Origin of the sequence: Caldicellulosiruptor acetigenus (assembly GCF_026914305.1) — a bacterium.
Classification (GTDB): domain Bacteria; phylum Bacillota; class Thermoanaerobacteria; order Caldicellulosiruptorales; family Caldicellulosiruptoraceae; genus Caldicellulosiruptor; species Caldicellulosiruptor acetigenus.
In genome coordinates this window covers 394,542-451,914 of record NZ_CP113866.1, presented here as the reverse complement: position 1 = coordinate 451,914, position 57,373 = coordinate 394,542, and the positions used below count along the sequence as shown (strand labels likewise).

At 40.5% G+C, this 57,373-nt stretch carries 64 protein-coding genes and 3 pseudogenes (2 of these 67 only partly in view); 7 read left to right on the top strand and 60 right to left on the bottom strand.

The features are described from left to right. The 20 genes and pseudogenes from bet to OTK01_RS01960 all read right to left on the bottom strand — a co-directional run. Positions 1-564: the 5' portion of a phage recombination protein Bet gene (bet, locus tag OTK01_RS02055; RefSeq protein ID WP_269011799.1), read on the bottom strand. It extends 447 nt beyond the left edge of the window; only the first 564 of its 1,011 coding nucleotides appear in the window; the start codon lies at positions 562-564; its stop codon lies off the left edge, out of view. Positions 565-642: 78 nt separating this feature from the next. Beyond that, positions 643-1,260 (bottom strand): DUF1281 family ferredoxin-like fold protein, encoded by a 618-nt coding sequence (locus tag OTK01_RS02050; protein ID WP_269011743.1) that lies wholly within the window; start codon positions 1,258-1,260, stop codon positions 643-645. Positions 1,261-1,336: 76 nt separating this feature from the next. Beyond that, the gene (locus tag OTK01_RS02045) at positions 1,337-1,816 is read right to left on the bottom strand and encodes a hypothetical protein (RefSeq protein WP_269011742.1); all 480 of its coding nucleotides are present in this window, start codon (positions 1,814-1,816) and stop codon (positions 1,337-1,339) included. Positions 1,817-2,143: 327 nt separating this feature from the next. After that, complete coding sequence (locus OTK01_RS02040) at positions 2,144-2,389, bottom strand: hypothetical protein (protein WP_269011741.1); 246 nt, start codon at positions 2,387-2,389, stop codon at positions 2,144-2,146. A 65-nt stretch (positions 2,390-2,454) separates the two neighbouring features. Then, complete coding sequence (locus tag OTK01_RS02035) at positions 2,455-2,649, bottom strand: hypothetical protein (RefSeq protein ID WP_269011740.1); 195 nt, start codon at positions 2,647-2,649, stop codon at positions 2,455-2,457. 483 nt (positions 2,650-3,132) lie between these two features. Next, positions 3,133-3,753 carry a sigma-70 family RNA polymerase sigma factor gene (locus OTK01_RS02030; protein WP_269011739.1) on the bottom strand — a complete coding sequence of 207 codons (621 nt, stop codon included), beginning with the start codon at positions 3,751-3,753 and terminating at the stop codon, positions 3,133-3,135. Between the two features lie 1,081 nt (positions 3,754-4,834). Beyond that, positions 4,835-5,704, bottom strand: coding sequence for a tyrosine-type recombinase/integrase (locus tag OTK01_RS02025; RefSeq protein ID WP_269011738.1), 870 nt, complete (start codon positions 5,702-5,704; stop codon positions 4,835-4,837). Between the two features lie 27 nt (positions 5,705-5,731). After that, positions 5,732-5,995 (bottom strand): hypothetical protein, encoded by a 264-nt coding sequence (locus OTK01_RS02020; protein ID WP_269011737.1) that lies wholly within the window; start codon positions 5,993-5,995, stop codon positions 5,732-5,734. A 25-nt stretch (positions 5,996-6,020) separates the two neighbouring features. Continuing rightward, positions 6,021-6,194 (bottom strand): hypothetical protein, encoded by a 174-nt coding sequence (locus tag OTK01_RS02015; RefSeq protein WP_269011736.1) that lies wholly within the window; start codon positions 6,192-6,194, stop codon positions 6,021-6,023. Between the two features lie 12 nt (positions 6,195-6,206). Continuing rightward, a complete protein-coding gene (locus tag OTK01_RS02010) occupies positions 6,207-6,524 on the bottom strand; it encodes a hypothetical protein (protein WP_269011735.1) in 318 nt (105 codons plus the stop codon). Positions 6,525-6,541: 17 nt separating this feature from the next. Continuing rightward, a complete protein-coding gene (locus OTK01_RS02005) occupies positions 6,542-7,609 on the bottom strand; it encodes a ComEC/Rec2 family competence protein (RefSeq protein WP_269011734.1) in 1,068 nt (355 codons plus the stop codon). Between the two features lie 39 nt (positions 7,610-7,648). Beyond that, the gene (locus OTK01_RS02000; RefSeq protein ID WP_269011733.1) at positions 7,649-8,248 is read right to left on the bottom strand and encodes a ribonuclease HI family protein; all 600 of its coding nucleotides are present in this window, start codon (positions 8,246-8,248) and stop codon (positions 7,649-7,651) included. An 84-nt stretch (positions 8,249-8,332) separates the two neighbouring features. Then, complete coding sequence (locus OTK01_RS01995; protein WP_269011732.1) at positions 8,333-8,785, bottom strand: hypothetical protein; 453 nt, start codon at positions 8,783-8,785, stop codon at positions 8,333-8,335. Positions 8,786-8,893: 108 nt separating this feature from the next. Then, positions 8,894-10,018 (bottom strand): RNA-guided endonuclease TnpB family protein, encoded by a 1,125-nt coding sequence (locus tag OTK01_RS01990; RefSeq protein ID WP_029229028.1) that lies wholly within the window; start codon positions 10,016-10,018, stop codon positions 8,894-8,896. Further along, positions 10,012-10,113: pseudogene (locus tag OTK01_RS01985) on the bottom strand (transposase); the annotation flags it as partial. The pseudogene OTK01_RS01985 and the gene OTK01_RS01990, both read right to left, overlap by 7 nt. 26 nt (positions 10,114-10,139) lie before the next feature. Further along, positions 10,140-10,430 (bottom strand): hypothetical protein, encoded by a 291-nt coding sequence (locus OTK01_RS01980; RefSeq protein WP_269011731.1) that lies wholly within the window; start codon positions 10,428-10,430, stop codon positions 10,140-10,142. Positions 10,431-10,544: 114 nt separating this feature from the next. Beyond that, positions 10,545-11,747: a replicative DNA helicase gene (locus OTK01_RS01975; protein WP_269011730.1), complete on the bottom strand. Its 1,203-nt coding sequence runs from the start codon at positions 11,745-11,747 to the stop codon at positions 10,545-10,547. Positions 11,748-11,762: 15 nt separating this feature from the next. Next, positions 11,763-12,305: a small ribosomal subunit protein bS21 gene (locus OTK01_RS01970; RefSeq protein WP_269011729.1), complete on the bottom strand. Its 543-nt coding sequence runs from the start codon at positions 12,303-12,305 to the stop codon at positions 11,763-11,765. Beyond that, complete coding sequence (locus tag OTK01_RS01965) at positions 12,254-13,468, bottom strand: hypothetical protein (RefSeq protein ID WP_269011728.1); 1,215 nt, start codon at positions 13,466-13,468, stop codon at positions 12,254-12,256. Before OTK01_RS01965 ends, OTK01_RS01970 begins: the two co-directional genes overlap by 52 nt. Before the next feature lie 31 nt (positions 13,469-13,499). Continuing rightward, positions 13,500-13,703 carry a helix-turn-helix transcriptional regulator gene (locus OTK01_RS01960; RefSeq protein WP_269011726.1) on the bottom strand — a complete coding sequence of 68 codons (204 nt, stop codon included), beginning with the start codon at positions 13,701-13,703 and terminating at the stop codon, positions 13,500-13,502. Between the two features lie 157 nt (positions 13,704-13,860). On the opposite strand from OTK01_RS01960, the gene OTK01_RS01955 reads away from it, so the two are divergent. Next, positions 13,861-14,256 carry a helix-turn-helix domain-containing protein gene (locus tag OTK01_RS01955; protein WP_269011725.1) on the top strand — a complete coding sequence of 132 codons (396 nt, stop codon included), beginning with the start codon at positions 13,861-13,863 and terminating at the stop codon, positions 14,254-14,256. Positions 14,257-14,732: 476 nt separating this feature from the next. Here OTK01_RS01955 and OTK01_RS01950 read toward each other — a convergent pair whose 3' ends face one another. From OTK01_RS01950 to OTK01_RS01760, 39 genes and pseudogenes are all read right to left on the bottom strand, one after another. Continuing rightward, positions 14,733-16,184 (bottom strand): transglutaminase domain-containing protein, encoded by a 1,452-nt coding sequence (locus OTK01_RS01950; RefSeq protein WP_269011724.1) that lies wholly within the window; start codon positions 16,182-16,184, stop codon positions 14,733-14,735. A 56-nt stretch (positions 16,185-16,240) separates the two neighbouring features. Next, the gene (locus OTK01_RS01945; RefSeq protein WP_269011723.1) at positions 16,241-16,456 is read right to left on the bottom strand and encodes a LexA family protein; all 216 of its coding nucleotides are present in this window, start codon (positions 16,454-16,456) and stop codon (positions 16,241-16,243) included. Between the two features lie 111 nt (positions 16,457-16,567). Further along, positions 16,568-18,775, bottom strand: coding sequence for a peptidoglycan DD-metalloendopeptidase family protein (locus OTK01_RS01940; protein WP_269011722.1), 2,208 nt, complete (start codon positions 18,773-18,775; stop codon positions 16,568-16,570). A gap of 6 nt (positions 18,776-18,781) precedes the next feature. Then, positions 18,782-19,093 carry a hypothetical protein gene (locus OTK01_RS01935; protein ID WP_269011721.1) on the bottom strand — a complete coding sequence of 104 codons (312 nt, stop codon included), beginning with the start codon at positions 19,091-19,093 and terminating at the stop codon, positions 18,782-18,784. Next, positions 19,077-19,445, bottom strand: coding sequence for a DUF7768 domain-containing protein (locus OTK01_RS01930; protein WP_269011720.1), 369 nt, complete (start codon positions 19,443-19,445; stop codon positions 19,077-19,079). Before OTK01_RS01930 ends, OTK01_RS01935 begins: the two co-directional genes overlap by 17 nt. Beyond that, a complete protein-coding gene (locus OTK01_RS01925; protein WP_269011719.1) occupies positions 19,427-19,801 on the bottom strand; it encodes a RusA family crossover junction endodeoxyribonuclease in 375 nt (124 codons plus the stop codon). Before OTK01_RS01925 ends, OTK01_RS01930 begins: the two co-directional genes overlap by 19 nt. 120 nt (positions 19,802-19,921) lie before the next feature. Then, positions 19,922-20,410: a metal-dependent hydrolase gene (locus tag OTK01_RS01920; RefSeq protein WP_269011718.1), complete on the bottom strand. Its 489-nt coding sequence runs from the start codon at positions 20,408-20,410 to the stop codon at positions 19,922-19,924. 1 nt (position 20,411) lies between these two features. After that, positions 20,412-20,933, bottom strand: coding sequence for an HD-GYP domain-containing protein (locus tag OTK01_RS01915; RefSeq protein ID WP_269011717.1), 522 nt, complete (start codon positions 20,931-20,933; stop codon positions 20,412-20,414). A gap of 63 nt (positions 20,934-20,996) precedes the next feature. Beyond that, positions 20,997-21,467 carry a single-stranded DNA-binding protein gene (locus OTK01_RS01910; RefSeq protein WP_269011716.1) on the bottom strand — a complete coding sequence of 157 codons (471 nt, stop codon included), beginning with the start codon at positions 21,465-21,467 and terminating at the stop codon, positions 20,997-20,999. A 15-nt stretch (positions 21,468-21,482) separates the two neighbouring features. Beyond that, positions 21,483-22,076 carry a hypothetical protein gene (locus tag OTK01_RS01905; protein WP_269011715.1) on the bottom strand — a complete coding sequence of 198 codons (594 nt, stop codon included), beginning with the start codon at positions 22,074-22,076 and terminating at the stop codon, positions 21,483-21,485. Positions 22,077-22,091: 15 nt separating this feature from the next. Further along, positions 22,092-22,286: a hypothetical protein gene (locus OTK01_RS01900; RefSeq protein WP_269011714.1), complete on the bottom strand. Its 195-nt coding sequence runs from the start codon at positions 22,284-22,286 to the stop codon at positions 22,092-22,094. Positions 22,287-22,332: 46 nt separating this feature from the next. Next, on the bottom strand, positions 22,333-22,545 hold the full coding sequence (locus OTK01_RS01895; RefSeq protein ID WP_269011713.1) for a hypothetical protein: 213 nt from the start codon (positions 22,543-22,545) through the stop codon (positions 22,333-22,335). Between the two features lie 19 nt (positions 22,546-22,564). Next, entirely contained in the window at positions 22,565-23,008 is a 444-nt protein-coding gene (locus OTK01_RS01890; protein WP_269011712.1) for a prepilin peptidase, read from the bottom strand. A gap of 2 nt (positions 23,009-23,010) precedes the next feature. Then, positions 23,011-23,559, bottom strand: a complete 549-nt coding sequence (locus tag OTK01_RS01885) for a hypothetical protein (RefSeq protein ID WP_269011710.1) — start codon at positions 23,557-23,559, stop codon at positions 23,011-23,013. Then, entirely contained in the window at positions 23,492-23,869 is a 378-nt protein-coding gene (locus OTK01_RS01880; protein ID WP_269011709.1) for a hypothetical protein, read from the bottom strand. Before OTK01_RS01880 ends, OTK01_RS01885 begins: the two co-directional genes overlap by 68 nt. A 63-nt stretch (positions 23,870-23,932) precedes the next feature. Beyond that, positions 23,933-24,136 carry a hypothetical protein gene (locus OTK01_RS01875; RefSeq protein ID WP_269011708.1) on the bottom strand — a complete coding sequence of 68 codons (204 nt, stop codon included), beginning with the start codon at positions 24,134-24,136 and terminating at the stop codon, positions 23,933-23,935. A gap of 104 nt (positions 24,137-24,240) precedes the next feature. Continuing rightward, a complete protein-coding gene (locus OTK01_RS01870; RefSeq protein ID WP_269011707.1) occupies positions 24,241-24,969 on the bottom strand; it encodes a hypothetical protein in 729 nt (242 codons plus the stop codon). Further along, on the bottom strand, positions 24,966-25,712 hold the full coding sequence (locus tag OTK01_RS01865) for a type II secretion system F family protein (protein ID WP_269011706.1): 747 nt from the start codon (positions 25,710-25,712) through the stop codon (positions 24,966-24,968). Before OTK01_RS01865 ends, OTK01_RS01870 begins: the two co-directional genes overlap by 4 nt. Continuing rightward, on the bottom strand, positions 25,706-26,806 hold the full coding sequence (locus OTK01_RS01860) for an ATPase, T2SS/T4P/T4SS family (protein ID WP_269011705.1): 1,101 nt from the start codon (positions 26,804-26,806) through the stop codon (positions 25,706-25,708). Before OTK01_RS01860 ends, OTK01_RS01865 begins: the two co-directional genes overlap by 7 nt. A 670-nt stretch (positions 26,807-27,476) precedes the next feature. Continuing rightward, positions 27,477-27,609, bottom strand: a pseudogene (locus OTK01_RS13310) (DUF2760 domain-containing protein); the annotation flags it as partial. 502 nt (positions 27,610-28,111) lie between these two features. Further along, positions 28,112-28,483: a hypothetical protein gene (locus tag OTK01_RS01850; RefSeq protein WP_269011703.1), complete on the bottom strand. Its 372-nt coding sequence runs from the start codon at positions 28,481-28,483 to the stop codon at positions 28,112-28,114. Continuing rightward, on the bottom strand, positions 28,444-33,114 hold the full coding sequence (locus tag OTK01_RS01845; protein ID WP_269011702.1) for a hypothetical protein: 4,671 nt from the start codon (positions 33,112-33,114) through the stop codon (positions 28,444-28,446). Before OTK01_RS01845 ends, OTK01_RS01850 begins: the two co-directional genes overlap by 40 nt. 11 nt (positions 33,115-33,125) lie before the next feature. Beyond that, complete coding sequence (locus OTK01_RS01840; RefSeq protein ID WP_269011701.1) at positions 33,126-35,444, bottom strand: Athe_2463 domain-containing protein; 2,319 nt, start codon at positions 35,442-35,444, stop codon at positions 33,126-33,128. A 20-nt stretch (positions 35,445-35,464) separates the two neighbouring features. Further along, positions 35,465-37,267 (bottom strand): S-layer homology domain-containing protein, encoded by a 1,803-nt coding sequence (locus OTK01_RS01835; RefSeq protein ID WP_269011700.1) that lies wholly within the window; start codon positions 37,265-37,267, stop codon positions 35,465-35,467. Between the two features lie 160 nt (positions 37,268-37,427). Continuing rightward, the gene (locus tag OTK01_RS01830; protein WP_269011699.1) at positions 37,428-38,081 is read right to left on the bottom strand and encodes a type II toxin-antitoxin system VapC family toxin; all 654 of its coding nucleotides are present in this window, start codon (positions 38,079-38,081) and stop codon (positions 37,428-37,430) included. A 493-nt stretch (positions 38,082-38,574) separates the two neighbouring features. Then, the gene (locus OTK01_RS01825; protein WP_269011698.1) at positions 38,575-39,846 is read right to left on the bottom strand and encodes an RNA-guided endonuclease InsQ/TnpB family protein; all 1,272 of its coding nucleotides are present in this window, start codon (positions 39,844-39,846) and stop codon (positions 38,575-38,577) included. Positions 39,847-40,046: 200 nt separating this feature from the next. After that, positions 40,047-41,002: pseudogene (locus OTK01_RS01820) on the bottom strand (Rpn family recombination-promoting nuclease/putative transposase). 549 nt (positions 41,003-41,551) lie between these two features. After that, the gene (locus OTK01_RS01815; RefSeq protein ID WP_269011697.1) at positions 41,552-41,890 is read right to left on the bottom strand and encodes a type II toxin-antitoxin system PemK/MazF family toxin; all 339 of its coding nucleotides are present in this window, start codon (positions 41,888-41,890) and stop codon (positions 41,552-41,554) included. Continuing rightward, on the bottom strand, positions 41,887-42,135 hold the full coding sequence (locus OTK01_RS01810) for a CopG family transcriptional regulator (RefSeq protein ID WP_269011696.1): 249 nt from the start codon (positions 42,133-42,135) through the stop codon (positions 41,887-41,889). The genes OTK01_RS01815 and OTK01_RS01810 overlap by 4 nt, the downstream gene beginning before the upstream one ends. A gap of 535 nt (positions 42,136-42,670) precedes the next feature. After that, complete coding sequence (locus tag OTK01_RS01805; RefSeq protein ID WP_269011695.1) at positions 42,671-43,552, bottom strand: SDH family Clp fold serine proteinase; 882 nt, start codon at positions 43,550-43,552, stop codon at positions 42,671-42,673. 15 nt (positions 43,553-43,567) lie between these two features. Beyond that, positions 43,568-43,762 (bottom strand): hypothetical protein, encoded by a 195-nt coding sequence (locus tag OTK01_RS01800; RefSeq protein WP_269011693.1) that lies wholly within the window; start codon positions 43,760-43,762, stop codon positions 43,568-43,570. Between the two features lie 421 nt (positions 43,763-44,183). Beyond that, positions 44,184-44,624 (bottom strand): hypothetical protein, encoded by a 441-nt coding sequence (locus OTK01_RS01795; protein WP_269011692.1) that lies wholly within the window; start codon positions 44,622-44,624, stop codon positions 44,184-44,186. Between the two features lie 31 nt (positions 44,625-44,655). After that, on the bottom strand, positions 44,656-45,315 hold the full coding sequence (locus OTK01_RS01790; protein ID WP_269011691.1) for an HhH-GPD family protein: 660 nt from the start codon (positions 45,313-45,315) through the stop codon (positions 44,656-44,658). A gap of 55 nt (positions 45,316-45,370) precedes the next feature. Next, positions 45,371-45,826: a phospholipase D family protein gene (locus OTK01_RS01785; protein WP_269011690.1), complete on the bottom strand. Its 456-nt coding sequence runs from the start codon at positions 45,824-45,826 to the stop codon at positions 45,371-45,373. Beyond that, positions 45,823-47,646, bottom strand: a complete 1,824-nt coding sequence (gene drmB, locus OTK01_RS01780; protein ID WP_269011689.1) for a DUF1998 domain-containing protein — start codon at positions 47,644-47,646, stop codon at positions 45,823-45,825. The genes OTK01_RS01785 and drmB overlap by 4 nt, the downstream gene beginning before the upstream one ends. 13 nt (positions 47,647-47,659) lie before the next feature. After that, positions 47,660-50,965: a DISARM system helicase DrmA gene (drmA, locus tag OTK01_RS01775; protein ID WP_269011688.1), complete on the bottom strand. Its 3,306-nt coding sequence runs from the start codon at positions 50,963-50,965 to the stop codon at positions 47,660-47,662. A 5-nt stretch (positions 50,966-50,970) separates the two neighbouring features. After that, positions 50,971-51,621: a hypothetical protein gene (locus tag OTK01_RS01770; RefSeq protein ID WP_269011687.1), complete on the bottom strand. Its 651-nt coding sequence runs from the start codon at positions 51,619-51,621 to the stop codon at positions 50,971-50,973. A gap of 1 nt (position 51,622) precedes the next feature. Then, a complete protein-coding gene (locus tag OTK01_RS01765) occupies positions 51,623-52,939 on the bottom strand; it encodes a DNA cytosine methyltransferase (protein ID WP_269011686.1) in 1,317 nt (438 codons plus the stop codon). 302 nt (positions 52,940-53,241) lie between these two features. Beyond that, positions 53,242-53,601 carry a helix-turn-helix transcriptional regulator gene (locus OTK01_RS01760; protein ID WP_269011685.1) on the bottom strand — a complete coding sequence of 120 codons (360 nt, stop codon included), beginning with the start codon at positions 53,599-53,601 and terminating at the stop codon, positions 53,242-53,244. 160 nt (positions 53,602-53,761) lie between these two features. On the opposite strand from OTK01_RS01760, the gene OTK01_RS01755 reads away from it, so the two are divergent. Then, positions 53,762-53,980 (top strand): helix-turn-helix domain-containing protein, encoded by a 219-nt coding sequence (locus OTK01_RS01755; protein ID WP_269011684.1) that lies wholly within the window; start codon positions 53,762-53,764, stop codon positions 53,978-53,980. A 29-nt stretch (positions 53,981-54,009) separates the two neighbouring features. Here OTK01_RS01755 and OTK01_RS01750 read toward each other — a convergent pair whose 3' ends face one another. Next, positions 54,010-54,447, bottom strand: coding sequence for a helix-turn-helix domain-containing protein (locus OTK01_RS01750; protein WP_269011683.1), 438 nt, complete (start codon positions 54,445-54,447; stop codon positions 54,010-54,012). 148 nt (positions 54,448-54,595) lie between these two features. Here OTK01_RS01750 and OTK01_RS01745 point away from each other — a divergent pair, with 148 nt between their 5' ends. The 5 genes in view from OTK01_RS01745 to OTK01_RS01725 are tightly spaced (at most 27 nt apart) and all read left to right on the top strand, a layout consistent with a single transcriptional unit that may run on beyond the window. Beyond that, positions 54,596-54,796, top strand: coding sequence for a helix-turn-helix domain-containing protein (locus OTK01_RS01745; protein ID WP_269011682.1), 201 nt, complete (start codon positions 54,596-54,598; stop codon positions 54,794-54,796). Between the two features lie 6 nt (positions 54,797-54,802). Continuing rightward, positions 54,803-55,864, top strand: coding sequence for a hypothetical protein (locus OTK01_RS01740; protein WP_269011681.1), 1,062 nt, complete (start codon positions 54,803-54,805; stop codon positions 55,862-55,864). 4 nt (positions 55,865-55,868) lie between these two features. Further along, positions 55,869-56,627, top strand: a complete 759-nt coding sequence (locus OTK01_RS01735; RefSeq protein WP_269011680.1) for an ATP-binding protein — start codon at positions 55,869-55,871, stop codon at positions 56,625-56,627. Positions 56,628-56,654: 27 nt separating this feature from the next. Next, positions 56,655-57,038 (top strand): hypothetical protein, encoded by a 384-nt coding sequence (locus OTK01_RS01730; RefSeq protein WP_269011679.1) that lies wholly within the window; start codon positions 56,655-56,657, stop codon positions 57,036-57,038. Then, positions 57,035-57,373, top strand: the 5' portion of a protein-coding gene (locus OTK01_RS01725; protein WP_269011678.1) for a YopX family protein. 75 nt of this gene lie beyond the right edge of the window; the window shows 339 of its 414 coding nt (coding positions 1-339); it begins with the start codon at positions 57,035-57,037; the stop codon falls past the right edge of the window. The genes OTK01_RS01730 and OTK01_RS01725 overlap by 4 nt, the downstream gene beginning before the upstream one ends.

Here is a 57,373-nt window from a genome sequence, read left to right as displayed (position 1 = left end):
TGTTGCAAACGCTTCACGGAGAGCTTGCTCTAAAGCGACTTTTCTGATCATTGTTGCAGGCATTTCTCGCCAGCTTTTCATTGGTTGACCGTCTTTCTTTCTTCTGATGTACTCATTCAGCGAAACACTTACTTCGATAGGAACCTGCCAGTCTTTTCGGTATACTCTTGCCCAGCCGCCTACAAGTTCCTCACCTGTGAGAACAAGACTTCCCTTTCTGTATTCCAGTTCACCGTTCTCTTTTCGGACGATCACGCCTGCTTCCCATCCACTGCAGCAAGGATTTTTAGATGCTCTCTTCACGAATACGTCTTTTGATACTACAAGTGTTGCAGGTTCGTCGCCGTATTTAATCAGGTATGCTTCTCTCAAAAATGGATTCAGCCTTTGATGCTGGCATAGTTTAAGAAACATGAAGACTTCTGCATCAGTAACTTTTGCCGGGTCGCCACTAACTAAGTACTTTTTGATAATTTCGGGCGATAACCTAACTTTTCCACTTTCAGTGTCGTATTCTACTGTTCCCCCTTCAATCTTTCTTGCAAGTTCCTTTACATCACTCATCAAACTCAACCTCCCGCAAACTTATTTTTGGCAAACTGCCAAACACCGGGCAGGAGAAGATTTTCCTGCCCGACTTCTTTACAGGTAATCCTGAATACGAATGTACTTAAAATCATTAAGCAATTCAGGTTTTCGTTTTAAATCTTCAAATACATACTCAGCATAACCGCCATTTCTGTAGTATCCAAAGAATCCACCACAATCTTCAACAAATTCAAGTTCGAATTTTAAGTTCGGGTACTTCTTTTCAACATACACGACAAGCGGTGCTACTGGAGACCAGGCAGTATCGAAGGTGTATATTATTCTGGCATTCCCTGCATTGTCTTTTTCGACCTTTACATCAACATCTTCATCGTCCACGAGATCCCATTTAGTACCCCATTTAGCGCATTGCCATTCGTATCCGTTTGGAAATTCTTCGTCGGGCAACGACGCAACGTAAAATATGTCTGCTTTATCGTACTTGTTACAAAATTCCTTCCATTTTCTGTAGCCTTCCTCGCTCGGGTCCCAGTAACCTTTTCGGAGAACAACCAACGGTATAGGTCTTAGCGCTGAAAAAGTATACTGTTTCTTGTTTGTTTTTTTATCCCCCGAGTACACCTGTGGAATACCATGGAACTGTCGATCAAATTCCATCACATCTTCTTCTTTTCCGCACACCACAAGCACATTCCTGCACCAGTTTGGCATACAAACCACTCCCCCTGCTAACTTCTTATTTGGCAAACTGCCAAGTCAGGAAAGCAGGAATTTTCGCCCTGCTTTCCTAATTGACTCTGACCGGAAGAATGACTGCAACAACCGTGTCATTTTTAACAGCAGTTACTCTTGCCATTTCAAAGTTCCAGAGCAGTCTGCATCCAAGCTCTTTTCTAAGCAATGTGTAATAATCCAGAGCAATACTTACACAAGCACCTGGAGTAACATATAGCTCAACCCTGCCGTCATACGGAATGTTTATTTCTGCAAAAGGTTTAACGTAGTATTTGTTCCTGTTTTTCTGGTAGAATTCTCTCTCTTCTTCTAAAAGTTGTTTTGCTTTTGACATCACAAGTCCGTACGTTCTCAGTGGATGCAGACGCATGAACATGTCCTGTGGTAGCACATCTTTCCTGATTACAAGAGGAACAGGCGAAGAATACTCATACTCATGAACCACCACATCTTCATCGTAGAAGAAAACCCTGGGGCTTTTCTTTTTGCCGGAAAAAATACTGTCAAGAACAATGCAGATCGTATCGGACATGCCAACCACACTCCCTGCTAACTATGATTTGGCAAACTACCAAGACATGACATCCGAACAGCAAACCAGATTTGCAAACTGAAATGTCCCTGCAAACACAAAAAGCCCTACTGGACTTTTCACGTCCAATAGGGCTAACTATCGTTGGCAAACTAAACTGTTTTTATTACTGACTTGTTATAGTACTTCAACCTGTTTTTGTTATAAGCATATTTATAACACTTTCTTGCAATATCCAATTCCTTTCAGTTTATATTATACCACAATTTTAACTCTTTGCAACAACTTTTTCACAAACTTTTGTTTGCAAACTGCCTGGGTGGGAGTTTATTTCCCACCCAGTGAATACCAGACTTCTTCCGGGGTTGCCTGGTCTTCTCCAAGGAAGTAGAAAGCGTCTACTCTCAATTTAACTTTCTTTCCTGTTTTGATTTCTACTGCGTCGAAGTGGTACGAAGCAAGTACGCCTTTTGTATCCGCCATTGCAATTGTCTTTTTACCGCTTAACAGTTTATATCTTCTCAGGACAAATCTTTGGATGTATCTCTGCAGTCTCCTTTTCTGCAAACTCACCTGGATACGCCCCCTTGCAAACTGTTGGTTAGCAAACTCCCAAAGCTGAGGGCGAAGGGAAACCCTCAGCCTGCCTTTTCTACTTCTGGCAGTGATGATACCCAGACTGGTACAAGTCCTGACTCTTCCAAAAAACACTCCAACTCCCTGCACCAGTAGCGTTCGAGAACCAGTGCTTTTATGTCTTTGACCACACCGACAAACCTGCCAAAGTAGTATATTTTGCCATCTTCTATCCTGCACGCATTGAAAATAATCATCTTAAACTCCCCTGCCAACTTTTATTAGCTAACTTCCTAAATGCAGTTTTGCATTGTATGTTTGGCGTGATATAATTACAGGTAAGGGTGCACAGGGGTAGTGTATAAGTGGAATTGGTACAGGGAAAACGGATGAGAATTATCTCATCTGTTTTTTCTTTTCCCCCAGCACACCTGTTTTGAAAAAAAGATTTTTAAACTACAAAAACAAAGCAAAAAGCCCTGATTGAGCTTTAAAACTCAAATCAGGGCTAACTGTTACTGGCAAACTATTGTATTGGATTTTGAAGGACACTTCTCATACCACAGGCATTTAACCTGCTCCGCTCCCGCTGTGGGGTGAAAACGAAGGTAGCGTTAAACTACCGTGCTCCCGCTAAGGGGAAAAATTACGGAGTTGGTTCTTTTGATTAATATTATACCACTCACACATTGGTTTGCCAACTACCGAGTGCAGGGAAAGGGGGAGCGAACCCTGCACTTTTATGAAGCTTTCAGGAGACACTGAAGTTTTGCACGGATTTTTTGTGTTCTTGTAGCAACCTGCTTTTCTGTCAATCCCAACTTCTCAGCAATTTCCTTGAAGCTGTATTGCTTGAGTCGCAACAACAGGATCTTCCTTTCTTCATCTGAAAGCAATTCAACAAGTTTTCTTAGAGTTTCGCTGTACATTACTTGTTCTTCGACCTCGGCAGTAGGACTTTGAATTGTGTCCTTCACACTTAACTCTTCATCATGATAGTTGTTTGGGTTAATGGGAGCATCCATTGAGACCACCTGTGGCACAACAGCATCAAACTTGTTGAATGGCGGTCTTATTGTTTTGTCCCTGTTTATACATCTGTCCATATTTCGTTTAACATAGTATACAACAAGAGTGATGAACGATACACCCAAACTCTCGTCAAATTTTTTGGCTGCCTGCAATATTGCACAGTAGCCTTCCTGCTTCAAGTCTTCAAATATGTCAGGTCTGTTGTATCTGGCAGCGATTGAGATAATCAAAGGTTCATATGCTCTTATCAATTCTTCGGCTGCCTTTTTATCGCCCTGTTTTACCCTGCAAACCAGTTCTTTTTGTTCATCCAAACTTAACTTGAACATGGCAAACTCCACCCCTTTCAGCTAACTTTTATTGGCAAACTGCCAAAAGGGGCAATCAAAAAAGTTTCGGTACAAAGTTTACGAAAGTGTGGTATAATTAAATTAAGGGTGAACAGGGGCTGATTTATGTCAAAGTGGTACAGGGTTAAGCAGTTGAGACTTGTTTCAACTGCTTTTCTTTTTTATAACGATGCGTGGTGGTTTCCCGTTAATTTCTACATATACATTCCCCTTGCTTTAACAACAACGATATATGTTAGTACTATAACACTAGCTGAAATAATAAGTGCTATGACTATATCTTTCATCGTAGTTATCCCCCCTTTCTTTTTTTGCTCTTTTACCCCTGTTCACCCGTGTCTAAAAAGGGGGACACAACAACCCTGTACCAAAATTTTTAGCAAATCCAGCAAACCAGAAGACGCAAATAAGTTATCAGCAAACTACCGAAAAACGCAAAAGCCCTGACCGAGCTTAAATGCTCAAGTCAGGGCTAACTACTTTTGGCAAACTGTATACTCCTTATGGTATTACCTCTTGAAGGTTTACTCCGTTTTATTTTTACATTTCTGTAGACGTGTTTTTCTTACACGTCTACCTAATTTATTTATACCACAATTTTGGTTTGTCTGCAACAAAATTTTTTCAACTACTGGTGAGAATTTTGTTTGGACTCTGGAAGCAACCTTTCAGCAGGTGGTCCAATCCCTTACCTAATCTTATGTAATCGTTTACAATACGCCTTTCCCGCCTTTTGCTCTTTACCTTATCCTGCCTCTGGTTCGAAAGCCCTTTGCAGGTTTGCCTGCTACCTGCAAAATTAGCTATGTCAAAGCTTTAAAGACTCGTCGTGTGCCTGCAAAGGGCTTTTGGTTCAGGTCTCTGGTGGACGCACCAGCAAAAACCCTGCTATTTCAGTGAGACAATATGAAATAGCGAACATCAGTTCGAATGCTACAATACTTCGCTCATTTCCAACAAACCTTTTGGCTTACCCCTATGGAAGTTGTATCTAAAGCCCGGGAAGGTATTTTACGAAACCAAAAAGCCCTGAGAACTCTGTTCCCATGTCTCTTCTCGATTAGGAATTGTATAGGTTCTCCAGTGCTTTCTCCTGTACTTCCCTGCTGGGCTGTTTGTAGCGCATTGTGGTCTCAAGTTTTTCATGTCCCAGCAGATATTTAACGTCAAATACATTTGTGCCTTTGTCTATCAAAGTCTGTGCAAATGTATGACGCAGCATGTGTGGATGCAGCTCAATTCCAGCTCTTTCAGCGTACCTTTTAACCAGTCTGTATATGCTGTTGGGTTGCAGTGGTTTACCTGTACTGGTCGTGAACAGAAAATCGCAGTCTATGTGTTTCCGCTTTTCAAGGTACTGTGAAAGAATTTTCCGCATATCACTGTTGAGTGGGATCTCACGATACTTCCTCCCTTTCCCGAGGACTTTGAGTTTGCCTTTGCGTTCTCCAAATTCAACGTCATCAATTTTCAAACCTGCTACTTCTGATAAACGCAAGCCTGTGTTCAGGAACAGTTCAATTATCGCAATGTCTCTAATTTTGCCGTACATATACACTGTTTTTCTCAATTTAAACACTTCCTGCTTTGAGAGAGCTACTGGTGCAAGGTTGTCTCTAACATCTTTTACCTGTTTTAGATTTTCAGCAGGGTTTGTTTGCAAATAGCCTTTTGCAACGAGAAAACATCCAAACTTTCTCAAAGCCTGTATCTTCCTGTTGACCGAGCTGGGTTTCAGCTTCTGTACTGTTAGCATGTAGGATTTGTACTGGGTTAGCACAAACTCGTTGAATGCTGAAGATCTTAATTCTTCCCCAGTAGTTTCTTTGTACCACTTAAAGAAAAGTTCAATGTCTTTAACATAGTTTATGACTGTCTTTTGAGTGTGGTCTATTACCTTGAGCCATTGTTCAAATTCTTGCAAAAGCATCTTAAATCCCTTCCTGAACATACGCTTCTACAATTCCAGAGAGTATTTGCTATTATTTCCTTCCGCTTTCTTCAACCTTTCCTGCAACAATCTCAAGTTTCGTGTCGTTTTTTCGTCAACACTTATTTCAAGGATCATTTCATCCCCTTTTTTCACTGGTTGTAGATTTTCAGGAAAGAAATTTACGGGCAGCACAATGAGACCACCCCATCTTTTTAGCGGCACATCTTCTAAAGAAATTCGTACATACATACCATCATTTTCCCACACAACTCCGTGAAAAGTAGCCATTTAAAAACACTCCTCTTTCCCTGTTTTACCACTCATCATTGACAATCTCTGCAACCCAGGGTCCGTCTGGATTGTTTTTTGTGTGCCAGTCGCAGTAGTCCCACCTGCTTACGTCTCTGTTGTAGTAGTGGCAAAAGCCATAGCAGGTTGTCCACCCTTCAAAATACCCGCAGTTCTCGCAGAAGAGCCAGGTGTCCATTTTAAATACCCCCTATGCCAGTTTTTTCTTGTATTTCTTTTCACACTCCTTACAGACACAACCGTTTTTAAACCCATGGCACTGGGCTTTGCCATAGCACTGTGCTTTACGGCCGTACAGGATACATTTTTCGCACCCTACATTCATCCCCCAACCATCCCAGAGCATCCATGGTTCTACGGTTGTTACTGTTTTGTCGTAACACTCGTTAATAAAATCAATAGCTTTTTCTAATTTCTCCTGTGCCCTTTGAATATTATTTGCTTGAATTGTTATCTTCTGTATTTTGCTTGATTTCTTTGTTCTGTATGTTAGCTGAAAGTTTGCCATCTAAATCATCTCCCAAGTTACGGTTTACAAACTTTGCATGGGATATAGCCTTTAGAAATAGCTTCTTCTTTTGTCTTGAAATACACTCTATGACCGGTTGTAATCTTTTTAGCCCATGTACACCAGGGATAATGAAACTTCTTCGTATTTGAATTGCCAATGTACTTATACCCAGTTGTCGAACTGCTGGGTGGTGCCTGTGGTTTTATCGCTGATGACTTTTTGTCTACCTTGATTGTTTGTCCATCGCTTGTTATTGTTATTGTCCCCTGCTCATCTGTTCTTAAAATTTCAGCACCCAAACTTTTTAGCTTTGACAAAGTTAGTGGAGACGGATGACCGTACGGGTTGTCTTTCCCTACTGAAATCACTGCATACTTTGGTTTAACAGTGTTCAGAAATGCTGAGGTTGATGAGTATTTGGACCCGTGATGTCCAACTTTGAGAACATCCGATTTTAGCATTGCTTTGAACTTGCTGTTGTGCAAAATCTTTTCCTCTATGTTTGACGTTGCATCTCCCATCAGCAAGAAACTTGTCTTGCCGTATTCAACTTTTAGCACAATCGAATAGTCATTTAAATCTTCGTATTTGTCTTTTTTGTTTGGACTCAAGACAATCATCTTGACTTTACTGTCTGGTGAAATGTTTTGGCCGACATCTGGAACTGTTAGTTTCAGCCCTTTGTTCTTGACTGCCAGCAAAAAACTCTCAAATGCCTTTGTATTGGTTGTCACATTAGGAGCATACACCTTGCCAACCGCAAAGTTTTGAATAATTACATCCATGTTGCCAATGTGGTCCTCATGTGGATGAGTTACAACAATGACATCGAGCTTTTTGCTACCCTTACTCTTCAGGAAATCTAGAACTGCACTCTCTGCTGTGTTTGGACCACTGTCAACCAAAACATTCTTGCCTGCTGGAGTCCGGATAAGGATACTGTCACCCTGTCCAACATCAATAACATTGACGTTCAGTGTTTTCTGTGTTGCTGCAAATGAGAAAGAAAACAATGAAAAGGCAAAAGCTATTGCAAACAAAACAGATACAATATGTTTCCTGATTCTAAGCAACACAAACATCTCCTTTCTCTTTTCCTTAACAAAGTTATACCATAAATATTATGTCGTTGTTTCTATTTCTTTTTCTAACTTGTCTGCAACCTTATACGCTGCCAGCAAGTGCTTGCACTCTCTGTGTCTGTTGACAAAATCAGGACAGGTGCAGGCTCTGTGCAAAACATCTACAGCATAATCTTCTGTGCCGTGTGCGATGAAAATATGGTCTGTTATTTGTTCTAAATTTTCTACCGGGAAGGTATTGGGTGGTGGTCTGGTTATTGCCTTGTTCGAAAGCGAATCTGCAAACCGGTTCATTTCACGTGGGATCCACCTTGCTTTAACCCTGTCAAACTTTTCTAACAGTTCTGTCGCCTGATTGTAGAGTGCATACAGGTGTGGCATGTTTATGTTCCAGTTGCCAAACACCTGATTAATCGCAAGCTGGCTGTCTCCCATGATTTCTAATTCCTTAATACCCAACTCCAGAGCCTTTTGCAATAGTTCTATCAGTGCGAGGTATTCTGCTTCGTTGTTGGTTCTGATACCAAGCTCTTTTGAGTATTCCATAATCACCCTGCCTTCAGGGTTGACAATCACAATTCCTGCACCTGCTGGACCGGGATTGCCCTTTGATGCGCCGTCGAAATAGCCTTTGTACATGCGTATTCTCCTTTCTAACCTGTTTGTTGTTTGTGTGCCCATTATTATTTATACCATCGTTTCTGAAAAATTGCCCTTATTTCTTCACAAATTGCAAACTATTTTAAGATGGTCAGGACCGTATCTGTTCTTGACTACTTCCACCATGTTTTGGAGTGGATACATCAATCTGTGCAAACCAAGAATAATATCAGCGTCCTGATATATATAGTCGTGCAATATTTTTTTCGGTGTATCAAAAGTTATGATATCGAAACAGTACCTGATACTGGTCTGCTTTATGGTCATGTTTATTTGTCTGATACGTGTATTCACATCACTGAAAGTACATTTTGTATCCAGTTCTTGATAATCGTCCACAATGACTAATTTCAAATTCCTGAAATGTGTGGCAATATCTTTTAGTTCCTCTATACAACCAATTGGACTAAAATATACGGGTACTTTTTTTAATTCTTCATGTGCGAAAAATGTTAAAAACCTTTCGTATGTTCTTTCTACTGGAGTGGAACAATTTGCGAGTGAACTACCATCCACTTTCAGAGGTGGAGGCTTCCTGCTTCATTGACCAGACTTGCTGCCATGGCTTTATCCCCGGCAGTAGAGATCCAATCTCCACAGGCGTGAATTCGGGTAGTTCCTACCCTACTGACTCCTTATATATGCAACTGCATACTTTCTTAGATTCTTTGCTGCATTTTCATCTCTGTCATGAACTGCTCCACATTCAGGACATTCCCATACTCTGTCATTTAACCTCAATTCACTGTAAATATATCCACAATTACTGCACATCTTAGATGATGGGAACCTCCTGTCTACCTCTATAATTTTTCTGCCATACCAATCTGCTTTGTACGAAAGGTATCCTAAAAACTTCGACCATGAACTGTCCATTATGTGTTTTGACAGTCTTGTCTTTGAAAGTCCCTTTACATTCAAACTTTCGACCACCACGACTTGGCTCTCGTCTATGATGGTCTTGGAAAGCTTGTGCAAAAAATCTTCCCTTGCACTCTTTACATACTCATGCTCTTTTGCAAGCCTTTTTCTTGCTTTCTCCCAGTTTTTAGAGCCTTCCTTCTTCCTCGCCAGCTGCCTCTGCAACCTCTTGAGTTTCTTCTCAGCTTTTATAAGATACTTCGGATATTCAACCTTAAAAGTCCCTGTATCATTTACAATTGTTACAAAGCTCTTCAAACCCAGGTCTATTCCACAAATAAAATTCTTTGGCTCTTTTATATCGTTTCTCGGGTCCTGTACATCCACAAGTATGCTCACATAATATCCGCCTGTTTTCGTTTTAACAATTGTTGCAGATTTTATTTTGCCTTCAAACTTCCTGTGAAATATTGCTTTTATTCCGCCTTTTATCTTCGGCAGATAAAGAAAACCTTTTTCAAAATCTACTCTAATCGTTTCTCTACCATTTTTAGATTGCTGATTATTGGTTGTGTATGACTGCTTATCTTTCTTTTTCTTGAACTTCGGTATTCTAAAGTGCTTCGGATTTTTGAAATAATCTCTAAATGCCTTTTCCTGCTGAAGTTGAACATTTGCCAGACCAAGACTGTCTACTTCTTTCAGGAAAGGGTATTCTCTTTTATATCTTGCAGGAGTTATTCTTGGAATCTTTTTACCCTGGCTTAATGCTTCTAACTTCTCTTGAAGCATCTTGTTCCATACAAACCTGCAACAGCCAAAAGTCTTTTCAAAAAATTCTTCTTGGGCTTTATCAGGATATATTCGGTACTTATAAGCTTTCAGCATTTTCTTTTCTCACCTTGACTTTCAATGTATCTTCTAATCATTTCAACTGGAGCTCCACCACTTGTCAGCAAACAATAACTTCTTGACCAAAAATATTACTTCCACAGCTACTGAATATTTATCAACCGCAATTCATCTCCACCTTATTGAAGATGGAGACTTCTTGCGGAAAGTTTGTTAAAACTGTTCCACCCTGGAGTGCAACACTTCCAGCAAGTTTGATCGCTAACGAGAGAAAATCCACAGGTGGATAAACCACTGCATATATCCATTTCCCACCTTCCAGAGGACCTGCAATCTCGTCAAACGCTTTGTGCCCGTACCATATCCTTGGCTTTTTCAGGTGTTCCAGAAGTTCTTTAACTAATTCTTCTGGGGAGTATGCTCGTGGAGTATCTTTGAATCTTCTCATCTTTCCCACCCCCGCTAATTGATTACTGTTCTTTAGCTTCTACAAAAACCTGTTTTTCCGGTTCCCAGTAAAGCATGATCGTATTAAGCTGGTTATCTCTGTTCTTGGCAACTATCAATTCAGCCATCTTTGCTTCAGGGTCGTTTTTTCTTTTTCTCTTTCCTCTTTACTCCAGTAATGGCTGTCCCTGTAGAGAAACATGATTACGTGCGCATCCTGTTCAATCTGACAGGAGTCGCGCAGATCTGCGAGAATCGGTCTTTTGTCTTCCCTGTTTTCCACGCTTCTACTGAGCTGTGCAACTGCCAGCATTGCAACATTCTCAGTTCTTGCAATATTGCTGAGTGTTCTTGAAATAGCACTTACTTCTTCGTACCTGCTGCGATAGTGCGAATCTACTTCAAGATTCTGGAGATAATCAACTATCACAAGGTCCAGATCAATTTTGTGCTGTGCCTTTATTTTCCGAATTTCGCTCAAAACATCATAAACAGTTATGCGTGGTGTCAGGTTATGCGAACGCAGGAAGAATTTTTTCCCCTTGAGCCAGTTGAAACCGGCAACGAACTTTTTCCACTGTTCGTCTGTCAGTCTTCCCTTTGAAAGGTCTTCATAAGTTGCAACACCACCCCTTGCCATGATTTTGTTCATGATTGCGAAAGGTGGCATCTCTGTGTCGATGTATAAAACCGAATAGCCATCCCTGATTGCATTTGTGGCAATATTTACAGCAAGAGTGGTTTTCCCCATGGAAGGTCTTGCAGCAAGCACTGTCATAGTTCCTTTCTGAAGGCCATTTATCAGTTCATCAAGTTTCGGGTATCCTGTGGGTACACCTGCTATCCTGCCGCCAGACATATACAGTTTCTCAATGTGGTCATAGTACGCCACAAGCAACTTGTCCATGTCAAGACTGGTAACATTGTATGCCTGATAGTTCCTTACAGTGTCAAGCTCAGCTATCAGACTGTCAACGTCACCATCGTTCATAATAAACTTTTCGCATATCTCTCTTGCTTTTCTCCTTTTGTAACGGTTCATAAACTCTTCAAAGTATTCATTAAAAAATACGGTAACAATCGTTTCGAAAGAAAGAAAACCGATTGTATCCTGTACGGTTGGTGGAAACATCGGCAGTATATCAACAACTTGAAAGTTTGGTTTTTTAAAGTACATGTCCCTCATCACCCTGAAGATTTCTCTGTATTCCGGGACAGTCCAGGCATCCTCGGGAATGACAAGCAGTTTATCCCTGTACTCTGGATTGTTAATAAGGCACCCGAGCACATAGTCTTCAACCGTGAAATTAAGAATCACTGTAAAACACCCCTTTCAAAAAAGTGTAGCCTGTGTTTCTATCTGTTTCTTAATTTCTTCGGTTGAAACTTTAAGAGTTCTGGCTTTTGAATACTGTTTTCTTTCTTTCTGTGCGCCTGCAGGGTCCACGCACTCCTGGTTAATATTCATACAGACCCGTGTAAGATAAGCCCGGTAACTTTTCATGCTGTCCATGGGTCCATCCCTTTCGACCTTCCTTTTGAGTCTGTCCAGTGCACTGTCAACAATGAAATAATTAAACTTGTTGTACAACCCACCAATGTATGAGTAATCAGACCGGTGTTTAAGCGGTTTTGTTATCTCGTGAAATTTGTGCGTCAGTATACCTATCAAATCCTGGTTTGTTACCTCTGGAGCTTTTTCTACAGGTTCTTCCTGATAATCTTCTGTCTTGCTGGTGTTAACCGGTACGCAAGCAGGGGCATCTCTGGAAGCAACCGCAGTTGCGACACCGGAATTCGATACAGTGTGTGTACCATCTGTATTTATTTCCTGCTGACTGCCGGGTGGTGAAAAATTATCATAACCAGTCTGCACACGTTCGCTGGGTACATCCCCTGCTGAATCATGAACTTCAGTTGTACCGGTATCACCAGCTGGCAAAATGTCAGCTGGCATGGTTGAGGGGGTGCACCTGCTTGGTCAGGCACACCAGCAAAAAACTCTTCAAGCAGCTGTTCAATCTCCTCTTTCTCATCAGCAATTAGATGGTCCTGTGTTATAGCAGTATCCTGGTCTTGCTGCAGCATGTTACACTCTTCACTGTCTTCCAATTCCACCCCGGTAGTATTTAGATGATCTGTGAATTCAGCAGTTTCCTGGTCTTCGGGCACTTCTACCGGGACTGAAGGTTTTTTCCTTTCACATTCCCCAGTAGCAGTCGCAGGTTCCTCGATTTTAGCAGTCTCATGGTTTTTTGCAGTTTCATTCCCGTCCTCGAAAAACTCTTCGAGCAGTTGTTCTAACTCTTCTTCCCCGCTAGTAATTAGAGCGTTGTTGTTAGTTTCGGGTTGTACTTCGGTGTCGGTTACCTGCTCTGGTTCGGAAGTTACTGCCATTCCTTGTTCACCTGCTAATTTTTTCTCCTGGGTAGAAGTGGAAGTTCTGTGCTTTTCAGCCACGCACGTAGGCTCGTCAGAGCCAGTGCGTGGTGTAATTGCGTTAGCAATTACACTTTTATTTTTATTTTCTCTTTCTTTTTCTTCTTCTTTTTCTATTTCTATTTGGGCAGTGAATTGTTCATGAGTATTCACTGAGTCTTCATTGATTATTCCGTGAGTATTCAGTGAGTGCTCAATGACTACTCCATGAGTATTCAATGAGGACTCACTGAAACATGTTGTAGCATTTTTTACAGTTGTTTCTACTGGTGGTGGGGGAATTTTAGAAGGTGTGGGTCGGTTAATTTTCTGGTATTTAAGAAAGTTAACAACCTGAATGTACCGCTGCCCATTGACCATATACGTCAGGATAAGACCTTTGCTGTTTAAATCATTTAGCATTGTTTCAACGTACTGTGGTGTGATATCATTATCATAGGGAAAAATCAGTGATTTAATGTAGTTTGGGTGACCGGGCAGTCTTCCTTCGTCATCAGCATTTGAAAACAGTCCTATAAATAGCAACCGGTGTAATGGGGTCAGTAGTCCCAATTTTTCGTCGCTCCATATTGAAGGATCAATCATTCTTTTACGAGCCATTTGTATTCATCTCCTTCTTTATACTGGCTTTTTAAGCTGTTTGTGTTGTTTCTATCCCATAAATCTCTTCCAGTGTTACATTAAGTATTCTGCAGATATGAATTGCTAACTCAACAGGCAGTCTTCTTTTTCCGTTTTCATAGTTGCTGAGTCTTTGGCGTGAGATTCCAAGTTCCTTTGCCAGTGCATACTGAGAAATTCCCCTGGAAAGTCTAATTTCTCTCAATCTATTCATTCTTATCTCCCCCTGTTTAATATTATAGTCTTCTTTTCGTTTACTGTCAACATTTTGTTTTAAAGCTTTTAGAATTCTTGCAATGCTCAAAGACTACGGTTTATACTATTGCTATAAAAAATTTTTGTGTTAAGTAATAAAAGGAGAACTATTTGTGATGGAAAGAACAAAGTTTTTGAGGCTTTTAGGAGAAAGAATAAAGCAATTACGTGAGGAAAAAGGATATCAACAAAAAGATGTTGCGGAGAAACTTGGAATCTCCAAGCAGGCTTTTTCCAACTATGAGAATGGGACAAGGGAACCAAATTTGCTGACTGTTATTGAGATTGCAGATTTGTTTGATGTAAGTGTGGAATACTTGTTAGGCTTAACAACTGAAAGAAAAAGAAGCAAGGAGTTAATATTCGATGAGAACCTGGATCGCAATTTGAGTATAGAGATTATGGAACTGATTGGTATTTGTAAAGAGTTGCCACCAGAAGCAATCGAACTACTTAGAAAAATTGCGCTGGAATTAAGAAAATTTTTGATATGTTCCAACAAAAAAAGTTAGAGAAAAAGTATTGCTGGAAGGATTATTATAACCGGACAAAAAAATAAGGCAGGACAATTCCAGCCCTGCCTTATTTGTAAATTGTTTTTTATTATCTACCCACATAGTATTTAAGAAACTTGTTTCTAATAAACTATGTGAGTTTAAAATTCGTTTAGCGACCCACGCAGTATAAAAGTTACTTACCAAGAGGTACACCACAGAAAGGTAATACGCATATCAACCCGCGTAGTATTTAGATACTTTACATTTTTATTATATCAAACAAAAAATTTTTTGCAAGGTACTTTTTGTGTTATTCATCTAACAAATCCATCTAATAGCTCCTTAGATGGTTATATTCTCATTCCACCCAAACCTCAAACCCGCATTTTTCCGTTCTGTATCCTATAAAAAATTGTCCATCTAATGATTTGAGAGTATTTCTGCACCCACATAAAAAGCAGGGGTAAAATACCCCTGCTACTTTACAACCTCTATTTCTTATCCCGTACCTCAGGTGGTTCGCAAAATACTGCATACTTGAAGACGTCTTTTTGATACGTTGCTTTATCCCATTGTCTTTCTTTCTCACCCATCTGCTTGTCTGTTAGTAAAAAGTAATCATATTTTGGAGTCTTCCCATCCACACTTGTATCATCAAAAGTAACATCAACGTGCCTTAGTTCTCCATTGATATACACTGCATTCCAACCATGGGGTATGCCCTCGTATAGTCCAAACACGTAAATTGCAGGAACTCCAGCAAGCTGAGCCAAGAGTTCAAATGCCCCTGCATATCCTTCACATACTGCAAGCCCATCAATTATTGCACCGTATGCCGTGTATGCCTTATTATTATGACTTTTACCAACTGCAGTATCAGTGTCATAGCTTGTATGGGCAATGAGGTAGTCATGTACAGCTTTAATTTTTTCTTCATCCGTCATATTTGGTTTTATTATTTGGTTAATTATTTCTTGGGCCTTTTTAAGCATAATCTCTATTTCTTCTGGAGTAAGACTAAGATATTTGTACTCTCGAGATATTGTAGCACCTAAAGTGCCAGAATTTACAAAACTAAAAATGGGACTGTAAAAACATGTAAATAGCCCATCTATACGTTCAACTTGGTCGATACTCATTCCAGGGGCTTTGTAAACAACAAAATCTCTAACTTCTTTAAATGCTTGGCGGTAAATTTCCAGTAGTTCTTCTTCAGTCTTTGCTACTGGTGCAGTCAAGTTATATAGTAGTTCAGCTAATTCTTGTTTCGAGATTTTGTACTTTGGAACGCAAAAGTATGCATATTTAACTTCCTTTTTCCCATTACCAATGACTTCTTGTCCAAGCCCTCTGAGTGAAATTAATTCGTCCCTTACATACAAAAATACGTAAGGCAAATATTTGGGTTCTATTTCCTCTGCGTCTACTATATTCCATTCTTCTAACCGCTTTAATAATTTGAGTTGCTGAGAAGGTGTAACATTCCACTCGTCTTTGTGGTATTCTAAAGCTTTTATTGCTGAGTAAACTGCTTCTTCTACAGTAACATAATTGTTTGGATAAAACCTTAATCCCTGCGACGTTTGTTCAAAAGGTAAGCAGTCCTTCATGGTTTCTATATATTTGTAGTATGGGCTTATTTTGGTAACATCTACGAAAGTTGGTTTGTTGGGATTCTTTAGATTTTTAATTCTACCTGTAACTCTTGAAAGTATCACAGCAAGATCACACTTTTTTATATAGTCTGTTGCTCTGAATGTGTTATTGTGTAAAGTCATCCATCCTTTTTCTACAACCCACCGTATATAAGGAAGTCCACCAACATCTGTGATGTCATTACCATACTGGACATTGAAGTTATTAAGTGCCCTAACAGGTATAGTTGTAGATAACACAAAAACGAAGAGTATAAGAATTCCCAATTTTCTCGCAAGACACTTCATTATTCCACCCCTTTTATGGTTTTTCATTTCTAATATATACCCAAAATTCATGATTATCAATTCATTGTTGGCACAATAGTCCTGGGCTTTCCCTTTTCTTTTGTGATATAACCCTTCTTTGCCAATCTCTGTAGATGCCCATGAAGTGTAGATGAAGACTTAATCCCCACCATGTCTGCAAGCTCTCTGATAGAGGGGGAATAACCTTTTTCATTAATATACCCTATGATAGCATTCAGTATCTGTTGCTGCCTTTCTGTTAATCCCTGCATGAGCAGACGCTCCTTTCTACAAACAATTGTTTGCTATTTCTATTATACACTCAGAATATACCGAACGCAAGTTTGATTTTCAACGGGCTGCAGAAGTTATATACTGCAACCCTACTGGAGATTGCCAAGTATACTGAGCGGGTCTACCGGTGTACCATTTATTCTTATTTCGAAGTGCAGGTGGTTTCCAGTAGAAGCTCCTGTCGAGTCAGCACCACCTATCTGCTGACCCTTTGTTACCATTTGTCCTACCTGAACGTCTATGTCTGCCAGATGTGCGTAGTAAAACTCATACTCCCCTGATTGCAAAATGATAACTTTTCCGTATCCGCTCATCCAACCTGCAAACTTGACAATCGAGTCTTTAACTGCAAAAACAGGTTGACCATAGGTTGTAGCGATGTCAATACCGGAGTGCATTTTCCACGTGTGGTAAATCGGGTGATATCGCATACCGAACGGGCTTGTAATATTCATATCACTTCCGACAGGTTTAGCAATTTCAGGGTTTGCGAGCATTTCACCGACAGACTTATAAAGCTGTGCCTGTGCTAACAGTGATGGAGCGTATTCACTTCTTGTTTTTGCATAGTTGTTTGGTGCGTCCCATTGTTTCGCACCATTAACACCTATCCAGTAGCCGGCAAGCGCAGGAATTACCTGTTCTTTCCATCCATCACCCTGCCAGTCTATTGAAGATGGATCTCCCACCATTTCTTTGATGCAGTTGTAAATTGTCCAGCTACCAATTAAAATCTGGTCTCTCGGGTTATTGATATCTCCTGTGATTGTTACATCAGGGAATGCATTTTTGAAAGCTTCAACTCTGCTGTTCCAGTATTTCTGCTGTACCTGCATGAGTCCAACTGCGGCACCATCTGAGTTCGGTGTTCTTGCCTGCGGATTGAATGAGCTTTCTCTGTATGCTATTGCACCCAAAAACCAGTATGGTATACCAAAGAGTTTTTCAGCTTCCTGGAACATCGGCAAAAACTGAGCAGGGATATATGAACTGCTGACATAACCACCAACGTTCATGTAGTCGTTTATCTGTGAAAATACCCAGTTTAAATCCTTTGTACCCTTCATAAAACTCATTGCAGTGTTTATAATCATTGATTTTGCAAGTTCGATGTCCTCATTGGGATTATCTTCTTTTATCATTTCTTCAAGTCTTTCATACTCTTTTCCGACAGGGTTTTGACCGCTCAGTTCGGGTACTGTTTCGACTACCTGCAGTATTTCCTCTTTGTCGAGTTTTTTCTCACCGTTAGTTGAAGTTACATTGGTTGCACCACTTTCAGGACTGAAGGGTGGTTCTTCTGTTTGTGGCGAAGTTTCAACTGTTTTACTGCTGGTGGAAGGTTTCTGGTCTTTTTCAGCTTTATCAAAGTTGGTTTTGAGCTCAAATGCAGATTTGATACCAAGCTCGGATGCATGCAAGCAGTTTTTGTTCTCAATAAATTTTTTGGGGTCAAAATCGAGTTTTAAATCCTGACTTTTCGTCTTTTGTGTTTTCTGTGGTACATTGTTCTGGTATGTGCGTTTGTATTCGTTGATATCATAGCTGAATGTATAGCGTTGTTTGATTGTATCAGCAGCAACTATTAGCCAGATGGGTTGTGTTTCGGTAATTTCAACTTTTTCGGTCCATTTCACGGTAACGGTTTTGCTCTTGTTTTCTGTCTGAGTTTCATATTTTCCTGTTTCAGGGTTGTAGACTTCTTTAGAGACTGTATAGGAATATGTTCTTGGCATTGAGTAGTGTAAAAACTTTGTCGTAACTGTTTTCCGTTCAGTCTTTATATACAAAAACCTTGGTTTCATTCGCTCAGCCAGGTCAGAAAGTTCACCTTTTATTTTCCTGTAGATGTACCACTGCGGCAGAATCTGATTGACAGCGCTTTTAATACCCTGTTTTGCCATTTCTTTTGCAACTTCGTCAAAGTCTTTGGCTTCTGTTATGTCTGCTTTGTTCATAAACTGCAGATACTTGTAATAACTTAATATCCATGCTGCGTTCAGTGCGAGATCTTCATCTGTACCATAGTAATCCAGCAAGCTGCCTGACTTTTCTCTTGCAATATCGACAACTTCCTTTTGCAGTTTTTGATTGTGTTCATCATCAAGTCGATTGGATATCTCCCCGGCTTCAATGAAAGCCTGTATGGAACCCAGAATCAACAGAATCAGTAAAAGCACGCCCGCTATTATTAATCCAGGTTTGCTCATTAAAAATTTTATCAATGCAGACTTTGCTTTGTGTTTGACATATGCCTTTGCTACCTGTTTTGTTTTTTGCATGTCAAAACCATACACATTCCATCACCCCTTCAAGCTTTTGAGCCAGCTGAAAACATCCCGGTTTTCTTCTGTCTCATCGCAGAGTTGAATGATGTCTGACGCAACATCGGTGTATTTGAAACACTCTCTGTACTGTGGGAACTGTACAACAAAAAAGTGGGGATACTTTGCAATCACTTTTCCTGCTCTTGTTCTGTGCTCATAATCAGACTTACCCTGACCGGATGTCCATGGTACTCTGTTTGTTTTAACTTTTTGCCCTATTTTGAGTTCCCTGCGAATTTGCTCAGCAATACCAAATATGCCAGAACAGATATTAGTGTTTCTGCTCATCTGTGCCACTCCCCTTTAGTTCTTTGACCTGGTGAACTTTCTTGAAATAGAAGCATTTGATGGGTATTCCAAACTTTTTGGCGTATTCGATTTCTCTTCTCATTCCTTCCGTTATCTCTGGACCAAACACCCAGAGCTCCTGGCATTCCAGGAGTAGTTGCAAAGCCATTTCCAATCCATGCTCTCTTTCTGTGGTTTCGTTTAAAAACTGGGGAAAGTACACGTGCGGAGCGATAGGGAGATACCCCTCTTCAAAAGCTTTTCTGCAGTACTGCAGCGCTTTCCTTCGGTTTTCTTCCGGATTATCTTTGTATGGAGAGCAAATGTAGACCTTTAGCCTGAGTTTTTGCACTTTTGAACACTCCTTGTTTCTTTAATACTGATGACAATCTTTTCACAATCAACGGGTGGCAGTTTTCTGATTCTGAGGTCGACCACCTGCCTGTCGTCCAGGAAAGCAACACCATTTAGCCCATCCAAGATAGCTTTCGCAATGTTGTCTATGTCTGCTCTGCTTTTGGAGAAAACATCGATATTGACTTTAACTGGCTTTTCGACCGGCTTTTTGACAACGCTTCTGGTGCACCAGCCAACAAGTTCTTCGAATTCTTTTGTCTCTTTTGGCGTATACATTCTGCCGTTTGCGCCCAGTCTTGGTCTTGCTTTCGGAACCGGTCTTGCTGCAATTTCTATCTTGTAACAACCCACTTTAAAAACCCCCTTGAAATCGGTTTATTTTGCCTTATAAAACGCAACAAAAAGCGCAGACAATAAAAAACACGTCCCCTGAACAGGGACGTGCTCAAAATCGACGGTACAAAAGGAAAATCAGGCATGTTTTGTTATAAGAAAACTCAGAATTAGCAAACAAACAACAAAGATTGTGTTATCCACTACACCACCTGTTTTAACAACTCTGAAGCCGATTGTCGAGTTCTGTCGAAACATGGAAAGTTTAATGCCACTGAGCGTTAGACTGTCCAGCAGCAGGTGAGATACATACCCCAGCGCAAACATCCAAGCCCAGTAGCTGAAGTTTGAACTCAAAAGCACAACCAGGCAAAGCCCAAGAGCAAAGTCGAGACTGTGTGTTATCGTTCTATGTCCAAGCAATTTGTTTATAAGCCATGAAATGGGCTTTATTTTTCTTCCCAGTAGCGATTCTGGATGGTCAATATCAGGCAGAAGCGCTGATATTCCTGCCACTGCTACTGGCAGGGTGATGATGTTTCTGTGTTGCAGAGTTTCTATACTGCTGGCTGCTGCAAGTGCAAAGGCTAATCGGGTATATCCTCTCATACTCATCAATTCCGTCAAATCAGCCTTTCTTTTCTATCGAAAACTCTGCCCGGGCAACTGTAAGGGCTTCTATGACTGTTGGTTTGAATATTCCCATACTCCAGAGTTCATTAATTGCTTCCTCATGAGAAACTGGTTTTTTATACTGTCGCCACAGGGAAGTCATGGCTTCGAATTTGTCAGCGACAGCTACAATTTGTACAGACAAAGGTAAATCAGATGTATCCTGGTGGTGGAGCAGTGCTATCACTGAAAACTCATTCAATCCCAGTATTCTTAGAAGTTCAGCTCCCCATTTGCTGTGGTTTTTGAGGATTTCCCGTTCTTCCTTGCCTATCGAGATTGACTTATCCAGAAGCGCATTTGGAACAAGCAGTTTTCCTACATCGTGCAATAGTCCTGCTGTGTAGTAGTACTCTTCATCCATACCCAGGTTCTTCGCTATTATTGTACTGAGTTTTGCAACATTTAAAGAGTGTGTTAAGAGTGTTGCGTTTTTCTCACTCATGTTTTGTAAAAGCAGATTCAGTGCTTTTTGCATATATCTTTTGCACTCCTTTCCTGAAAAGTTGACAACAAAAAAGCAGGGTATATAATCCTGCTTCTAAAATGGCAAATCTTTTTCAGATGTGATAACACCATTTTCTGCTGGTGGTTCAAAAGTTTCATCTTCTTCGAAAAATTCTTTCAGTTCCTTTTCAAGTTCATCTTCAGGGATTTCGGGTTCTACTTGAGAAGTAGTTGCAGTCTGCTCTTTTTGCTGTTCTTTTTTAGAACCTGCAAAATAAAACCGTTCAATCACAAATCTAAAAGTGGGATATTCCACACCATCTTTTGTCTTCCCCCGGGCGTTTTCAGCTCTTGCTTCAACTAAAATTTCACGCCCTTTAGAATAGTGCTGTTCAATCAGCTCAGCATCCTTCCCGAAAGCTATGCATGGAATAAATTGTGTTCTTTTCTCTCCTTTAACTGTTCTGTCCATGGCAATTGTTATTCTGACAAGCTTGTTACCGCTCTGGGTTGTGAAGACTTCCGGGTCTTTTGTGAGTCTGCCGAAAAACAGGCATTTGTCCATACAAATCTCCCCTTTCTACTCAATTAACACATAATACACTCCCGCTTTTTCTTTTTCCTTTATCTTTTTTGCAGTCTCATTATCGGTTGCAATCTCAACCATGCTGACAAGGTTTGATGAATATTCATTGGCAGTTTTGCCTGCAATTCTGCCCGCCTGGTCATAAAGTTTTACAAGTCTGAGATGTTCAAACACATTTGTACGTGTTTGATTGTTTGAAGTTTCAACATTCAAAAGTCCTATATATTCAGCTGCTTTGAGAACTTCCAGCGGGACAGGGTCAATCTTTACAACTATGTGTGTGGTATATACGTCTTCATACACCGTCTTTGCAACAAGTTCAGGCGTGATGATGCAACCCTTTGGAATTGTGATTGTGGCAAAGAGATTAGAGACATCTTCCGGCGATTCTACTGGTGCACTGACATCAATCGTAGTTTGGATTGCTCTCTGTCCTATTCTTTCACCGCTTTTGATTGTCTCTGTTGCTATAAAAACTGTTTTTGTTTTTAACTTTGTTGCTTTATCCATCTGTGTGTATACCACAACCAGCAGAAAAACTGCTAAAACAGCAGAGAAAAAGGCTATCATGATTTTTTTGAGTTTCAATAATCTCACCTGCCTTTATTGATTGATACCAACAGCCATCTGGCTTTTAAGATAGTCATCCAGCACCTGCAAAAGTTTTTCAACAGTCTTTGATACGTTGATTATTGATGGTGCGATTTGAAATATCACAAACACAAGCAAAATCCCGACTTCCAGTATTTCTGTTGCACCTTCCTGGCTTTTTAAAAGGTTTTTTAAAAATTTGAACAAAGTTGGTTCACTCCTTTTAAAGTAGTGAGAAGGGTTTTGTCCCTTCTCACTTGATGAAAAATGTCAGTGCAGCACACAAAATAGCAAGAGTTATCTCCATGACAAGAAGCATTGTTACATTGCTCGAACTGCTGGAAAATTTCTTTTTGAGTTCTTTGAGCGGATACAGGACATTGCCTGTGAGCACCATGACTGTTAGCAGTGTTCCTGCACTTGCACCCACAAAAAGCATAAATGCAAACCACAATCTGAGATTCATAATCAAATACCCCCTCGTTTTAAATTGTTTTTGTTAGAAGTCTTACTATCAAAACAGCCAGAACTCCTGCTGGCAGAAACATACCAAGCGGGAGTTTCAGCTTTAAAAACCCGGCATCAAAGCCCTTATTCTGTCGTAGATATATAACTGCACCGGCAACAATGAACACAATACAGGAAACGAGAACAGCAGGATAAATATCATTCCCCAGCAGTAGCGCAAGACTGCTTAAAAATTTCACATCTCCGCCCATTGACGTGTCTCTGAGCAAAAAAGCTACAAAGACCATGAACAGAAAAAGTGTAACAGCCGGTGCAAGGGTGTGAAGTATGTTGAGTCTGTGGATGACTGCTGCAGAAGCAATGGTTATAACGACAAGCCAGTTGTAAATTTTCCGGTATTTAAAATCCGTAAATGCTGCTATAAGACAAACAGTAACTGCTATAAAATAAGCCAGAATCAATTTCAATAACCTCCTTTTTCAAACACGTCTATGTCCTTGTGAATCATCAGGTCGGTATATTGCTGCTCTGTTTTGAAAAACAGCCTTTTTACCTTTGCATGAACAACAACATGCATTCCCGGTACTAAAATTTCACTTCCCTGCGGACACACGGCAGGTACTTCATCTGCTCCGTATACGCTCACTTCAACTATTTCAAGTGGACCTTCAAAAAGGTTGTCTCTGGAGGTAAAATCGTCATTCAGGTTAAGGTTTTTCTTCACCTGCTGTACAAAAGTGTCAATACAATCTTCTTTCTGGGCATCTGTTAACGATGAATTCGGAGTAACTCTGTAAAGCGCTGCAAAACCTGATACTACAACTGCGCTCTCTACTTTCTGCTTCACTATCATTTCCCTTGAAAATTCAAGGGTGAAGGTAGCTACTGGCAGGAAGATGAAAATAAGGATAAGAACAATGAATAACACCATGGGGTCACCGTCTTCACTGCACAAGAGGGTTTTTCTTAGAAACGCTCTCATACGGTCCGGCACAAACCTGTTTTGTTTCATTTTTAAGTCCCCCGAAAAAACTGATTCGTCTGAACTTCATGTCAGCCACAATTTTAAGTCTCACGGTATCCCCAAAATCCACCGGATACGGAGTGTATGATACCTGAATGTTTGAATATCCGAGCTGAGCCACCCTGGAAATAAGGTCTGCATAATCGGTGACTGTGAGTCCGCCTTCGACTTCCATTTTGATGATGTACTTTCTTGCAATGCTATCCAGCTGTATATACTTTAGAGTGTCAAAGAGCATGTACAGCGGATTGATGGTAAGAACAATTGCCAGTGGCAGGACAAGCATGAATCCTGCCACTGTGGAGTTGCCTCCTTCGTGTTTCAGGAACTTTTTAAATAATCGCATTTGAACCACCCTGGATTACTGTGTTGTTATCTGGGACAGCTGGTTGCTGATTGTTTGATTGATTTTGTCAAAAGAATCGCTTAATGTCTGCCCAAGGTTTTTTGTTGGGTTGACCATCTTAAGAGCTACAAAAACTATTAACACGCCAACAACTATGATTTCCAGAAGTCCATCTTCGCTCTTCATGAGTTTCTTTGTGAACTCTAAAAACTTCTTCATTTTCAAAACACACCTCCGGAAAGCTTTGTTTTTGAATTCTGGTTTCCTGCCAGCAGCACCTGAAAAAATATAGCCCGGATTCCTTTTCTCAAGGAGTCCGGGCTTTAGAACAGGTTGGGCAGAGTATTGAGAAGGTTTGAAAACAGCGGGTCAAATATTGCAAGTATGCTACCGAACAGAATTAGAATGCTGCTACCAAGTACAATGTAATCAACAGTTTTCTCTTTCACTGTAAGGTCATAGATTTTGTTCTGATGCTGCAAACTTGAGAATGTTTCTATTGCCACAATTCCCTGCTGTCCAAATCTTTCGAACTCTTTCAGAGCAATTTTCAACAGTTCTGCTTCTGGAATTTTCAAGTTTAAAAGTGGTTTGAATGCTTCATCCAGATCTTTTGTCTGTTTGTATACTGCTGCGATGTTCCGGACAAGTTTTCTTTGCTTTGGTGTGTCAATGCCTTCTGCTATGAGAAGTAACGTTTTATCAAGTGGCAGGTTGTGTTTGGCTGCTATCTCAAACAGGTATGACATAAAAAGCAGGTTCCTTTTGAAACTTCTGAGCTGTGCCTGTTCAATCAAAAGCGGCAGAGGAAATGCAATCAGGCACATTCCCACACCAAGCAGCACAGTTGATATCACAGAAGCTCTTGTTATATAACCATAAAACAGACCGCAAACTGTTCCTGCTATACCGAACAAAATCATGTATGTCCTGGTGGTTGTGTACCGGGTAATTTCTTTTCTGGGTTTTGAAATGGCAAGTAGAATTAAACTGCCGAGCGTGTATAAGCATATAGCCAGCAGAGCTGCTGAAAGGACGAATAAAAACATCATACTGTATCACTCCAGCTTACCAGTAATTTTGGTGTTGCAAGTCCTGCCAAAATAGCAATCATGTTGAATACCAGGTCCTGCCTGTTTGTTGTGAAAAGCCAGGTTGCTATTTCTTCATTCTGTATTGCAACATTGAAAATGAGCAAATTTATTGCTATCATAAAAGCGATTACTCCAAAGCCTACAATTGTTGACGCTTTGATTTGTCGAACTAACTTCAAAGCATCTGTATTGTTGTCCAGAATTTTTCTGCAGATACCCACAACATCAGCACCTGTCTCGTCTGCCACTCTCACGAGCAGAAAAAACTGTTTGTAAAGTCTTATATTTATCCTTTCTGCAAGCTCTGAGAAAAAATTGCCTGTATCAATCACTCCTGCATCGTATTCACTTACAACCCCATCAAGTATACCTTTTAGCGGTGGTCTTGTATATTCTTTGCAGTATTTAACAGCCTGAATTGCAGACTTTGTAACAGTCACAGCTGTTGCAAATGACGATACAAACGAGAGATACTGGTTCACAAACAACTGTTGCACAAGCATGTATGCAAGTTCAAACAAAAAATCAAACACACCCAGGACAATTACCGAATACATCACAGCAAGAATAATATTCTTCGTGGTGACAAAACAAGCAAAGGTTAAGAGTGCAACTACCACTGCCAGTGAAAAATAAGCTTTCAGTGAAAACACGGGTATCTGGTGCTTAATCACTTTCTCTTTTCGTCTGTACCCTAACATACCAGCTCAACCTTCTTTCCAACTTCAAAAATGCACTGGACTTTATAATCCTTCATGTAGACAATGTAATCAATTGAGTTTTCCAGCACTTCTCTCAAAAAGTTTTCGCTCAAATCGGTCTGTGCCCGTTTCATCAGGAAAATCAATCTATTTATTGTCTCTTCTGCTGAAGGTGAATGCACGGTTGCAAGTGCCTGATGTCCTGTGTGGACGGCATTTAAAACATCAAATGTTTCCTTATCTTTCAGTTCGCCAACAACAATTGTTTCAACTGAACGAAGCAGCATGTTTTTTGTCAGTTCAAAAAGTGAATACTCTTTGAGGATGCTACTTCCAGGCCGGACAAGTTCCGAGATGGTGTTTTTTCGCTCTGTTTTGATTTCATATACTTCCTGTATTATGCCGACTCTGATATGTTCGGGGATTTCCTCAACAAGAGCAGAAAGTAAAGTTGTCTTTCCGCTTCCACCCCTTCCCGCTATGATGATTGTTTTCCTTTCTCTGAGTGCCTGTCTTAAGATTTCAGTCTGTTCTTTTGTTAGCATATTAGATTCATTCACGAGAGTTTCAAGTTTTTGTCCCACAAGGGGTCTTCGTATGTGTAAAAATGGTCTTATCGCTACTGGTGGAATGGCTGCGGTAATTCTCAAACCTCTTTTGATGTCTGTAAATGTTACGTCCGCTTCGTTCATATTTATAGTTGCTCCGTTCATGATTGCTATGCGCTTGATGTACTCTATAAATGCCTGCCTGTTCCTGAACTGCAAATTTGTTTCATAGATTTTTCCCCATTTCTTGTAACTTATCTCTTTTTCGTGGTTGATAAAGACATCTGTCACAAGCGGGTCTTCAAGCAGGTGCTCAATTATGCCGTATCCGAACATACTGTCAAGAATAACTTTGGCTGGAATCTTATATCCTTTTTCCACCAGCAGCTGATTGACTTCATTCACCACCTGATACGGGTCAGTGGCGTTTACATAAAGTTCCGGATAGCGGCGAATAAATTCCTGGATTATTTCTGTTACTTTTTCTTCTTCGCTGTGTCCCAGTACCAGCGCTGTCCCTATACCAGCAATGGGATTTATAATCACTTTTCAATCACCCCCAGCAGTTTATCAACATTCTTTTGCCATTTCTTCCGCGTACCAAGTGAATAGACTTCTTCAATACCATTTGTTTTAGCAATCTCAAGTGCAAATTCACTGTCTATGTCCGAACGCAAATCTTCGTTAACAAGTACTATCGAGAACTTCTCCTTATCCAGATTCCAGTTATCACATACAAAATTGATGCACTCTACCGTATAAAACAGATTGAGCTTTGATTGACTATCGACAATGACAAAAACCTTATCGCTTTGTGACAGGGCAGATGCAACACCGCTTGTTGATAACCCCGCACCTGCGTTTATTACCACCCAGCCTGTGTCCTTGCACAGTTGAACAATGCTATTTAAGTGTTCTAATTTGACAATGAAAAAGTTCCTTATTGTTATCCCCGAGAAAATCCGCATGCTGTCTTTCTCAGCCGTTAATTCTTCAAACTTTCTGTAGTTCAGCTCAAGATTATTGAGTTGCCTTACAATTCCTTCAATCTGAGCTTTTTTAACCTTTGCAAGTTCGAATATTTTGGGAGTTATCTCTTCAAAATCAAGCAGTGCTACTTTGCTGTTAATTTTGTTTCTGAGCTTTCTGGTAAATTCAAAACTCAAAACTGCTGTGTCGTATGGGTTTTCCATGCTCCAGAAAGCTATTACTTTAGGCTTTACAAAAACAAGTTTTTCCACAGGTTTTTCTATAACTTTTTCAACTTCGACTATCTTCTCAACTGGTTTTTCAACTATCTTCTCAATCACTTTCTCAACAGGTTTTTCAACTGTTTTTTCGACTGTCTTTTCGACCACTTTTTCAATTATCTTTTTTTCAATCTCAGGTAACTGTTCCTGGTGTTCTTTCACTTCCAGTTGCAGGTCATTTACTTTAAGAGTCTTTAAATACAGACGAGAGACGTCTTTAAAAGTATTTGGCTTTTCAACGGCAGCTTTAACCATCTCAACTGTAACAGCTCCAATCAAAATGTCATAAATCCCCAGAGTGAGCATGAACTTTATAACTTCCGGTCTATCATCTTCGTCCGGCCAGATAACTATAACCCTTTTGTCATTTTCTCTGAGTTTTAATAACAGTTCCTCAAAAGTTATTGAACCTGTTAGATTTTCCGATACTATAACAGTTTCATATTTGTTTTCCTTTAGCAGATATTCCCTGTAAAAGACCACTTCAGCGTTTTGAAGTTCGCTTGCAAGTTTCATATCAAACTCCTGAATTCCTGTAGCAACTGCAATCATGCTCTTACCACCACCTTCACAAAATTTGGACACAAAAAGGCACAGGGGGTTAATTGATTTCCCCTGTGCCTATCTCAATCGAACCCACGATGTTTACCGGCAGGTCAATGTCTTTTGTGGTGTAACTGCCATTTGCATTTCTTTTGTACGCTCTAAGTTTGATGTGCAGAACATCTCCTTTTATCAAATACGGTGGTCTTCCGTAAATCTCCATTGCTTTTGCATAGCTGAACCTGTCGCCCAATGGCCAGTCACTCCATTTATACAGTCCATCCCACAGATCTCTGTATCTGTCGGGCCATTTTTCTTTCACATATGAGTTGTTGTTTGAAATAATGAATTTTGGTTGCAGTTTGGGGTCAAAGATATCACTGCTCCAGTTCATGGAGTACGGGACAGTTGTAAATACCGGTGCAGGCAATGGTTTTTCCCTTTTACTGCTTCGTATGAAATCTCACGGTTCTTTACTGTGTCTTCCGGATACAAAACTGTATGCAGGTTATTCAGTGTCATTGTTCCATTCTTAATTGAGCATTCCCAGTAACCGGTAATAACTTTTGTTACTTTACCTTCCTTTGGCGTTGGGGTATCGACTGTGTCAAACCATACTTCAATCTTTTCTACATAACCTGTTGTCTTTGCTTTTATGATAATGCCTTCGCCCAGTTTGAAGTCGCTTGTTTTGATGGTGTTTTTAACAATAGACGGAACTTCGGTCATGTTCTTTGCACGTTTTGCAAACTTCTCTGTCCATGCCTGTATTGTGATGTCGGAACTGATGTAGTATGTCTGCACATACCAGTTGCTCCACAGAGGTTTTAGTTTAGTGCTTCTTGATGTTGGATTGTCTTGAACCCTGTAGCCTATCTCGTATGTTCCATCATAGATGTATCCTGCACTTTCAAGCGTATCGGGTAACCTGTCGAAATACCGGGTCTGCTCGTTGAATTTAATGTACCATTGCTCTGCGTTTTTGGGGTCTCCGTCAGGGTCAGAGTATGTTGTTGTCGGCTTTAACTTTGTCCTGTGGTTGGTAATTGTCATGGTGAACGTACCTGCTGGTGGGTTATTTACAGCGTCTGGTTCTGTATCTTTGCTTGGTGAGTATATCTTGAACCACTTTGAGGTTACAGCTGAATAGTTGTTATTCGAATCTTTAACCTGCAGTGCGAGTCTGTAACTGCCTTCTGGCATTGTTGCAATGTAGCTCTTGATTGTGCTGATATTGTTGTTTGTTGTTTCACCAAAGTCCTTGTTGGTGCTACCATCGCTGTTGTAAATCCACCAGTGCCATGCTGTGATTGTATCACCGTCTGGGTCATAACTCTTGTCCTGTAAGTTGGACGGCTGGTTACCCTTGAGTATTTCAGAATCCACTACAAAGTCAGCTACCGGCGGATTATTGCTGGTAGTCAAGTCAATCATCGCAATCTTTGGTTTGCTCCATACACCAACGCCGTTTGGTCCATCGCAGTCCTGGACTTCTAACTTGATGAGGTATACCTTGCCACTCTGTAATGTCATGCTCTGGAGATTGCTGAGTGTTGTATCTGTCCATGTGTTGTCATCTATTGTCTTATACTGCCATTTCCAGTTGATTATCCCTTTATCAGTCCTGTTATACTGGTGGTCCGGGTCATAGCTCTTGTCTGTGATTGTCAGCTTGCCAGTGGATTTATTGTATACTGCTGTGAAGTCTGCAATTGGTCTTCTGTGAACATAAAGCACCATCTGCCGTTCAAGCTTGCTCCAGAGCTTGTACTCATCGAAATCACTGCTGCCTGGTGGTGGAGAATCCTGTACCTGGAATGTTATTGTGTACTTTCCTACCTTGTTGAATACTTCGATTGGGTTGTTTAACCATACACCATCAAACTCTGCCTTACCCTGTGAGTTGTCGAAGACTGTTTCATCGTGTTCATAGCGCCATCTCTGATTGATAATTGTGTCGTTCTCATAGTCCTGCCAGTACGGGTAATAAACTACCCTTTCCTCATCAGCAAGTACGTATACCGGGTCGGGAGCGAATTGCACATTGGTGTATTTTGCTTTGATGTCTGCAAGTGCCTGGTCTAGGGTTGTTATTGCATTGCCTTGACTATCATAGAGTTTGCCGTCGGTTGCGTTGGCAAGCTGTCTGAGTGTTACCTGCTGCTGGTAATAAAGTTTATCAAAATTTGTTGAGGGTGTAACGCCAAAGAATTTAACATTGTAACGTGTCATGAAGTTCAGCAGCATTTTGTCAATGCTCCAGAATGAAAAGTACTGTCCCCAATCTCCGGATGTTCCCTGTGTATCAGATACATAAATTGTATAATTGTCTGAGTCTTCTCTATAATTAGTTATGATTGGTGCAGCACTCAGTGAAATTACAGGAGTATTAACGTATCCTATTGCATATGGGTAACCACCGGATAACGTCCTGTAAATAGTGCTTCCTGAGCGGAAAACTAAAGTACCGGATTTATTTATCCACTCTTTATCCGCATTAGGTACATACATATCTGCTACGTTTGCTATCGTATAGTAACCGCTGAAAGATGAATAATTGTTATTCTGGTCTATATATGCTTGCCCAATCAGTGTTGAGTATTTGCTGCTACTCAATACTGCTTTTGGTATAACCTGTTTTAATGATTGGACAGCACCTGAGTAAGGAGTGACAGTATAAATCCAGCCATTATTACTGGGTTCTTCCAAAAACCAGTTTAAAATACTTTGCACCCACATAGGGTTAGAAGGATCGAAGTTAAAACTTACATCAGTTGAAATACTGCCTGCTGCGGTACTGTAATCGTACAATGGTACAAGTGAGACAAATTTGTTCAAGTCGGATGAGTTCATTCTTGGATAATCCGAAGTATAGTCATATATAGTATCATCGCAAAACCTGCCATACTTATCTTTTAGAACAGCCGAGAAGTATGGCCAGTAATCAGTATAATAGTAAACAGGCCAATTGTTTAGATCCATCGTACCACAGGGACTTATACTGTCATAAATGTCGTAAAAACTATTGCTATATCCACTCCATTTAACATCGTAGCTATAGGTAAAAGTTTTGTAGTTCGGTGAATAATACCATGACCCAAAGAAGAGAAAAGCATTCCTATCTTCATAGCTACTTGACCAAAAATCAGTTATGTGATGTTGAATTTTATATACTTCAACATTTCCATAACCAGTGCTCTTTTTAAATCTGAGAATTATACTTGAATGAAAGTCACCTCTAGTATTACTACTAAACCCTGGTCCTGGTCCTTGATAATTGTTTCTCCAAAGCATTTCAATCTCTTGTATCCCTGTTCCCATAAGAATAAATTGATAGTTCAATGGTCCTGCAATCTGTCTACCAATCAATGAAGCAATCCTTTCAGAGTAAAGACACTGATATAAATTGCCACTTGTTGTAAGTATATAAGCTACACTAAAGAAACCATTTCTATCAGCAAGGAATTTGACACTTTTCACTTTTTCCCCTAATGTAGCCAGTGTATTTACTATTCTGGAACTTGTATCATATCTGAAAACATAATAAGTTCCATTTTTAACACCCACGCCGATACCATATCCGCCGTATATGTTTGAAGCTGCGATTACATCATCGAAATCATAGTTTAACCAGCTCCTTAAAAGTCCGCAAGAATATGCTTTTTCAGTATTACCAACGTTTTGTGTTGTGTTGGTTCCATCGTAGCTATTGATAGTAACATATACTCCATATGGATATAAATCTGCTTTGAGTTGATTGAGTTTTCCTACTATTTGGTTGTATGCACTTCCTGTTTTATCGGTCAGAACAGTTATATTAACTTTTTTAATTTCTGTTTTGCTTGCATTCAAAGTTGCAATTGGAGCAACGTTGATAACTTCGACAGTTTGTTCTATTTGTGCCGACTTTCTATCACTGCTTGTTACAAACTGTGGTATAGTTTCCTGCCCAAATTCTTCCTTGACAATTAATTTCACCTCATACTTACCAACGTTGTTTGTTTTAATAGTAGCCGTTGTCAGGTTGCCACAATCAAAGTTGTCTATGTCAAAAGTCGATAAGTTGATCTGCTGCCATGTCCCGTCAGATTTGAGTGCATACCAGGTTTCGTCGTCAAAATTACCGTCATTATTAGAATCCCACGCATAAAGCCAGGCATGTTTTGCTATGACATCGTCATCGGGACTGTAACTGTTACTGGTAAGTTGGACTGTAGCTTTTGAGCTATCATTTGGGTCTCTAATTATTTTTGTTGGGCAGGTATAACTCGCTACTGGTGGCTCGTCCGGCTTAATCTCTATATACCATGTTTCAGTTGCACTGTTGCCATAATTGTTTGTAAGTGTAAGAGTAACCTTGTACCTACCTGACTGTTTGAACAAACACGTGAGTTTTGATGAACCTTCGAGTGATTCCACAGTTTTTATACTTGTCGGGTCTATATCACCGGTTACTGGTGTTATCGTCCATTTTGCTTTGCTCCAATCAATCTGTGCACGTTTTGAACCTGCGTAACTGTACGAACCATCTAAAATAACCTTTCTATTTTCCTTCAATGTTCCAAACGTGTACAGTTTGGGTTGTGGAATTGCAGGGATAACAGAAAATGAATCAGTTGCTGTAGCACTTAAACCCAAACTGTCTGTTACAGTTGCCGTGGCTGTATATGAACCAACTTTTGACGACCAGAACAAACGACCATCGAAATAATCCCCAAGGGGTGTTACAGTAATTGATACATCCTTAATACTGTCACCCAGTGGTGCATCAGGGTCATAATAAGAAGTTGTTATATACACATCATCACCCTGTGGTACAACCTTTGGTGTTGCTGATACCCAAACGTATGGTGGATTATTGCTGAGTGTAACTTGCTGTGCTCCAAATATTTCAGTATCCGTTCCTTCTTTTGTGGTTCCGTCTGTAAATGTAACCACTGCTCTGAATTCGAACTGTTGTGAACTATTGTTGTCAACCGTATATGTCTTTGTGCCAAGCGGTGCTGAAACAGACGTATTGTTGCCTGTGATTGTCTCAATTAATTCACCATTGCAGTACAAATCCCATTTACTTATTTTTTCCCGCCGGTAGATGAAATTGAAGCACTCACCCCTACCTGTACGTCTGTCGTTGGCGGATCTATTTGTCCTGTGAATGGGTTCTTGGTTGCCTGTGCTGTCTGTGGTGAAATCACACCATCGCAGATTACCTCACCTGGTTGTTGGTCCTGCTGGGGTGTTGTTATACTTACTGGTATCGTAATATCGTCATAGCCATTGAGTGTTGTACCGTTTGACAGTGTACAGTATGCCCTTGTAACAAACTTAATACTTGTCATACCGCTTTTTAGGGTAAAGGTGTAGTTCCTTGAAGCGCTAAATGTGTTCTGGTCGTTTGATGTAGTTGCAATCGGGTTTGGCTGGGTTTCGTTGCTCTCACGCAGATAGATTTTCCACTGGGTTACTTTTGTTCCTGCTGGTTTGTTAGAAAGTGTTGCATTGGTTGTAAGTACAACAGTAACTTTGTCGCCTTCCTTGCCCGAGATGGACGTTTTGTCTGCTGTCAAATCTGCTGTAACAATACCACCTGTTGCTTTCACATCTACTTCTGCTTTTGTCCACGCAACCGAACTCCACCCAGACCACTGAGTTTGAGAAGGATTGCTTATACTTTGGAGCTGGTATCTCACTTTTCCATAGTAAGCTGGTGTCCCTTGTCCTGTTCCATCTGTTTTAAGTGGTATTTTTGAAGCATCGTACTGGAAAGTTTTGATACTGTCGAATGAATAGTTCGTAGCAAGACCGTTTGTGATTGTTTTTGAAATCACATTCCCTGCTGGCGGGTTGCTGGTATCAATGTAAAACTCCATTGCTGTTATCTGATAGCCTGCTGGTAGTGATGGTACTGTAACTTTTGCACTGATATTGTGGGTTACATACTGGCTTGGACTGTATTGACCGTTTGTGATTGTAATGGTACTCTGTGATGGTGTTACTGAAAGCTGAAGCTGTGGCGGTTGTAGATTGACGTCTACTTTGATTGTGAAAGACATTGTTGCAGTATTTTCCGATACTACAGTTTTTGTTCCATTACCTGTGTCGAAAACAACTCTTGTTTCCCCAGTAACAACTACATTGTTATTCCCAGGTTTTAGTAGACTTGTTGGTATCTCAAAGTATCTTCCCTCTACTTCAGTTCTGAAACTTACAGTATTAGAGTCTTGTCCTATCACTATAGCATCTCGCCATTTTGTTATTTCGCTGTTAATTGCACTTTGTCCATTTATTGTGATATTGACTATCCTTGTCTGGTATGTCTGGACATCATTTCTCGTTAAGGTCATCCTGTCGTAATATGGTTCTACATAATGACTGCCAAGGTCATCTTCCAGTTTACCATCGATGTAAATATTCACAGCTGGTTTATCTGTTTTTGCAGGGTCATATCTTAAAACTGCTCCTGCTATTGTTGAAGTAGAACTTCCGCTTACAAAACTTAAACCTGATACAATACTGCCACCTACGCCTTCTGTTGTAACTTTGGGACTTCCACCCTGTGGAATGAACCCTGAATATGTTCTGTACCTGAGCCTGCCTGTTGAATCCTTCCAGATTATTCTTGCAGACGCATTATTGTTCTGGTCAACACCAAGAAAAGCCACATATGTTGAAAGTCCTGTCCAGCTTGTTACTTTTCCGCTGTCAACAAGCAATTGTTTTAAAGTTTGATTTGTTCCTGAATCATATTCCTTGAGGAGATACAAATTTTGAAACAAAAGTTGCCAGTCATTTGGTGATACTTTGCTTGGGTCGTAACCTGTAAGTCCAAGAGCGTCTTTTGCGGATGCAGGAACACTGGATATTGGAACTAATTTGTCGGGTGTTATAACTTCTGGTGTGTAGTCAGGTGGAAATCTGGGGTCAGAAAATGGAGCTTTTGACATTGAATAGCCAAGGTATCTAAACCAGCCACGAACGGCACCTGCTGTCCCTGGCAGTGCTAATCTGTATGAACCGTTGCTTTGTTTGACTGCATAGAAATATCCGTCAGGTGCAGGTTTAAACCCGGCTGGTGAGACAAGATGGTTTGCAGGTACATCATCTGGTTCGCCATAAACTACCTGCCCACGTTCTGCGTAGATTTCGCTATTAAAATGTAGCGTCTTTGTTGTTCCATTTATAGTAACATCTAAAGTTGGTTTTACGCCTGCTTTTTTTGCCCACTCTGTATAACTCAATCCATTGTAGCTATCAAGTCCGCCATTATACAAAGTAACATCGTCGGCTTTAACACTCTGCCAAATTCCTACTGGTGGGATAAGGCTTAAAACTAAGGACAAAATACATAAAAAAGAAAGAGCCTTAAACCAGCTCTCATGCTTTTTATTCATTTTCTATTTCACCTCACTACTTATTGAGTATATTTTGAATTTGGTTTGGCTACTAAAAAAGTTATTCCGCTCATTTGTGGTTTTGTAGGATAAATCTGATAGTTAACTCCTGATTTATCACCTAACCAGCAGTTGTAGTATACATACACATTACCATATTGTTTTATCAAAAACATATTCTTTGATACTAAATATTTTGCTGTATAAGTGTTCACATCTTTTTTGAATTCATCCCTGTACGCAATTGGAATGTAATTGATAGCTTTGTTCTTGTCCCACTCTTCAATTCCTGTCATATCTGCTTCATCGTACATTAAAACAGTAGCATGGTTATTGTTCAACGCTGCAGAATATACAAAACCAGCTGAGGTTTGCTTGCAATTCATCATCCAGTAAAAATAATCATTTGGATAACTTTTAAACGTTGCTTTAACAAATCCCAGAGACTTAGGTTCCTGTATTCTGAATGTTGCTTGCCTCTGAGCGGGGAAAATTCCATCGCCAAACTCGTCTGCATTACCTAACGTTTCAAACTTTTTGATGTCATCTCTGTATTCCATATATTCTCCTGCCCCAACTTCCACTTTAGGTATCCAGTATTGATACGACTTCACACTCACCTCATCCAGCACATCTCTCTTTGTCCTATCAAACACCCTGTTTATCATCTCAACAGCTTCAGCTCTTGTGAGCGCCTTTGCAGGGTTGAAGTAATAAACACCAATGTAAAGCGCCGACTGGTCAGGTGTGATGATACCCAAATCAGCAAGCCTTAGCATTGCCTCTCTATATAACTGCGGTATCTTTGAATAGTCCTTGCAGTAGTAAGCAAACCTTGTATGGTCTGTTGGGTATTTTCTCGGGTAGTTCACAAGGTAATCTTCAAGGTACATGTTGAAATACGTGTGTTCTCTAATGTTGTATTTCCCAAACCCGCCTCTGAATGTATCAACACCTTTGGAGTAATAGTACCAGTTGATTGTTGCTATATCCTGTCTGGTGATGGGCACACCAAGTTGTGTTACTTCCTTTTCCCCATCAGCAACACACTCGGCAACTTCTACTGGGTCATCTACTGTATGCCTCAACGTACCCCATTGTGTCTTTTTTACAAGGTCTACAGGATATTTTATTGACTTTGCTTCTCTTACAACGTCCATTGTAAAAAGCCAACCCTTTTGGTATGGTCTTGGTGCGTATACTAACTTGTCAGGATACTTTTTCTTGAACTCATCAAGTATTTTCTGGAATGGGTCTGTAATGTATTTATACGTTCCTGGTGCTAAACTTGTTCCTTTATACCTGTCCCACACATACTTTATCACTGTTGAACCATCTGCGTATTTGTACTCAAGTATTAATAGCTGATAGCCTTGAATGAAGTCTAAAAGGTCATAACCTGCAATTTTAAGATTGTTATACTCATAATTGCTCGAAAGTGGTCCACCGAAAAAGCAAATTCCTCTCATGAACGCCTCTGTCGGGGGCACTCTCCTTATCGACACTGGAATATTCTTTGCTTTCAGCTCTGGCACTGCATTTATGAGCTTCCACACAATATAGCTTGCCTGTGCCCTTGTGAGTGGTTTGTCTTTTTTGACCTCACCAGGTATCAAGCCCATCTGCACTGCCTTTCCCCAGTAGTCTGCAATACCATTCGGTTTTACCTTTGCGCCCAGTAGCAGTGATGTCACAAGCTCACCGGCTGTGATGTATTCTATCTTCTGGGATATAGATTGTGAAATTGTTCCTGCCTGTGCTGCTGGGAAGGAAAGGGTTAGAATTAAACTCAGGATGACTAAAAAGCTCACAAGTTTTTTCATGGTGCTATCAACTCCTTTGACAAAGTTTTTCTCAATATAGTTATATCATGATTTTTGAATTTGCTACCGCAAAATTTATCGTCCTCTAAAAAATAGAAAGCCCTGAAAATAGTTTCCTGCAAACTATTCTCAGGGCTAACTTTCTATCTAAGTTGCAAACTTATTGGATTACTTCTTTTTTAGCTTTTTCTCTTAATTTTCTCATTTCTTCTTCAGCTTTTTCTGCCTTTTTGTGAATATACTCAATAAATTCTTTTCGTGTCATATTTTTTGTTTCCTCGTAAATTTTCTCCCTTATCTCATGTAATTCTTTCATATCACTCGTTTCAAACCTATCAATCACTTCTTCTTCTAACATCATAAGCGGTGATACCAGTTGGATTTCTCTATAACCCATTAACTTATTTATTCCGTTTACACCCTGAATTGTTTTTACTTTTACAATATGCTTAAAATTCCATGATACCAGTATTTCACAATCTTTGACACTTGCTGCAGCTATATGAATCGCATGACCAGAATATTTTGCCGGAATTATTCCTTCAGCAATATACTTCTCAGCAAGCTCCATTACCTGCTCGTCTATAACAATTTTTTCATACTCTATCCCATTAAGATACTTAAACAGTTTACTTTTCTTTGGTTCTGGACACTCATCTAACTCAGTTGCTACTGCATCTGAAATGTATATATCATACTTCCCCTTTTTAACTTCCTCCCAAAATTCTTTTGTTACCTGCATATACTCGGGATTATCCTGCTGGTCCAAATGACTGATAACTGAGGTGTCCAGATATACTCTCAGTTTTCTCAATGTTGTAATTTGCCCCTTTCTTACACATACTCATTTTCTATATCCCTGAATACCACAGGTCAGCGTGTTTATGCTATAAAAAGCAAAAACCGCAGGTTTTCTGCGGTCTAATTTCTATTTTTACATTTCTGTAGACAGGTTTTAAATACAGTTTCTCTAACTGTTTTTTATTATACATCGAATTTTTAGGTTTTGCAATACAATTTAAAGTTAGAATTCACAAGGGTTCTGACTACTGGCATAAGTCTTGTTTGGGCTTTTGAACCAGCTGTTTTGTAGCTGACATGACTTTTTTCTGTCGCATCCTTGTGTAAACGTTTACAATCACCCTTTTCACTCTATGGCCTGTTCTAACATTTTAAGCCCGGCTCAAAAGCCATTTTCGGGTTTGGTTACTGTCTGCAACCCCAGTAGTTGTCTGTGTTTTTCGCTATATGCAAAAGCCGCTGTGAGCTTTTGATTCAGCTTTTCCGCAGGCACGTTTGCGAGACTGTCAACTACTCCTACCTGTAGAGGTAGGAGCTTGCTCTACCTGCCCTTGCGGACAGGGAGCATTAGGCTGGTTGACAAGCAGCCCTCTCAGGTTTATCTGCTGAACTTCCACAAGGTACCTTATCGCTATGTTCGTTGCACCTACTATGTCAGCATTTTCTTCATAACCGCAGCGCTGACACTTAAATAACTCACCATGCCCTGGACGGTTATCTTTCGATACATGTCCGCACACAGGACAGGACAACGAAGTATAGGACGGATCAACCTTTACTGGGCGTATTCCATTGTAGAGTATTGATTTGTACTCCAATTTGTTCTGCAGTTCGGCAAAAGGCCATTGTTCTGCTTGACGGCGTGCTTCACCATCACTACCACGGTACGTTGACCTGTTTGTCCTTATCATGCTCAAATCTTCCATGACGAACAGCGCTGCCGGATGCTTCCTGACAAGGTCTATGGTAAGTTTATGCAGAAAGTCAGACACAAACCGTTTCTCGCTTCTGCCAACCTTTTGGAGTTTTCTTCTGGCAGAGCGAGTGCCTTTTGACATCAACTGAGAGCGCAGTTCGTGATAGTGATGCTTGATACGTCTAACCTGGTCAGGAAGCGGTACGGTATATCTCGTACCAGCAGTTGATACTACCGTCACAATGTTTCTCTCACCAACGTCTATACCGGTAATCTCTTTGTACAGTTTTTCGTCAACTTCCAGGGTTACTGGGATGTGCAGGTAGAATTCTTTGGATGGTTTATCATAGACAAGTACAGGGTCACCTATTTCGCCGTGTTTTAAATAGTTGTAGTGCTGTTTCCAACCGGTGATTCGAATGTTTTTAATTCTGCCATAGATGGAGGCGATGGAGACAAAAAAGGTATCTGTATTCTGGTCGTACTTGATGGAAAAGGTACGGCCGTGTGTGTAGTTTACCGTGAAAGCTTTTCGTTTTGAAGGTTTATTCCAGAATTCTTTAGTTGTGTTGCTATTTTGTTCCCTGTGCAGTAGATTGTTATATTGTGACCACAGGGTTTGGTATATGTCTGCTGCCTGTCGGTAGACATTAATAGCCAGCTGGGCGGGGAGAGAAAAACTCTTTCTAATAGTCTTGTAGTAGAGTTTGTGCAGTTTCTTTACGTTGGTTGTTTTGTCTTTCAGGTTTTCGGCTAAGACAAAGTTAATAGCGTTAGTGTATGCTTTTGTGGTTTCTAGGAGTTTTCTTTTTTGTTCTTGCGACAGCCAGAGTTTGAATTTACAGGACAATGTTAACTTCATTTTTCACTCACCATGTATATTTTACCATATGATTGAAAAAATCAACCCGCTTCCTCTCCAACCTGTAAAGGTTGGAGCTTCCGCGGAAATTAAACGGTGAACAACCGGTTTTGACCTTTTTAAAATAGCGAACATGTATTTGTTATACTTTTCCCCTGCCCCTGAAAACAAAAGGCAGGGATTAAACCCTGCCTTGAAATCTATTGTTTCTGTTGCTGATTTCTAAGCTCTTTTACTTTCTCAATATCAAGTCCTGTTACTTTAGCTATAAAACTGTCTTCTGCACCTTCAAGTATCAGATTTCTTGCTATCTCGAGTTGTGCTTCCATTCTGCCTTCCATTCTGCCTTCAATTTTACCTTGATTAAATTTTTTCAGTTGTACCTCATCCAAAAGTCTTGCAACATTGGATACAAACTCACCCATTTTCTCAGCTCCCCCTGCTTGAGCTTTTCTGCCAGTCTGTCATATTCCTGTCTGTCTTCCTTTAAAAGCCTTGGACGAATTACATTTCCCGCCCATATCAAAAATCTTTCCAGGGTGGCAGGACTGAACTGCTTGAGTTTTGGCACAATCTCCTTCAGTCTTTTTACAAGCTCTTCTGTATCATCTCTTGCCTGCTCTAAGTAGAACACTACTGGACTCAAGATATCCTCTTCCTCTTGCAGCAGAGCCTTTGCATCCAATTTTGAAATGTTGACAACTGCGTACCTGAAAATATCGTCTTTGAAAATATCAAATTCGCTGATTATTTCCTGTGGGACATCCCAGTCTTTTTCAAGCCCGTTGTATGTGACTATTGGGATTATTGCCGGTAGTTTTTCTGTACCTTCTCTTATCTTTCTGGCCCATAGCAAAATCATGTACTTTAGAAGTCTTTCCGGCATGTCTTCTGCTACCGTTGACTGGTTCTCAATTAAGATGTAGAAGTATACTTCCCTGTCTTTTAGTCTTGCCTTTGCTATGACGTCTGCTCTTTTCTGTAGAAATTCCTCATCTACAAATTCTTTGTCAGCAAGTTCTATTGAGTCTTCTTGAATATCTTTTGCCCAGCTGTAGCCTATTACATCTCTCACGAGGAAGAGAATATCTTTTGGATCTTCAAACAAGAACTTAAAGGTTGAATCATGTTCCTGTGGTGGCAAACTATCACGCATTCGCTAACTCCCCCTCTTTTAGCAAACTTCCAGCAGGGGGAGGAGAATTTTACCCTTTACATTTTTATTATACCACACAAAAAATAAAAGTCACAGAGAGACCTGTGACTTTGTTTCAATTTTTACATTTCTGTAGACGTATTCTCCACACATTGCTTCAGACAGTTTCTATTATACACCCGATTTTCAGGTTTTGCAATACAATTTAAAATTAGAATTCTCAAGTTTTAACTGCTGGCGCAGGTTCTGTTTGGGCTTTTGAACCAGCTTTGTTTACCAGTAGTATGACTTTTACTGTCGCATCCTTATGTAATCGTTTACAATCTCCTTCCCTACTTTGTTGCTTACTCTGGTACTCTAACCCCAGCTCAAAAGCCCTTCTCAGGTTTGCCTGCTGCCTGCAAATTCAGGTCTATCAATGGTTTTGCAATACACCCTGTGTCTGATTTGAGCTTTTTGTTCAGTTTTCCCACAGGCACATCTGCGAGATCCTTCGCAACTGGATTCAACCATTTCTAATAGCGAACACCTGTCAGCTATGGCTTATCTCTACAGTCCCAGCAGAATCCTTATTTTCTCCTCCAGTTCTTTCAATTTTTCTTTTGGTAATTGTCCTATCTTTTTTACAAGCCTTTCTTTTGAAATTGACCTTATATCTTCCGGTTTTGCAAACGACACTCTGGCAAGCCCGCTGTTTTCAGGCTGTATCTCTACATGCATGGGTATATTCTTGTTCTTGCTTGTGATTGGCACAACAACCACTAAGTCAGCAGGACATGAATTGAACTCATCAACAGAGATTATTACTGCTGGTCGAACACCGCTCTGTTCATGGCCCCGTGTAGGATTTAAATCTACAAGCCATATTTCTCCTCTTGTAGGGTTCATTTTTCAATCCCATCCTGCAATGTGTTTTCCCACAGCTGTCTTTCTTCAATTTCTTCCTGCCACAGCTTATTGTTTTCTTTAAGAGCAGCAAAAGCTTCCGCAGTTGCTGAAAGTATAACTTTTCTTTTGTACTCTGCAAGAGCTTCCTGAATTATCTTCTGCATTGGTTGATTGAGTTGCTGAGAAAGTTTTTTTAAGCCTTCATATGTTTCAATATCCACTCTTACTGTTGTGGTTTTGTTCATCAGAGATTATCACCCTGTAGATTGATTTGTCTACTTAATAGTATACCACATTGAAATAACTTTTAGCAAACTAAAAAACCCTGGTTAATTAAACCAGGGCAGTTTTGTATCTATTTTTTACATTTCTGTAGATGCATTTTCAACACAGGTTCTCCAGTTGATTTTATTATACACCCGATTTTCCGGTTTTGCAACACGGTTTAAAAGCAGGATCTTCAAGGATTTTAGTCACTTCTGCAGGTTGTGTTTGAGCTTTCAAGCCAGCCTGCCATTTGCCAGTATTGTTTTTTCGTTACTACGTCCATATGTAATCGTTTACAATCCTTCTTTCAGTCTTTTTGCCTGTATCCCTGCACTAACCCTGCTTGAGAACGCGGAGCAACTTTTAACACTTGTTTTGAACTCTGTTGCCTTAATAAGGTTTTTGATTCCATATGAATATGAAAAGGCTATGCAGCATCCCCCTGACAATCCAGCGGTTATTTTAGACATCCTGTGCGGATGGTACTTCAGGTTGACTACCTTGCCTTTAAAGTTATATTACTGCCGAGTAGTTTCTTGATTCAAAAATCTTAACCAGTTGTTTTGTTCTTAACTCATTCTGGTAAATGACTGTTAATCTCCAGATTAGCTGCCACAGGTCAGAATCAAACTTTATATATTCAACCTTTAATCCTATCTGTCTTGCTTCTTCATAGTTTATAACCTGTCCATGGTTAGGATATTTATCTATGTCAAGAAGTTGCGACACTATCTCAGCAGCTTTTTTAGGATTATCCTTGCACATTGACCGCAGTAGCCATTTTTCCCCCAGGTCTCTTGTAAAATTTATGGCTTGTTCACAACTGGTCAAGAATGCAGGGTCTATTCCCTGTAGTATCGGTATGTAAACAGGATTTAACCCTTTCTGTTCTGCTTCTTCCTTTATTTTTTCAATCCCTTTTAAAAAAGCTATTGCAGGTCTATATTCTACTATTCCTGAAGGTTGTCTGATTGGTATTTGCGGGTCTATAGGACCAAGTTCAGATGAATCACTCATTACAATTTCATCTGCTGCCAAACACATCATGGTAGCAGCACTTTTAGCCATTAACGGAACAATAACACGAAAACTCTTTGCTTTTGATAGTATTGAATTTACTATCAGTTCAGCAGCATTTGGATCCCCACCAGGTGAATGAACAATAAGGTCTACGTCATCCTGACAATCAGGTCGAATGTCATACAATATATCATAAAAAGGAAGCAGGTCATCTCTTGTAATACTGCTGAGAGGATGATTGTGATTGGCAATATAAATCAGAACTTTTCTTCCTGTTAGTTCTTCTATCTTTTTAATCCATTCTTGTCTCTGGTATCTGTCGCAATTATTCGCATAGAAAAGTGGTGTTTGAGAAGGAAGAAATTCTGAATACATTTACTATTTCACCTTCTATGCTTTTGTCTTATATGGTCTTCCATATAGATGTTCTCTAACTTCTTTTTCATTCAGCATATATTTTTCAAGTTTTCTCAGTTCTTTTTCAATACGCTCATATGAAGTTTTGAAAGTTCTGCATTCTTCACTTGTTTTTTTATTGCCTTTACTGTAATCCAGATTTTTAAAAAATGCTTGCAAATCTTTCATTGCTATATCCTCCTCACTTTGTAATGAAACCTGACCCCCTTTTCAAAGTGGTTAATAGACTAACATTTTAAGAAAAAAATATTTCTGTGTTTTTATTGTAACACAAAGTTCCAGAAATTACAACAGATATTGAGCGACCATTATGCTTTTACTTTTAAATACACTTAACTTTTGAACGCGCAACGGAAGTAACCCGTTACACTACAAAAACAAAAGCCATAATTCTTCTTCTCTGGTCTGGTTTTTATTGTTGCATTTTTAAACACATCTTTTTACTGACTCTTGGATTTTATTACTGTAATTATATTTCCCCTGTACTCTATTTTGAAACTCAGCGGGTAAATATTAACTGACTGTAATTTGAGCCGGCCGGGAATTTCTTTAGATTTTGTTCGATGTTACTTCAACCACTTGTGCTTTTCTATTGCTCAATAAATTCCTTTTCTATTATTTCGAGAATAAAGCGGTAATATCTCCACACTTTTTCATGTCTCCTGAATAACAGTGCAACTACCAGCATAACTGCAGTGAAAAGAAGTACCACTCCCACAACCCAGAAAAGTATATCTCCACCATTTTTCAATATATCCTCACCCAGTAAATTCATCACTGTGAAAATGCCTATATACACTGGTAATGCAATTGAGGACCAGAATTGAGATTCCATTTTTCTGGACCTCGAATAATCCTTTAATGTATAATACAAATCGTAAAGTTTTTCTCTGGGAAGTTTGTGTAATTTTGTCCTTATATCTGTTATCAGTTTCATCCGGTCATCCTTTTTTACTCTTCCCTTATACTCTTTATAGGAAATTAGATCGTATTCTTTTACAAGGTATGGAATTTTCTTTTTCCAGAACATCAATTCATACACCTCCAAGGATTTTGTCTTTTTATTTTTTATCGGTCTTTCCTGTCTTCCAGTAATCGCACAGAAAATTTAAATCACAGATACTGCAACGGGGGTTACCCGGCTTGCATACCTCAGCTGCAAAATCCAGGATGCCGTACGAGTATTCCACAAAACTCTTTTGCGGTAAATGTGTCCTGGCCAGCTCAATAAAGTATTTTTTCCGCCGGGTTTCGCCGTCCGGCTGCAACCCGTACAGTCTGCACAGCACTCTGACCACATTTGTGTCAATTATTACATCCGGAATACCGTAGCCGAATATTCTTATTGCTGCTGCAATATAATTTCCAATACCGGGTATTGCAAGCAACAGGTTTCTGTCAGCGGGTATTTTGCCGTCATAATTCTTCAATATATATTCCAGTCCTGCTTTAAAATATTCCAGCCGGCATCTTCTCCCCAGTGATAGCATCCTCTGAACCACTTCATCAAACCGGTTATAAAGAGTCCTTATATCCGGACAGACGGATACGATGTGGTTGAAAACAGGTTCAACCTGATCCGCTCTCGTCCTCTGAAGGAGAACTTCCGACAGATAAACTTTATATGGAGTTCGTTCACAGCGCCAGGGATATTTTCTCCCGTTTGTCCGGTAAAAGTTTATCATAAAATCGGTTATTATTTCTTTTTTACTGCCCGGCACTTCTTCTCTCCCTTTCCGTGGAATAAACCCCTCAATAGAGGATTCTGAAAAAATTCTACAGTTCTTCAACTATCCTTGCAATAATTGCCGCTTCTCTTCCTTCCAGCAGAACTGCGATTTCATAATTTCCTTCTGTCATACCCGAATATGTGAAATTTGCGGAACCCACAACCGCTTTGTTTCTATCCACCACCAGTACTTTGGCATGCAGAACACCCTTATTTCTGCGGGAAAACTCTCTTACTGTAAAATGTTCGAACTTTTTGACTGCTGCCAGCAGTTTTTCCCTGACTCCGGCAGGTTGTTCACCAAGGTCGTTGACCACGACATACACTCTTATACCCCTGCCCGCAGCGCCGGCAAGCAGATCAACCAGTGTTGTGGAAGTGATGAGATATGCCGCCACATGAATTTCATCGGTCGCAGATACTATGAGTTCTTCTATGACGGTTCCCAGCGAACGAATACCCTTTCCGACAAGTTTTTCACCGGTCACAAGAATTTCAATCATGGCAAATTCTCCACCAGAATATGTCTGTCAAGCCACATGTTTCTGTGCTCGCATGATGTTTCTGAAACCATTGTGCAGGCGTAACATGCAGCACCGTTCGATTTGCCCGGAGCAAATTCCTGTTCCCCGCACAGAGGGTCATTTGAACATTTCTCTGCCATCTGATGAACCCGGGACAGAATCTCTCCAAAATGTGGAACAAGAGAAACCAGTCCCCCCAGTGTACCGTCTGCCCCGGGCTGAACAGTATAAAAAATAATCCCACCGCGCGCATGCCCGTCTCTGTCTATGTCGAAATAAATCCGTTCTCTTATCGAAGAAAGTGAATATCCCGAGCCGACAGAAAGAGTCCTGAGTATGATGTGTGAAAGAGTATGCCACCAGACAAATACAGGGTGAAGTTCATCTCTGTACATATCGTCTCTGAACAACCCGGGCTGGTTGTAATTTTCGTTTCTCCTGTTCCTGTACGCATTTAACCACTTGCTGTAATTCTTTCCACCGGACTGAAAATGGTTTTCATCATCCTTTTCCAGCATGACAAAAATTCCTTCGCCCATAAATTCTATTCCTGGAAGCCAGCGATTACCTCTTTCATCTGTAAAAGATATATCGACCAGTTCGGTCTCTTCTGGTTTTGAGCAAACAAATCTTCTGTATCCTGTCTGTACTGTTACAGTATTTAACCTTGTTACCGGAACAATTCTGAAATTCAGACCGCCGGGTGACCTGAAAGTGCGAATATCCTGTTTTATAACTTCAAAAAGAAGTTCTGCAGACCCCCTTCCGCCGGCAGATGCACCGTTGTATGCTGCATCGACAAGCCTGTTGAATTCATCCACAAGTATCTCTCTGTATGACTGCGGTACAGGTTTTTTCAAATCCTGCAGCGCACTTTCTATCTCTCTCCAGTCATATTTCAGGATTTCTTCATATGTTACTTCTGTTATAAGAGACTGTCTTCTCAAATCTTCAAGCATCTTTAAAAAGTTATTGCAATTGAGCTGAGTACCTAGCGAACCCGCAGTGATTACGGCAGTTCTTATTGCCTGATTCTCGAGAAGCCGGTGTAATTTCGTATGTCTCGGTGGAACTGTAAAAAGCGTTACTACTTCCGGTATCCTCAGATTGCTTGCCTGGCGTTGAATGATTCTGGCTTCACGTCTGCACCCGGGTCTAACGGGAAAACCCTCTGTTTCTCTTTCCGGAAACCGGCCGCTGCAGGGCCAGGGGCGATTGTATATTTCACCCATATTTACTTCGGCTTTACATACAGGACATCTGATTTTAATTTCTTTGAGACTTGCGCCCTGTCTCTGCCAGTAAAACCATTCCCCGGTACATTCCGCGGTTCTTTTTGATTTGCTGTGTACCACGTAGTTCCAGTCCACATCGTCAAGGTGTCCTGCCGGACAGGCCCTGACGAAACGGATGGCTTCACGGCGCTTTTTCTTCCACCTTCCACCTGAACGTTTGCACTCCGGACAGTCATCACCCAGTCTGTAGAGAATACCGTGGTCTATGCACAGCCCCCATCCGGGAAAAGGCCGGGTCGTGTACAGTGGGACATTTTCTTCAATACCCAGTTCGGCATTGGATGGTATCCGGAATATTCTTGTACCGTTGCGGAACAGACCTTCCGTTAACCGCTGATGGCTTATTTCAAAATCCACCGGTGACAGATTTTTACCGTTCACCGGTCTATTGAAGAGTCCGGCAAGCGGACCGGGTATAATCCTGGGACCGGTGACACTTTCCAGAATTGAACCGGGACCATAGGTCAGTATAAACTGCGATTTTCTTATCTGCTGCTGTGGCACCTTTCTCACCCCTTCAGGTTTCAAATGTTATAGTCTCTTCAATATCCCGCAGTGACTGCGGTACATTTCTGAATACTACTCTGAAACCTGCACGTTCATGTGGAGGGTCACCGAGTACAACATCGGATGTAGTTCTGAAATACTCTGCATATTTCAGGGTATCCCCGGACGTATTCGAAATAATCTTCCATCTATCAAGTTCCGAAGCAATAAACTGTTTACAGTAATCTCTCACGGGTCTTCTGTCTGCCGGTTGTTTCTGGGCCCTGAGCTCCATAAGATCACACAGTTTTCTCACTTCCGGGCAGTTCCTTCTTCTGAGCATCAGGGATGCCGAATCATCTCTGTGCCACAACAATCCTGCATGATTGCCGTTTCGCAGAATTGATGTTACAACCGCACCGCCGGCTCTTTCCAGTGCACCCGGCGAAAAAGGCGAAACTGTGACCGGTTCAACGTATCTATCTAGTGCACGGTGATATCCGCAGAACATTTCGTAATGGCTCATGTCTCTTGGCCGCGAGGCCCTGTAGAAGACAACGACAAGAGCTCCCGTTCTGCGCCCGACTCGACCCGTGCTCTGGATATATGCAGAGGTTGTTTTTGGCTGTCCGTGGACCACCATAAGACCCAGCCGTCCTATATCTATTCCTGTTCCAAACATAGATGTTGTAAACATTGCATCGGGACTGCCCGGAATCAAAGGGTTACCTGAAAAACTTGAATTTATCAGTTCCAGTAAAGCCGGCAGCTCCGTCGAATCCGTTCGACCGGAAAGTTCGACAACATGGTCCGAGCTGTCAATCAGCTGTCGCACATTTCCACCTTCTGCTATATCCTTTAATCTCTCCGGAATATCCTGCCAGTATGTAGCCCTTGCACCGGCAAGCTCTCTTATTGCATTGAAGTATCCTGTCAGTGTCCAGTAGGGGTCAATTTCTTCCCCGCTGAATTTATATGCAAGCTCGTATACGGTCTGCATAAGTCTCGCCCAGATTCTTATAACCGGTGTCAGCGGTCCACGGCCGGGCGCACATATGCCTGCATACAGTCTTCCCGGCATTCTGTCATTCAGCGGATCCGCCGGAACTATTCTCAGGAAAAATCTGTCCGCAGGATCAAGTGCCGGTGGTGGAAACTGCAATAATTTTCTGGTAAATACTGACTGTACCTGTTCTGTCGCCCGGGTAACAGTTGCCGTTGAGGCAATGTATTTTACTCTGTATCCTTCACAGCTGCACAGTTCGTCCACTGCAGTTTCGTACAGTCCCACCAGGCTCCCGAGCGGTCCCTCAATCAAGTGGAGTTCATCCTGGATAATTAATTCGGGTGGTGAAAATCTATTTACACTGACATAATTCGGATTGTTTGCCGTCCCTGCCGGAGACGGATGTATACCGTTTGAACTGTTCGCATCAACAGGTGGAAGAGAATCCCTGTAGTAACCGTACACACAGTGGTGATAATCAACATTTCCGAAAATACTCCCGGCACGTGGCTCAAATGGAAGTCTTGCAAATTTATCCACTGTTGCCACAAGAAGCGATGGACACCGTGAATAAATCTGACTGTCAACCGTCAGAGCAGGTACCGGAATTCTATCAGCAATATATGGCTGACCTTTTCGAAACGGTTCGGGTACATATATAAATCTGTTATTATCCGGTGCTTTTACGTAAGTTTCTCCGGCATTTATAACCGTTGGACACATCAGGGCAGGTATCGTGTCGCAGATACGACCTGCCGGTTCACCGGCACACCAGGGTTTGTGCAGAGGGCAATCCGGGTTCGTGCAAAAAATGTCAAAGTCGTACTCCTGAACACTGCCATGGCTTTTTGAAATATACTTTCTGATAAAGTAACCTGGTTTTGATGCTCTTGCACACACTTCTTTGACCCCGAGTTTGACAGAAACAATATCCCTCCACCAGGTATCAAGCTCACGGGCACTTATTTCAGCTCCGGGTTCGATGGTAAAACTCAAAGTACAGTGCTTACTGGATCCGTGTGGAGTACTTCTGATTTGTAGAACTTTGAGTTTAACGGTACTTAACGCCCCGGTTGATAGAAGATTCAGGTTTTTACTGGTCTCAACGACAATATGGAGAGTAAAGCTATGCGATATCCCACCGTTTTCAGGAACTGCAAGGATGCTGCCACAGGCAGGGCATTCCAGAACCTGCACGGGTTCACCGGATCCTTTTTCTCCTTTGAGAATGCTCAGCGCTCCGGGAATCTTTCTGTTTTCTCTGGTTTCTGACAGGGATAGAGTATCCGTAAGTCTGTTGGGTGTCACATTACCGCCTACCCACAGTCCTGCCGAAAAAACGGTCGTTCCCCAGATGAAATGTCCTCTGATACTGCATTTTGAGGGTCTCCAGCCAATTTCACTGTTTTCGCCGAGCCCGTAAACTCTCAAATACTCACATGCAGTGATAAGTCTGAGTGCCCGTCTGAATTGCTGTATTGTTAGCAGGCGAAGTGTGTACCTGGTTATAACTGCCACTCCCGCTCCGGTTCTGTCCCCCTCATTTTTCTGCAGTGCACGTCTCCTGCGCATTGCCAGCGTAAAAGCAATTATGGCAAGATACGTTTCTGTTTTTCCACCTCCGGTTGGTATCCACAGAAGATCGCAGTATTTTCTAAACTCTGACGAAGGATTTACGATGGATTCCAGAACCATGAGAATAAAAGCAAGCTGAAACGGTCGCCATTTGAGACTTTTCCCTGTTACCCATTCCGACTGCAGAGAAATGGCCCTGTTTGCAAAACAAAAACACAGTCTTGTTTCTTCATCCTGTACAAGCAGGTCTATTCCTTTTTTAATTCTTTCAAGTACCGTTCTGCATCTGTTTATGAGCCGGAAAGCTATTTCTCTTTCTTTTTCTTTTAAATTTCCGGTCTGTTTTTCCTGTTCTTCAATCCACCGGCTGTAACCTCTGTACAGCGGCAACAGCTTTCTTTCAATCTCCTCTTCATCCCAGAGTTCTGCAAGCACAGCAGTATCAAGTTCAGGTCTTTCGTCATTCTTCCACTCAAAGTCTGGATTGGCAATTGTATAGACAGGAACGAATTCTGTTCGCAGATCCGGCAGGAAAAATTTCCGGTATATTTCTTCACCGTATTTTCTGGCAACAATTCTGCCATCCGGCCAGCCAAACGGATATTCGCACATGCTGTTTTCGTTCAACCAGCCTGCCGGGTCAATTTCCCTCCATACAGCTGAACAGAGATGCCCTTTTGCTATAAGAGGAAAATTTCTGTAAAGGAAATTTATCTCCTCATCCTCCATTCCGGCATCTTTTATGTCAATCTGCATTGATTCTACTTTTGTGTTTTCAGCACATACGATGCGTATCTGTGGCTGGAATATCTTTTTTCATCACTGTTTTTTCCCAGTTCATTCTGTATGACATTAACCAGATATATGCTCACATAAAAAAGGTTTTCAGCAGTTTTTTTGCTATCTATATACAGACAGACTTCCGCGGAAGTATCATCCGGGACAATTTCACCGTCCTTATCTATTTTCAGTTTCCGTCTGCTTCTGTTTTCTTTCTCTGATGGAACAAAGACTTCCACCGGACCGGAAACAAAAGCCCTTGCCTCTCTCTTCCACTGATTTTCTTCCACCTGAAAATACCTTGCCCAGGTAACACATATCTGAATTTCAGGGTTATTGTTTCTGGCAGACAGGCAGAATGAAATCCCCATTGAATGCGGTATATCTTTCGGGTTGAGTTCGGGCGAAAAGACCGCTGTATTTTCGCCGGTATCCATGTCTTCGGGTTCTCCGGTATCAATTTCGATAAATGCAGCGTTTTCTGTATCCGGATCCCTTTCTTCATGAATGTTTTGTGGTGCAAGTACTCCCGTGATAAATTCACCTGACGGACTGTGGTTCAGAATTTCATCAACACCATTTCTCGGTCCGAGCACATCTTTGATCAGGTCGGCAAGAATAAGTTCTCTCATTCTAAAGCCCTCCTTTGCAAACAATTATTTGAAAATCCGGACTTATTTGCTGTAAAACATTATGAGAACATTTTTTTATCTCTGCAGCTATTCCATATGCCATGAGAGGCGGAACTGCATTGCCGACCTGTATGAATTGCTGTGTTCGTGATCCTTCAAATATGTAGTTGTCGGGAAAAGACTGAATTCTTGCTGCTTCCCGTACGGTGATTGATCTTAGCTGTTTGATGTCCGGATGAATATAATAATGACCGTCCTTGCTTATGTGAGATACAACAGTATGACTGCATGGCGCCTCCCAGTCAACAACTTTGAATCTATCGAGGAACGAATCTTTATTTCTGTGCGTCTGAAGATGTTCCGGTAAATCTGTGTATTTTAATTTTTTACCATTCAGATAGTACTCTATTGCAATTCTGTAAATTTCAAGGTCAAGTGCTCTGTGGTTTCTGGCCCTGTGATGTATTACAACATCCCTGTCCTGTCTTATTCCTGTTTTGCTGAGGTAATCTGAAGGTGGTGCAATATAATTCAATGGCTTTCTGTCCTCTCCTTCACCTGGTTTGAGAGGTGGCAGGTCAAGAAGCAGGTCTTTTACTTTATAGTTATGCTCTATTTTTTTGAACTCAGGATACTTGAAATTACTGCCTTTTTTCCATCCCATCAATATAACTCTTTTTCTGTTTTGCAAAACAAGAAAATCCGCACTGTTCAGAATACGGTATTCAATTTCGTAGCCGGCTTTTTTAAAGTAACGCTGAACAGTTGAAAAAAGTTTTCCGTCACCCGCGGAAAGTATCCCGGGTACGTTCTCGAATACAAATACTTCGGGTTTAAATTTTTTGAGGATTCTGATATAGTATCTGTAGAGATAGTTGCGCGGGTCGTTTTCCATGTTGTACGGGTCCCGGGCTCTCCCCACAAGTGAATATGCCTGGCACGGTGGCCCGCCAATCAGCAAATCTATGTTTTTTAGTCCTTTTTCTCTCATCAAACAGTTTATCCTGTCAACTATATATGGCAGTGTTTTATCATTTATTTCAATGTTTATAATTGTTTTACTTATTTGTCCGAACTCATCCGGGTATAAATTGACAAATTCTTCTCTGGTAATTTCTCCGTAAAGATATTTATAATACAGGTCTTCTTCGCCGTTCTCACGTAAAAAGTGATAAATAAGGCGTGTTTGAAGAGTTTGACAGCAGTACTTATCTTTTTCCACATGGGCTATAAAATTTATACCTGCTCTTCTGAAACCCTCCATCAATCCACCGGCGCCTGCAAAGAGGTCCACGGCAAACAGTTCCGTTCCTGGCATCCGGGTTCACCTCTTTTCAAACTCAGGGTAAAATTTCCTGACAGCAGTACACAGAAAAAGGTGGTTCTCCAGTCACTCAAGCGGGAAACAAAAGGTCCGATCCGGGTAACAATACCGTCCGGGTTCCTCTGCATGTTTTTAAATTTACTCCGGTCAAGCTGATACAGCATATATTGCCTTTAATTCTAATTGTACCTTACTCTGTTTTCAAATGCAACAGACCCTTACCTGAAAACTGAGTTTTATAATTGTTTGCTGTTCAACATTAAATAATACTTTTGCCTGATACAGGAAATCGGAAATTATCTCCCGAGTCTTTTTGCTATTTGCTTCAACAGTTTCAAATCTTCTTCCTGCAGATTTTGAGCCAGAAGCAGCAACTCTTTTACATCGTCAGCGGCAGCTTCTTTGTTAGCATCTGCCGTGGTCTGCAGGTTGTTTCTTGTGTCTTGCTCATCTTTAGAGCGCACATCAGTCCTGCACAGCAGATAATCTATGGTTACCCCAAAGAAATCTGCAAGTTTATTTAAAGCTTCTGGGCTTGGTTCACGAGATCCGTTTTCGTAGTGTCCAATGGTTCTTCCGCTCACATTAAGGACTTTACCAAGTTCCTCTTGACTTAGTCCCCTTTCAAGTCTTAGTTCTCTTATTCGATTTCTCACTGTGAACACCTCAATAATAACTATAACATTTTGTTCCTCTCTGCAAAATATTTTGAACTAAATGGTCTGATTTTATTAAAAACATATTGACATAGAACAATTTGTTCAGTATAATAGAGCTGTAAGTTCAGAACTAATTGTTCTATTGGGGTGAGTCAAGTTGACTTTGAAGGATTATCGAAAAAGAATGAAATTAACTCAATATGAAGCTGCCGAGCAACTCAACATTCACAAAGACTACCTTTCAATGATAGAAAGAGGAAAAAGAACACCTTCATACAAGTTGCTTACAAAGATGGCTAAGCTCTATCAAACCACTCCGGAGGAGTTGTTCAAGACGATACTTAATCAAACTATTCTTAATAAGTCTGGAGAGTGATTATAATGGCAAGACCGGCTGAAAAGGGTTTAGAGTATTTCCCTACTTTCAGACATTGACCTTGCGACATTCAATAAAATCCTTATTTTTTCTTTATCGAGCTTTTTAGTTATCTTTATCAACTCAGCAGTTTCTGGAGACAAGTCGTCAAGAAAGATAACCCTTTCTGGTTGAAAGGTTTTTAAAAAGCTATCCAGCAGCTTTATCTGTGTTGAGCTCAAATTTGCTACGGTGTTAATCAGACTCCTGACTTCAGGTGAAATCTCAGGTTCTTTTTCAGCAAAGAAGTCAGCAAGGGTTATATTGAAAGCTCTGCATATGTTTTCTATTGTGGTGATGGTTGGTTGTTTTATTCCCCGTTCAATTTCTGATAAAGCAGATTGAGATACACCGGCTAATTTTGAAAGTTGATATTGGCTTATTCCATACTTTCTACGAAGTTCAATAATTCTTCTTGCAACATCCATTAAAGTAATTGCCTCCTTATAACTTTGGCTATTTATAGATTACCACAACCAAACCCAATTTTGATTATAGCCTTAACAATCATTTATTAAACACTATTGCAATATATCGTCTATAGCGATATAATATAAATTGATTGGGGTGATTGATATGATAGGAAAGAAAATTCGACACTTGCGAAAAGAAAAAGGTCTTACTCAAAAAGAATTAGCAAAATTAACAGGTATCTCACAATCATATATTAGTGAACTTGAAGCAGGAATTAAAACAAATCCATCAATTGAAATCGCCAAAAGAATTGCTGAAGTGTTAGAAATAGATATATGTCAGCTGGTTTACGAAAGGAAGTGAAAAGAAATGAGCATCCAAAAAGAAATAGAATTATTTGAAGAGTGGTTAAAAACTCACTCTCTTCCGCCACTGGCACAGCTGTTGTGGTATAAATTCCTAATTTTAAGCCAGCGTGCCGACGACAACGGGTGGTTTGCAATAAGCAACTGGGAATTAGTAAATTTTGCTCAAATCTCTGAAAAAACATTGTTAGAAATGCGAAATAAACTAAAAGAAGCAGGATTAATAGATTTTGTTATTGGCAGAAAAGGTGAACCTACTCGATACAGGCTGAATTCATTTATTAACTGCCATTTAAATGAATTACAGCCAAAAGATTCACTGAATATTTCCAGTGGAAATTTACAGTGGAAAAATACAGTGGAAAATTCCAAGGTAAATTTACAGTGTAATTTTACAGTGGAAAATTACATGGAATTATCTGACAAAAACTCAGAAAAGGCAGAAAAACAGGCTTCAGAGCAGCCCACCCTGAAGCCTGAAAATCAAAACCCGCAAAACGAGAAAGATATAAATATCTTTGACAGTTATATTATTAACAATAATACTAACACTCTAAATAATCAAGATAATTTAGAGATTTTAAAAGATAATAAGTTAACTAACGTTAACACAGAAGCGGGTTTGAAGACACAGGAATCTACTGGGGAAGATGCTAACAATTCACCACCAGCAGTAAATAACAAAGAGTTGATAGTGGACCTTGTTAAGCGGTTTGAAGAGATCACCGGCAAGTATGACAAAAAGCTCTATCCGCTGCTGGGGCAGCTGTACAATCAGTATGGCTATGCTGAAGTTTTGTGGGCTCTGGACAGGCTTGAATACAAGCTCAAACATGAGTCGGTTGAAAAGCCGGAAGGGTATTTAATCAATGTTTTGAAAAACAACAAAAAGGAGAGTGGTAGTGATGGAAAGCATAAGAAAGACAGCAGAAAATATGGTCAACTTCCTCCAGACGATCCATACTCAATCATCAAACCAATCAGACTTGGAAAGCAGCCGGATCCGGACTTTGACCCGTACTCCCTTATCCAGCCTATTCGACCTGGACCAAATAGCACAGCGTGAAGAAGTGTGTCCTTTATGTGGCAGCAGGCTCTGGACTGAAGTTGAGATATTCGGGTTGATAAGAAAACTTCCGTGTGCGTGCGGGTGCCAGAAGCAGGAATACGAAAAACATCAACAGTTGCAGAAAATAAGAGAAAAAGCTCTGAGACTTGAAAGGTTGAGAAATTTTTCGCTTATGGACAGGAAGTTTGAGTCGTGCACTTTTGAAAATTTCAAGATAGACTCTGAAAATGAACAGTTTTACCGTCTTGCCAGAAACTACTGTGAACAGTTTGAAGAAATGAAAAGGCAGAATGTTGGACTTTTGTTTTATGGACCATCGGGAACAGGGAAGACGTTTCTTGCGTTTTGTATTGCAAACTATCTCATTGAAAGGTTCTATCCAGTTATTGCGGTATCCACGATAGGTTTTCTTGCAAAGCTCAAACAGCTGTATTCTTCTTCTTCCGGTGAGATGGAGATTGAAGTTTTGAACAATTTTAAAAATGCTGATCTGATAGTTTTAGATGACATGGGAGCTGAGAGTTCTACTGGCTGGGCTGTTGAGAAACTGTACATGCTTGTGGATATGCGGTACCGTGATGAAAAGCCACTGATTGTAACCACAAACTATAACCTTGAAGAACTGAAAGAAAAGCTTGGGATTCGTATTTTTGATAGGCTTATAGAGATGTGCTGCCCAGTAGAAATTGGCGGTACATCCAGAAGACTCAAATCTGCCTATCAAAAAGCTCAGATTGTAAACAGACTTTTAAACAGTTAAAGATTCTTGAAGGGAGTGGTTCTAGTTATGAGTTACAGCCAGAGAATGAAAGAAAGTTTGCTGCAAGTTTTGGAAACCATTTATAGAGAACATCCAGACGAATTTGTAAAGAAATACGAACCGGAACTGGTATATTACATCAAAGCTCTTTATTATTTCGGAATTTCAAAAAGAGATAAAGACAGATTAACGAGAGATGACCTGTGGGAGTTGTTCGGCTTGCTTGTTCACTGCTGCAGTCCTGCGGTATCACCTTCACCATATATAGCTGTGAAACATCTCAGGGGTAAAGCAGAAGAAGCAGTAAAGGAAGATGTAACCCGGGCGCTGGCAGTTATTGAAAATACACTGAAAGAAGAAAATTCGCAAAACGTTGAAGACGATGAAAATAAGGACGGTGACCAGTGGTGAAAGTACCAAGAGAGATAAATTTTCGTGGGAAAAGCAGAGCTACCGGTGAATGGTTATACGGTGATTATCTCCGCTGGAATTCCGCAGTCACAATAATCCCGCACATAAAGGCAGAAGATATTGATATTGCGAAAGTACTTGTTATACCTGAAACTGTTGGACAATACACAGGTGTGTCTGACAGGTGTGGACAACCAATATATGAGGGTGATGTGATAGAAATTGAAGTTGTAAAGGAAGAATTTGAACAAGCAGTCATCAAATTTGGCGAGTATGGAAACAAACACATTGGGTTTTATGTTTATTTTCTGGAAGAGAAAAAGAATGAAATGCTG

What these genes read in the sequence shown, in the direction of transcription:
- OTK01_RS02050 (WP_269011743.1), bottom strand. Translation starts at nt 1,260, where the DNA reads ATGCCAAACTGGTGCAGGAATGTGCTTGTGGTGTGCGGAAAAGAAGAA.
- OTK01_RS02045 (WP_269011742.1), bottom strand. Translation starts at nt 1,816, where the DNA reads ATGTCCGATACGATCTGCATTGTTCTTGACAGTATTTTTTCCGGCAAA.
- OTK01_RS02035 (WP_269011740.1), bottom strand. Translation starts at nt 2,649, where the DNA reads ATGATTATTTTCAATGCGTGCAGGATAGAAGATGGCAAAATATACTAC.
- OTK01_RS02030 (WP_269011739.1), bottom strand. Translation starts at nt 3,753, where the DNA reads ATGTTCAAGTTAAGTTTGGATGAACAAAAAGAACTGGTTTGCAGGGTA.
- OTK01_RS02025 (WP_269011738.1), bottom strand. Translation starts at nt 5,704, where the DNA reads ATGCTTTTGCAAGAATTTGAACAATGGCTCAAGGTAATAGACCACACT.
- OTK01_RS02020 (WP_269011737.1), bottom strand. Translation starts at nt 5,995, where the DNA reads ATGGCTACTTTTCACGGAGTTGTGTGGGAAAATGATGGTATGTATGTA.
- OTK01_RS02015 (WP_269011736.1), bottom strand. Translation starts at nt 6,194, where the DNA reads ATGGACACCTGGCTCTTCTGCGAGAACTGCGGGTATTTTGAAGGGTGG.
- OTK01_RS02010 (WP_269011735.1), bottom strand. Translation starts at nt 6,524, where the DNA reads ATGGCAAACTTTCAGCTAACATACAGAACAAAGAAATCAAGCAAAATA.
- OTK01_RS02005 (WP_269011734.1), bottom strand. Translation starts at nt 7,609, where the DNA reads ATGTTTGTGTTGCTTAGAATCAGGAAACATATTGTATCTGTTTTGTTT.
- OTK01_RS02000 (WP_269011733.1), bottom strand. Translation starts at nt 8,248, where the DNA reads ATGTACAAAGGCTATTTCGACGGCGCATCAAAGGGCAATCCCGGTCCA.
- OTK01_RS01990 (WP_029229028.1), bottom strand. Translation starts at nt 10,018, where the DNA reads ATGCTGAAAGCTTATAAGTACCGAATATATCCTGATAAAGCCCAAGAA.
- OTK01_RS01980 (WP_269011731.1), bottom strand. Translation starts at nt 10,430, where the DNA reads ATGAGAAGATTCAAAGATACTCCACGAGCATACTCCCCAGAAGAATTA.
- OTK01_RS01965 (WP_269011728.1), bottom strand. Translation starts at nt 13,468, where the DNA reads ATGGCTCGTAAAAGAATGATTGATCCTTCAATATGGAGCGACGAAAAA.
- OTK01_RS01960 (WP_269011726.1), bottom strand. Translation starts at nt 13,703, where the DNA reads ATGAATAGATTGAGAGAAATTAGACTTTCCAGGGGAATTTCTCAGTAT.
- OTK01_RS01955 (WP_269011725.1), top strand. Translation starts at nt 13,861, where the DNA reads ATGGAAAGAACAAAGTTTTTGAGGCTTTTAGGAGAAAGAATAAAGCAA.
- OTK01_RS01950 (WP_269011724.1), bottom strand. Translation starts at nt 16,184, where the DNA reads ATGAAGTGTCTTGCGAGAAAATTGGGAATTCTTATACTCTTCGTTTTT.
- OTK01_RS01945 (WP_269011723.1), bottom strand. Translation starts at nt 16,456, where the DNA reads ATGCAGGGATTAACAGAAAGGCAGCAACAGATACTGAATGCTATCATA.
- OTK01_RS01935 (WP_269011721.1), bottom strand. Translation starts at nt 19,093, where the DNA reads ATGAGCAGAAACACTAATATCTGTTCTGGCATATTTGGTATTGCTGAG.
- OTK01_RS01915 (WP_269011717.1), bottom strand. Translation starts at nt 20,933, where the DNA reads ATGCAAAAAGCACTGAATCTGCTTTTACAAAACATGAGTGAGAAAAAC.
- OTK01_RS01910 (WP_269011716.1), bottom strand. Translation starts at nt 21,467, where the DNA reads ATGGACAAATGCCTGTTTTTCGGCAGACTCACAAAAGACCCGGAAGTC.
- OTK01_RS01895 (WP_269011713.1), bottom strand. Translation starts at nt 22,545, where the DNA reads ATGAATCTCAGATTGTGGTTTGCATTTATGCTTTTTGTGGGTGCAAGT.
- OTK01_RS01885 (WP_269011710.1), bottom strand. Translation starts at nt 23,559, where the DNA reads ATGAAACAAAACAGGTTTGTGCCGGACCGTATGAGAGCGTTTCTAAGA.
- OTK01_RS01875 (WP_269011708.1), bottom strand. Translation starts at nt 24,136, where the DNA reads ATGAAGAAGTTTTTAGAGTTCACAAAGAAACTCATGAAGAGCGAAGAT.
- OTK01_RS01870 (WP_269011707.1), bottom strand. Translation starts at nt 24,969, where the DNA reads ATGATGTTTTTATTCGTCCTTTCAGCAGCTCTGCTGGCTATATGCTTA.
- OTK01_RS01865 (WP_269011706.1), bottom strand. Translation starts at nt 25,712, where the DNA reads ATGTTAGGGTACAGACGAAAAGAGAAAGTGATTAAGCACCAGATACCC.
- OTK01_RS01840 (WP_269011701.1), bottom strand. Translation starts at nt 35,444, where the DNA reads ATGAATAAAAAGCATGAGAGCTGGTTTAAGGCTCTTTCTTTTTTATGT.
- OTK01_RS01835 (WP_269011700.1), bottom strand. Translation starts at nt 37,267, where the DNA reads ATGAAAAAACTTGTGAGCTTTTTAGTCATCCTGAGTTTAATTCTAACC.
- OTK01_RS01825 (WP_269011698.1), bottom strand. Translation starts at nt 39,846, where the DNA reads ATGAAGTTAACATTGTCCTGTAAATTCAAACTCTGGCTGTCGCAAGAA.
- OTK01_RS01815 (WP_269011697.1), bottom strand. Translation starts at nt 41,890, where the DNA reads ATGAACCCTACAAGAGGAGAAATATGGCTTGTAGATTTAAATCCTACA.
- OTK01_RS01810 (WP_269011696.1), bottom strand. Translation starts at nt 42,135, where the DNA reads ATGAACAAAACCACAACAGTAAGAGTGGATATTGAAACATATGAAGGC.
- OTK01_RS01805 (WP_269011695.1), bottom strand. Translation starts at nt 43,552, where the DNA reads ATGTATTCAGAATTTCTTCCTTCTCAAACACCACTTTTCTATGCGAAT.
- OTK01_RS01800 (WP_269011693.1), bottom strand. Translation starts at nt 43,762, where the DNA reads ATGAAAGATTTGCAAGCATTTTTTAAAAATCTGGATTACAGTAAAGGC.
- OTK01_RS01795 (WP_269011692.1), bottom strand. Translation starts at nt 44,624, where the DNA reads ATGTTCTGGAAAAAGAAAATTCCATACCTTGTAAAAGAATACGATCTA.
- OTK01_RS01785 (WP_269011690.1), bottom strand. Translation starts at nt 45,826, where the DNA reads ATGATTGAAATTCTTGTGACCGGTGAAAAACTTGTCGGAAAGGGTATT.
- drmA (WP_269011688.1), bottom strand. Translation starts at nt 50,965, where the DNA reads ATGCAGATTGACATAAAAGATGCCGGAATGGAGGATGAGGAGATAAAT.
- OTK01_RS01770 (WP_269011687.1), bottom strand. Translation starts at nt 51,621, where the DNA reads ATGAGAGAACTTATTCTTGCCGACCTGATCAAAGATGTGCTCGGACCG.
- OTK01_RS01765 (WP_269011686.1), bottom strand. Translation starts at nt 52,939, where the DNA reads ATGCCAGGAACGGAACTGTTTGCCGTGGACCTCTTTGCAGGCGCCGGT.
- OTK01_RS01750 (WP_269011683.1), bottom strand. Translation starts at nt 54,447, where the DNA reads ATGGATGTTGCAAGAAGAATTATTGAACTTCGTAGAAAGTATGGAATA.
- OTK01_RS01745 (WP_269011682.1), top strand. Translation starts at nt 54,596, where the DNA reads ATGATAGGAAAGAAAATTCGACACTTGCGAAAAGAAAAAGGTCTTACT.
- OTK01_RS01740 (WP_269011681.1), top strand. Translation starts at nt 54,803, where the DNA reads ATGAGCATCCAAAAAGAAATAGAATTATTTGAAGAGTGGTTAAAAACT.
- OTK01_RS01730 (WP_269011679.1), top strand. Translation starts at nt 56,655, where the DNA reads ATGAGTTACAGCCAGAGAATGAAAGAAAGTTTGCTGCAAGTTTTGGAA.